At 48.4% G+C, this 41,103-nt stretch carries 34 protein-coding genes, 3 tRNA genes and 1 pseudogene; 23 read left to right on the top strand and 15 right to left on the bottom strand.

The features are described 5' to 3' along the window. From IQ260_RS02935 to IQ260_RS02925, 3 genes are all read right to left on the bottom strand, one after another. Window positions 1–931: M16 family metallopeptidase (locus IQ260_RS02935; RefSeq protein ID WP_193990693.1), on the bottom strand; the 931-nt coding region annotated here is incomplete at its 3' end. A gap of 52 nt (window positions 932–983) precedes the next feature. Beyond that, complete coding sequence (locus tag IQ260_RS02930; RefSeq protein WP_193990692.1) at window positions 984–2,591, bottom strand: M16 family metallopeptidase; 1,608 nt, start codon at window positions 2,589–2,591, stop codon at window positions 984–986. A gap of 180 nt (window positions 2,592–2,771) precedes the next feature. Then, window positions 2,772–2,996 (bottom strand): hypothetical protein, encoded by a 225-nt coding sequence (locus IQ260_RS02925; protein ID WP_193990690.1) that lies wholly within the window; start codon window positions 2,994–2,996, stop codon window positions 2,772–2,774. A 265-nt stretch (window positions 2,997–3,261) separates the two neighbouring features. Between IQ260_RS02925 and IQ260_RS02920 the strand changes: the two genes are divergently transcribed. Beyond that, a complete protein-coding gene (locus tag IQ260_RS02920) occupies window positions 3,262–4,047 on the top strand; it encodes an MlaE family lipid ABC transporter permease subunit (RefSeq protein ID WP_193990688.1) in 786 nt (261 codons plus the stop codon). Window positions 4,048–4,080: 33 nt separating this feature from the next. On the opposite strand, the gene IQ260_RS02915 is transcribed toward IQ260_RS02920, so the two are convergent. Then, window positions 4,081–4,524: a pre-16S rRNA-processing nuclease YqgF gene (locus IQ260_RS02915; RefSeq protein ID WP_193990686.1), complete on the bottom strand. Its 444-nt coding sequence runs from the start codon at window positions 4,522–4,524 to the stop codon at window positions 4,081–4,083. A 444-nt stretch (window positions 4,525–4,968) separates the two neighbouring features. On the opposite strand from IQ260_RS02915, the gene smc reads away from it, so the two are divergent. The 4 genes from smc (at window position 4,969) to ftsE (ending at window position 11,589) form a co-directional block, all read left to right on the top strand. Further along, window positions 4,969–8,736, top strand: coding sequence for a chromosome segregation protein SMC (gene smc, locus IQ260_RS02910; protein WP_193990684.1), 3,768 nt, complete (start codon window positions 4,969–4,971; stop codon window positions 8,734–8,736). Window positions 8,737–8,884: 148 nt separating this feature from the next. Further along, window positions 8,885–9,682 (top strand): PRC-barrel domain-containing protein, encoded by a 798-nt coding sequence (locus IQ260_RS02905; protein WP_193990682.1) that lies wholly within the window; start codon window positions 8,885–8,887, stop codon window positions 9,680–9,682. A gap of 92 nt (window positions 9,683–9,774) precedes the next feature. Then, window positions 9,775–10,551: a WecB/TagA/CpsF family glycosyltransferase gene (locus tag IQ260_RS02900; RefSeq protein WP_193990680.1), complete on the top strand. Its 777-nt coding sequence runs from the start codon at window positions 9,775–9,777 to the stop codon at window positions 10,549–10,551. Window positions 10,552–10,776: 225 nt separating this feature from the next. Next, the gene (gene ftsE / locus IQ260_RS02895) at window positions 10,777–11,589 is read left to right on the top strand and encodes a cell division ATP-binding protein FtsE (protein WP_193990679.1); all 813 of its coding nucleotides are present in this window, start codon (window positions 10,777–10,779) and stop codon (window positions 11,587–11,589) included. Here ftsE and IQ260_RS02890 read toward each other — a convergent pair. Next, on the bottom strand, window positions 11,586–11,981 hold the full coding sequence (locus IQ260_RS02890) for a hypothetical protein (RefSeq protein ID WP_193990678.1): 396 nt from the start codon (window positions 11,979–11,981) through the stop codon (window positions 11,586–11,588). The genes ftsE and IQ260_RS02890 overlap by 4 nt on opposite strands. A gap of 16 nt (window positions 11,982–11,997) precedes the next feature. After that, window positions 11,998–12,564 carry a CPBP family intramembrane glutamic endopeptidase gene (locus tag IQ260_RS02885; protein ID WP_193990677.1) on the bottom strand — a complete coding sequence of 189 codons (567 nt, stop codon included), beginning with the start codon at window positions 12,562–12,564 and terminating at the stop codon, window positions 11,998–12,000. A gap of 635 nt (window positions 12,565–13,199) precedes the next feature. On the opposite strand from IQ260_RS02885, the gene IQ260_RS02880 reads away from it, so the two are divergent. Beyond that, entirely contained in the window at window positions 13,200–13,481 is a 282-nt protein-coding gene (locus IQ260_RS02880) for an Npun_R1517 family heterocyst differentiation transcriptional regulator (protein WP_193990676.1), read from the top strand. A 401-nt stretch (window positions 13,482–13,882) separates the two neighbouring features. Further along, window positions 13,883–15,433 (top strand): ATP-binding protein, encoded by a 1,551-nt coding sequence (locus IQ260_RS02875; RefSeq protein ID WP_193990675.1) that lies wholly within the window; start codon window positions 13,883–13,885, stop codon window positions 15,431–15,433. A 162-nt stretch (window positions 15,434–15,595) separates the two neighbouring features. Here IQ260_RS02875 and IQ260_RS02870 read toward each other — a convergent pair. Further along, window positions 15,596–15,668 (bottom strand) — tRNA-Glu (locus IQ260_RS02870). Between the two features lie 255 nt (window positions 15,669–15,923). On the opposite strand from IQ260_RS02870, the gene IQ260_RS02865 reads away from it, so the two are divergent. Further along, window positions 15,924–16,355 (top strand): DUF2267 domain-containing protein, encoded by a 432-nt coding sequence (locus IQ260_RS02865; RefSeq protein ID WP_193990674.1) that lies wholly within the window; start codon window positions 15,924–15,926, stop codon window positions 16,353–16,355. A gap of 190 nt (window positions 16,356–16,545) precedes the next feature. Here IQ260_RS02865 and IQ260_RS02860 read toward each other — a convergent pair whose 3' ends face one another. Next, window positions 16,546–17,118 (bottom strand): SRPBCC family protein, encoded by a 573-nt coding sequence (locus IQ260_RS02860; protein ID WP_193990673.1) that lies wholly within the window; start codon window positions 17,116–17,118, stop codon window positions 16,546–16,548. A 574-nt stretch (window positions 17,119–17,692) separates the two neighbouring features. Between IQ260_RS02860 and gshA the strand changes: the two genes are divergently transcribed. From gshA to IQ260_RS02830, 6 genes are all read left to right on the top strand, one after another. After that, window positions 17,693–18,841, top strand: a complete 1,149-nt coding sequence (gene gshA / locus IQ260_RS02855) for a glutamate--cysteine ligase (RefSeq protein ID WP_193990672.1) — start codon at window positions 17,693–17,695, stop codon at window positions 18,839–18,841. Between the two features lie 235 nt (window positions 18,842–19,076). Further along, window positions 19,077–19,538: a tRNA (cytidine(34)-2'-O)-methyltransferase gene (locus IQ260_RS02850; RefSeq protein WP_193990670.1), complete on the top strand. Its 462-nt coding sequence runs from the start codon at window positions 19,077–19,079 to the stop codon at window positions 19,536–19,538. 792 nt (window positions 19,539–20,330) lie between these two features. Further along, window positions 20,331–22,322, top strand: a complete 1,992-nt coding sequence (locus IQ260_RS02845; RefSeq protein WP_193990668.1) for a peptidoglycan DD-metalloendopeptidase family protein — start codon at window positions 20,331–20,333, stop codon at window positions 22,320–22,322. A gap of 143 nt (window positions 22,323–22,465) precedes the next feature. Further along, window positions 22,466–22,537 (top strand) — tRNA-Met (locus IQ260_RS02840). A gap of 282 nt (window positions 22,538–22,819) precedes the next feature. Further along, complete coding sequence (locus tag IQ260_RS02835) at window positions 22,820–23,425, top strand: peroxiredoxin (protein WP_193990666.1); 606 nt, start codon at window positions 22,820–22,822, stop codon at window positions 23,423–23,425. A 72-nt stretch (window positions 23,426–23,497) separates the two neighbouring features. Then, window positions 23,498–24,067, top strand: coding sequence for a peroxiredoxin family protein (locus tag IQ260_RS02830; protein ID WP_193990663.1), 570 nt, complete (start codon window positions 23,498–23,500; stop codon window positions 24,065–24,067). Window positions 24,068–24,082: 15 nt separating this feature from the next. Here the strand turns inward: IQ260_RS02830 and IQ260_RS02825 are convergent. Together IQ260_RS02825 and alr are read right to left on the bottom strand one after the other, a co-directional pair. Further along, window positions 24,083–24,171: transfer RNA gene (locus tag IQ260_RS02825), tRNA-Ser, on the bottom strand. Between the two features lie 15 nt (window positions 24,172–24,186). Continuing rightward, complete coding sequence (gene alr / locus IQ260_RS02820) at window positions 24,187–25,389, bottom strand: alanine racemase (protein ID WP_193990661.1); 1,203 nt, start codon at window positions 25,387–25,389, stop codon at window positions 24,187–24,189. Window positions 25,390–25,484: 95 nt separating this feature from the next. On the opposite strand from alr, the gene IQ260_RS02815 reads away from it, so the two are divergent. The 7 genes from IQ260_RS02815 (at window position 25,485) to nuoK (ending at window position 31,611) form a co-directional block, all read left to right on the top strand. Next, on the top strand, window positions 25,485–25,988 hold the full coding sequence (locus tag IQ260_RS02815; RefSeq protein ID WP_193990659.1) for an HNH endonuclease: 504 nt from the start codon (window positions 25,485–25,487) through the stop codon (window positions 25,986–25,988). A gap of 54 nt (window positions 25,989–26,042) precedes the next feature. Then, window positions 26,043–27,212, top strand: a complete 1,170-nt coding sequence (locus IQ260_RS02810; RefSeq protein WP_193990657.1) for a DHH family phosphoesterase — start codon at window positions 26,043–26,045, stop codon at window positions 27,210–27,212. A gap of 157 nt (window positions 27,213–27,369) precedes the next feature. Then, complete coding sequence (locus IQ260_RS02805; RefSeq protein WP_193990655.1) at window positions 27,370–28,563, top strand: citrate synthase; 1,194 nt, start codon at window positions 27,370–27,372, stop codon at window positions 28,561–28,563. Window positions 28,564–28,831: 268 nt separating this feature from the next. Beyond that, window positions 28,832–29,950 (top strand): NADH-quinone oxidoreductase subunit NuoH, encoded by a 1,119-nt coding sequence (nuoH, locus tag IQ260_RS02800; protein ID WP_193990653.1) that lies wholly within the window; start codon window positions 28,832–28,834, stop codon window positions 29,948–29,950. Window positions 29,951–29,954: 4 nt separating this feature from the next. Then, a complete protein-coding gene (gene ndhI, locus IQ260_RS02795) occupies window positions 29,955–30,572 on the top strand; it encodes an NAD(P)H-quinone oxidoreductase subunit I (RefSeq protein ID WP_193990651.1) in 618 nt (205 codons plus the stop codon). Between the two features lie 76 nt (window positions 30,573–30,648). Next, entirely contained in the window at window positions 30,649–31,257 is a 609-nt protein-coding gene (locus IQ260_RS02790) for an NADH-quinone oxidoreductase subunit J (RefSeq protein ID WP_193990649.1), read from the top strand. Window positions 31,258–31,305: 48 nt separating this feature from the next. After that, window positions 31,306–31,611, top strand: a complete 306-nt coding sequence (gene nuoK, locus IQ260_RS02785) for an NADH-quinone oxidoreductase subunit NuoK (protein WP_006517218.1) — start codon at window positions 31,306–31,308, stop codon at window positions 31,609–31,611. 92 nt (window positions 31,612–31,703) lie between these two features. Here nuoK and IQ260_RS02780 read toward each other — a convergent pair whose 3' ends face one another. Then, window positions 31,704–32,051 carry a c-type cytochrome gene (locus tag IQ260_RS02780; RefSeq protein WP_193990646.1) on the bottom strand — a complete coding sequence of 116 codons (348 nt, stop codon included), beginning with the start codon at window positions 32,049–32,051 and terminating at the stop codon, window positions 31,704–31,706. Window positions 32,052–32,270: 219 nt separating this feature from the next. After that, complete coding sequence (polA, locus tag IQ260_RS02775; RefSeq protein ID WP_228015437.1) at window positions 32,271–35,162, bottom strand: DNA polymerase I; 2,892 nt, start codon at window positions 35,160–35,162, stop codon at window positions 32,271–32,273. Window positions 35,163–35,378: 216 nt separating this feature from the next. On the opposite strand from polA, the gene amt reads away from it, so the two are divergent. Both amt and IQ260_RS02765 read left to right on the top strand, forming a co-directional pair. Then, window positions 35,379–38,036: an ammonium transporter gene (gene amt, locus IQ260_RS02770; RefSeq protein WP_193990645.1), complete on the top strand. Its 2,658-nt coding sequence runs from the start codon at window positions 35,379–35,381 to the stop codon at window positions 38,034–38,036. Between the two features lie 94 nt (window positions 38,037–38,130). Next, on the top strand, window positions 38,131–38,550 hold the full coding sequence (locus IQ260_RS02765) for a pepsin/retropepsin-like aspartic protease family protein (RefSeq protein WP_193990643.1): 420 nt from the start codon (window positions 38,131–38,133) through the stop codon (window positions 38,548–38,550). Between the two features lie 67 nt (window positions 38,551–38,617). On the opposite strand, the gene IQ260_RS02760 is transcribed toward IQ260_RS02765, so the two are convergent. The 3 genes and pseudogenes from IQ260_RS02760 to IQ260_RS31390 form a co-directional block, all read right to left on the bottom strand. Next, entirely contained in the window at window positions 38,618–39,178 is a 561-nt protein-coding gene (locus tag IQ260_RS02760; protein WP_193990641.1) for a RipA family octameric membrane protein, read from the bottom strand. Between the two features lie 5 nt (window positions 39,179–39,183). After that, on the bottom strand, window positions 39,184–40,770 hold the full coding sequence (locus IQ260_RS02755) for a poly-gamma-glutamate hydrolase family protein (protein ID WP_265579498.1): 1,587 nt from the start codon (window positions 40,768–40,770) through the stop codon (window positions 39,184–39,186). Between the two features lie 9 nt (window positions 40,771–40,779). Further along, a pseudogene (locus IQ260_RS31390) lies at window positions 40,780–40,968 on the bottom strand (effector-associated domain EAD1-containing protein); the annotation flags it as partial. Window positions 40,969–41,103: the final 135 nt, after the last annotated feature.

The raw sequence follows: 41,103 nt of genomic DNA, 5'->3' as shown, positions 1-41,103 counted from the left end.
GGTCAGGGTTATCCAGTCGCCCCCCCAAATGGCCGATATGAATATAGCTCTGGGTGAGCTGGGGCTGGTCTACTACATAGAGACCGTTGGTTTGCTGCTGTGCCTGGGGGACCTCTACATTAGCTTTTGCCCTGACGGAGGGTGTCCAATCAGCAAAGAATTCCTCGATCAGCGCTTTCATCTGGGCGGCGTCGAAATCACCGCTGATGCCTAAAATCGTACTCCTGGGCTGAATAGCGGTTTGATAAAAGCCAACGACATCGTCCCGTGAAATATTGTCGACATCGCTGTATTCCACCATGCGAGCAAACGGACTTGCTGGGCCGTAGATCAGCTTGCGAAATTCACGTGACGTGACGTCATCCGGGTCGTCATTGCGGCGGGCGATGCTGCCACGATACTGGCTTTTGAGCAAGTCAATTTTTTCTGGAGCAAAGGCTGGCTGCTGAATGACCTCCGCAAAAATCGAAAACACATCGGCTAAATCCTCACTCAGAGCACTAAAGCTAGCGCTGCCGCTGGTAGCTCCAAGGCTCGTTTCCACAGAGGCTGCCCGCTGCTCTAGAAACTGGTTGAGTTCATCCGGTGTGTAGCTGGCGGTGCCCCCAGTACGCATTGCTTCGCCCATCATGCCTGCTAGACCGGTTTTGTCCTCAGGTTCCATAAATTCCCCTGCCTTAAAGGTGGCCGAACCACGAATTAAGGGCAGATCGTGTTTTTCCATCAGGTACACCACCATGCCGTTGGGCAGCTCGTAGCGCTCAAAGTCAGGAATTTGAATTTCCCCAAGGGGGGCAAATTCCAGCTCGTCATAGTCACGTGCCGTTACTGCATTGGCAGGCTTGCTCCATCCCAAGGTGAGGACCAAGCCTAGGGCGGCCAGGGCCAGAAAAAAACTTGTAGTGAGGCGTCGTTTGGAAAACCAGAACATAAGGAAAGGAGAGAATGGGCAATGGACGGTGGGGACTTTTATAGTCTGACGTCTATGGTTCTGCTGATAAGAGTTTCCCAACGGTACGGTTGCTGGGGATAAAGGTTTTCTGAGCAACACGTTGAACATCTTCAGCGGTTACTGCTTCGATCGCCTTGAGTTCTTTAAAAATGTTGCGCCAGTTGTTGGTCTTGGCTTCGTACTCGGTCAGTAGGCTGGCCATCCCTGAATTGGAATCTAGGCTGCGGAGCATGGATGCTCGGGCCTGAGTTTTGACCCGCTCTAGTTCTTGCGGGGTGACGGGGGCCTGCTTGAGCTGGGCTAGCAGCATATCTATCCGCTCGGCCACGTCATCGACGGTGTGGTTGGGGGCGGTGAGGCCATATAGCAGCAGAATGTTGTCGTAGCGATCGCCGGGAAATCCGTTGGCACTACCAATATTTAAGGCAACTTGGGATTGCTCGACTAGATCTTGATACATGCGTGATGTGCGGCCACCAACCAAAATACTCTCGATCATGGAGTAGACGACATGGTCAGGATGGTTGATGCCGGGGCGATGAAAGCCTTCGAGATACCAAGGCTGGCTCGGTAGGGTGAGTTCAAAGGATTTCTCTTGGGTCTGAGGGGGCTCTTGGATGGTGACTTCAGGGGGCAAGCTGCGGGACTGGGTGCGTCCAAAGTAGGCAGTGGCTAGGGCTTTAACATTGTCAGGGTTGACATCACCGACTACGGTGGCAATCAGATTGCTGGGGCCATAGTAGGCGTCAAAAAATTGAGCAACGTCTTCGCGAGTGGCCGTACGCAGATCGTCCTGATAGCCAATCACCGGTCGGCGGTAGGGATGCTCGTCAAAGGCGACTTCTAAGAATTTCTCGATGATTTTGCCGATGGGGGAGTTGTCCACGCGCATGCGGCGCTCTTCGAGGATGACTTCTTTTTCTTTATAAAATTCGCGGAAGACAGGATCGAGAAAACGGGCGGACTCCAGGGACATCCATAGCTCTAATTTATTGGACGGCAAGCTATAGAAGTAGCGGGTGGCGTCGGCAGAGGTGGTAGCGTTGAGGCCGCGACCGCCGGACTGTTCGATGATTTGACCAAACTTGTTTTGCTCGACGTAGCTGTCGGCTTGGGTTTGGAGGGTTTCGAACTGCGATTGCAACGCCGCTACCTGCTCATCATCCCCCGCTTCCTCCGCAGCCATCAGCTGGTCAAACACCGCATCCATCTCCTGCAATAGCGGTGCTTCTGCTGTGTAGTCCGTAGTGCCGATTTTAGTTGTGCCCTTAAAGGCTAAATGCTCTAAATAATGGGCCACACCGGTATGCCCATCTGCTTCATTAACAGCCCCCACCTTGGCATAGAGCATCATCGAGACCACCGGAGCCTGATGGCGCTCTAGAACGATGAACTTCATGCCGTTATCAAGGGTAAATTCACTAACGGCATCAGCAACTCGATCAAGATAGGGCTGAATCGAATTTTCCGTTGGATCGGCGTCAGCCGCCAGCTGCTCTGGGGGAGCTGCCCCTGACCCTTGGGCCGAAGCGGGTGCACCAAAACTCAGCAGTCCTAATACCGTCAATACCGTGAGAAATACGGCAAGAACAGTTGTCCACAATCCAACCTTTGACCTAGCTAGCGGAGTTACGCCCATAGCACCTCAGCGCAAAATACCGTTACCAGCATAGATACTTTTCTTTATGTTGTGTCAACAAGATATTGACAAGTTCGTAAAAGCACTGATGTTAGCTCTATCAATCTGGAGTAAGGTCCCATTTGCTCGGTTATCTATCCAACGCAGGGGGTGAATTCCTACGCGCTACTCCAGAGTGCTTTACTTCAAATAACCGTATTTGTAGAACGTAAACATTTCAAACAACCCGCCGACAATACTAATGGTCAGGCAAATAATGACGATACCGTTCAGGACATCACCGGCTCCAAACGTGATCAAAAAATCTACTAAATAATCTTTGCCTACCGTGCTGACAGTGGATAGTGGAGAGCATGTGCCTAGAGTTAGTGCCCCTAACACCATCCCCAGACTGATGGCAGGCATAATAAAGCAAATCCCTAATGTCAACAGTAAAGAGCTAAAGAACTGTAAGCCCATGTCTACCTCCTGCCGTACTGTAGCCGAATGGGCGTTATGAACTAACCCAATCCAACCATAGGAGCTGTAGGTGGGAAAAACCGCCAGCTTGAGGAATCTTAAATTTTCATAAAATTACAGAGCATTTAGGGTCTAACCTTAATCTATTTGTTAACCCATTAAAATAATTAGACCATTGCTGCCCAGCATCTAAGTTGAGGAGTCATCCCTTTTGTCCGCTGCATTTTCTACGTCGAGCCTTGCCAAGTGGGGGCAGCGTCTGTTGGCTGCCATATTACTCGGTGGTCAGGTCATAGTTCATTTGTTGACGCGACCGTTACATCGACGCAACACCATTGAGCAAATGGCTGCTGTTGGCCCTGAGTCATTGCTGATCACCCTGGTGACCGCTAGTTTTGTGGGTATGGTTTTTACCATCCAAGTCACCCGAGAGTTTATTAACTTTGGTGCCAGTACTGCGGTGGGTGGCGTGCTGGCTTTGACATTAGCGAGAGAACTAGCCCCGGTCCTCACCGCTGTGATTATTGCAGGCCGTGTGGGGTCAGCCTTTGCGGCGGAAATTGGCACCATGCAGGTGACTGAGCAAATTGATGCGCTGCAGCTGCTCAAAACAGACCCGGTGGATTATCTGGTATTGCCGAGGGTAGTGGCCTGTGCTCTGATGCTGCCCCTCCTGACCATTTTGTCGTTTATTACAGGCATGACGGGGGGACTACTGATCACCAACACAATGTTCAATATTTCCCAGACGGTTTTTCTGGACTCGGCCCGTGTCTTTATGGGCGTGTGGGATTTAGTCAGTGCCATGATCAAAGCGGTGGTCTTTGGCAGCCTGATTGCCATTATTGGCTCGAGCTGGGGATTGACGACAACCGGCGGTGCTAAAGGCGTGGGGCAGTCTACAACGACGGCTGTTGTCACCGCCCTACTGGCCATTTTTATCAGCAACTTTTTTCTGTCATGGCTGATGTTTCAAAGCTCGGCTTTAGACTTCTAAGATTTTAGAATCGGCTTTGGGGCATTGATTAACCTAAGCTTCCACTTCAGTTAGCTTGTTCAAATATCGTTCAATCAGCAAAATTGCCACAATGTCATCAATGGGGCGAGGGATACTGCGCATGCTCTGGGGCAATAGGCGATTTAGTCCGGTGGGTGGGAACATTTCCCAGTAGCGATCGCGAGCTTCTAAACTGCTATAGCGTTCATCCACCAAAATGACGTTAGGGCTTTCTTTAAGTCGCGAGAGTTCCTGTTTCCAGAGCTTTGCACCGGTCTGATCGCCCATCACAATCAACGAGATAGGATAGGTCTGGCGTAAGGATTCAATATGATCAATGACGTCGCCTGCTGAGATCACCTCGTGGTAGCACAGCGAACGATCTACCCCGACAATCGCTAAACCACATTTGTGGCGGCCTGGGTCAAACCCTAGAATAACGGGCTGCGAGAGCTTAGAAAAAACAGTGGAGGTCACAGAGCTGACGATATAGGAAATTACTATAGACAAAGAATATAGGATGTTAAGCCCACGCTAGGGCCTAAAAGTGTGTCCCACCAAAGAATCTGTAAGTTGGTTATGGACAGAAGGTAGCGTCTGGGGCTGCACACTCCTATTTTAGGACTATCCTTAGGATGCCTGCATTGCCGTCGTCAATTCTGCAAATTGGGTAACGGAACTTGCGCTTTCAGCAAAATCTGCCAAACTGAAGGCTGGCAAAACTAAATCATTTGCTAGTCATACTGGCCAGGGCGTGTAGTCTGGCGTCGTTGGTTTTCTGGCCATTGCGGTTTGACGTTCAACGCTCATTTTTAGCCCTTGTTAATTATCGGTTAATTACTGTTGACACTGGCTGTAAATGGAATGCAAATGCTATGGTCTAAGTACACTTGTACGCACTAGTTCGGATGCGTTTGCTTTGTGCATGTAAAGCGAGTTGAACTCTCCCACTTTAAATCTTTTGGAGGAACGACTCAGGTTCCTCTATTGCCAGGGTTTACCGTTATTTCTGGTCCCAACGGCTCGGGGAAGTCGAATATTCTTGATGCGCTTCTATTTTGTTTGGGGTTAGCCAGTTCCAAAGGCATGCGAGCAGAGCGTTTGCCGGACTTGGTTAATCAAAATCAGGCCAGTCGCCGCTCCACTTCGGAAGCCAGTGTTACGGCCACGTTTGACATTAGCGATGTGTCTGCGGAGCTTTTGAGCGGGGATGATGATACGCCTACCGCGACCGAGCTACCGTCCCAGGGTGACAACGATGCAGATTTAGAGTCAGATGCTGCCTCAGAAGGCGATGAACCGTCTGTTCACAATACTCAAAATGATGATCTGCCAATATCGTCTGATGCTGATGCCACCAGTAGTGCGGCTCCCTCAGCTGATCCGTCTAGCTCGCCAGCTGCGACAGCGTTGGATAATGTTGTGCCTCTGCCTCGGGAGTGGAGCGTCACTCGCCGGTTACGAGTCACGGCTCAAGGTACCTATACCTCTAATTACTTTATTGATGGTCAGCCCTGCACGCTGACTGAACTGCATGAGCAGCTGCAGCGGTTCCGTATTTATCCCGAAGGCTACAATGTCGTGCTGCAGGGGGATGTCACTAGCATCATCTCGATGAAGTCACGGGAACGTCGAGAGATTATTGATGAGCTGGCCGGTGTCGCATCGTTTGATCGCAAAATTGATCAAGCCAAACTCAAGCTGGATCTGGTGCGCGATCGCGAAGATCGCTTTCGCATTGTGGAGCGAGAATTGATTGATCAGCTCGAACGACTAGATCAGGACCGTAAAAAAGCTGAGAAATATAAGCAGCTCAAGGCCACATTACAAGAGAAGATCCAGTGGCAGGCCGTTCTGGAATGGCGGCAGCAACAGCAGCAAGCCCGTCAATTAGAAGACCATATTGCTCAAGGTAAGGAGCAGGCGGCAAAGCTGGCCCAGCAGCGTGATGCGTTGGTCGCCCTGATTGAGACGACGGCTAAAGAGCTAGACGAGCTGAATACCAAGGTCAAGGCATTGGGGGAAGATGAGCATTTGGCGCTCCAGTCCAAGCTGGCGACCCAAGAGGCTGAACTGCGACAGCTGGAGCGCCAAGAACAGACCCTCAGGCAGTCCACCCGAGAGCTAGCGGCCAAGTTACAGGCAACCCAGGTTGAGCTGCAGCAACAAAGTCAGGAGCTAACGGTCCTGGGGCAGCGATTGGCTACCCTGAGTGGCACTGAAATTATGCAGCTGCAGACGGCGCGAGATCGCGCGGCTCAAGCCGTGGAGGAGAGTCGAGAAGCGACCAGCGCGATCGCAACTGCCTCTCAAGCCTGGGTTGAAACCCAAACCACCCTGCGCCGCGAGGTTGAAGCCCTCCTCGGAGTGCTAGAGCCCCAGCGCTCCGAGCACGTACGTCTACAGGAGCGGCTGAATCAACTGCAAAGTCAAATTGCGACTCAAACTACCGTCATTCAGGGATTAGAAGCCGAGCTAGCAGAGGCCCCTGCCCAGGAAGAGAGCGAGCTATCAACGGCAAAAGTCACTATTCAAACCCTGGCCCAAGCCGTGGCAACCGCTGAACAGGAGCTAAAAATTCAGCGACAAACCCGCGAGCGTTTGCTCCAGGAGCTACGCGAAAAGCAGCGGGAACTCGATAAGCTAGAAGCCCAAGAGCAAGCACTACAAGAAACCCACGGCACCCAAGCCACTCAAGTTTTGGTCAGAAACGGTCTAACTGGCATCTGTGGTCTGGTGGCCCAGCTGGGCCGGGTGGATCCCAAATATCAGACGGCATTAGAAATTGCTGCCGGAGCCCGTCTCGGCTACCTAGTGGTTGAGAATGACGGCGTTGCCTCCCGAGGTATTGATATTCTCAAACGCCAGCGTGCTGGCAGGGCCACCTTTTTGCCGCTGAATGCTATCCGGGCTCCCCGCACTCAAAAAGTAGGCCGTTGGGAACGCCCTGACGGATTTATAGACTATGCGGTGGATTTAATTGAATGCGACGACATCTATCGCGAGGTCTTTGCCTTTGTATTTGGTAATACGGTGGTATTTGAGCGGTTGAATGACGCTCGCCGTCATCTGGGAAAATTTCGTATGGTTACCCTGGATGGTGAGGTGCTGGAGAGTAGTGGAGCCATGACCGGGGGGAGCCTGCGCCGCCAAGGACGTCTTCACTTTGGTACGGTCGAGGCAGGAGAATCTGCTGAAGCGAAGGCCCTACGGGAAAGACTACAAGAAATTGAGCGCATTTTAGGATGTTGCGATCGCGCCCTGGCCCAAGCTGACACCACGGTTAAAACCCAATCCAAAGCCCTGATCGAAGCCCGCCAAAGCTATCGAGAACAGCAGTTACAAAACACCCAAGCCCAGCAACAATGCCAGCAGCTGCAGCAGCGCCTAGCAAAAGCCCAACAGCAGCAACAGCAATATCAAACCGAATACACCACTGCTCAACAGCGGCTACAGACATTAGAAATATCCCTACCTGCCCAAGAAACCCAGCTTCAGCAGAAACGACAGGAACTCACGGCCCTAGAAGAATCCCAAACCCATAGCGAATGGCAGCAGGCCCAGGGCAAAGTCCGTGCCCTAGAACTAGAACTGACCACCTGCCAGCAGGCATTACAAACCGCCCAGCAGCGCCAAAACGAGATGGAGGCCCAACAACAGCGACTCCAGGAAAAAATCCAAGTGGGGCAGCAAACCATGGGTCAAGGCCGGCAGCAGCAGCAGCAGCAGATCGGCCAGCAAACTGAGCTGAATCAGCAGCAGGCCACCCTAAAACAAGAAATTATCGCCACCCAGGCGGCCCTGACTGAGTTAGATAAAACCTTGGCGGGGGAGAAGGCGGAGCGCGATCGCAAAGAGCATCAGCTGCGAGACCAGCGTAACCAGCTACAGCAGCTCGAGTGGCAGCAGCAAAAGCTCAGTGAAACCCAGCAAGGCCGACAGCAGCAGCTGGTGGAACTACAGCACTCTATCGAAGTCAAGCAGGCTGAACTCCCTGACCCCTTGCCGGAAGTGCCAGCCGATCTCACCCTAGAGACCTTACAAAAACAGCTCAAATCTCTGCAGCGTCGCTTAGAGGCGATGGAACCGGTGAACATGCTGGCTTTAGAGGAATATGAGCGCACCCAGGAACGTCTAGAAGAACTCACCAATAAGCTCACCACCCTGGAAGAAGAACGCACCGAACTGCTGCTGCGGATTGAAAACTTCACTACCCTACGCTGTCAGGCGTTTCGCGAAGCTTTTGACGCCGTCAACAAAAATTTCCAATCCATTTTTGCCGAGCTGTCTGACGGTGACGGCTATCTACAACTCGATGACCCTCAGGATCCCTTTAATGGCGGCTTGAACCTAGTGGCCCACCCCAAAGGTAAACCAGTCCGGCGCTTAGCTTCCATGTCCGGTGGTGAAAAATCCCTCACAGCCCTGAGCTTTATTTTTGCCCTCCAGCGCTATCGACCCTCGCCGTTCTACGCCTTTGACGAAGTGGATATGTTCCTGGATGGAGCCAACGTTGAGCGCCTCTCCAAAATGATCCGCCACCAGGCACAACAGGCCCAGTTCATCGTGGTGAGCCTGCGCCGCCCCATGATCGAATCTGCCGAACGCACCATCGGGGTTACCCAGGCTAGGGGAGCCTATACCCAGGTGTTGGGAATCAACCTACAGCGGGCATCGGCTGGCGGGTAGAGGGGGCATTTCGGTTTCACACACTGTCAAAAAAACGAAGTATAGGGTGTAATGTGGGGAGGAATGTTTCCTTCAGTTAAGAAACATCCCTTCTGATTAAGTAGATTATCTGACTGCTACACTCAACTTCACACAGTAGACCCCAGCGATGAGTTTTGAACAAAGTCGGCTGCGTTCCGACATGATTGGTACCCAAGTGATTACCCGTTCTACAGGCCGTCGCCTGGGCGTGGTCAGCCAGCTGTGGGTCGATATAGACCGATGTGAAGTCGTCGCCCTGGGGCTACGAGACAATATTTTATCTAAAGTCGTTTCTGGACCTGAGCAGATCATGTTGCTCAGCAGCATCCGCAAGATTGGAGACGTGATTTTAGTTGATGACGATACCGTCATTGAAGATGACATTAGTGTGGCCACCTATAGCAACCTCGTCAAAAGCGAAGTGATTACTGAGTCAGGCGAAGGATTAGGCCGGGTGCGTGGGTTTAAATTTGATGTGGTCAGCGGCAAACTGCAGTCCATTGTGATCGCATCCATGGGATTGCCTCAGATCCCAGACCAGGTAATTAGCTCCTACGAGCTGCCTGTCGAAGAAATTGTCAGCACCGGGCCAGACCGCATCATTGTCTTTGAAGGGTCAGAAGAAAAACTCAAACAGATTAGCGTGGGTCTGTTAGAGCGTCTCGGTTTGGGTACAGCTCCCTGGGAGCGAGAAGACGACGGCTACATCATGCCCACATCGGCGAGTAATCAGCTGCCGTCAGGGCTCAAACAGCAAGCGCCCGAAGTGCGTCGGGAAGTAGCACCGCCACAGCGTCTAGAGTTAGAACAACCATCCCGGCCTCCAGTGGAGCAGCCTATGCCTGAGGAAGAGCCCTACCAGGCTAAACCCTTGAATATTCCTCAAAAGAAAAAAGTTATCGAATACGAAGAAGAAGATTTCTAGTATTGTTCTAGGCTAGGTGTTGCCAGGATTAAACAAACCGATATACGGTATGCGTGGCATCGTGCCCTAAGTTTCTCAATCGTTTTGTGCCCATGGTAGCTACCTCTGTGCCCGTTACTCCTGCCCCCCTCAAAACGCTATTTGTTATGGGTTTGCCAGTACACCAAAGTACCGGAAGTGTCGGCTATGTAGACTGGCTTTTAGGGGCTGTGCGGACGGGTGTGGGTGGTCATGTGGTCACCCTGAATGCAGAAATGTGTGTCCAGGCCGAAACGAATCGCCAGCTCAGGCAAATTATCCAGAATGCCACCTTGGTGATTCCGGATGGGGCCGGTGTTCAGCTTTATTTTCAGTGGATACAGCGGCGACACCTCCGACGCTATCCCGGTATTGAGTTTGCTGTGGACGTGCTCAGTCAGCTGCAGCCGACAGAACCAGTGGTGTTTTATGGGGGGGCTCCTGGTTTAGCGACGGCAGCGGCTCAGCACTGGCAGGATAGATTGCCAGATTTGAATGTTGCGATCGCACAGCATGGCTACCTATCTGACGCTGAGCAGGTAGACTTTCAGCATCAGCTGCAAACGCTACAGCCCAGCCTTATTTTTGTTGGCTTAGGGGTGCCACGACAGGAATTATGGATTGCTAGGCATCGTCAGCTTTGTCCAAATGCCATGTGGATTGGCGTGGGTGGAAGCTTTGACATCTGGGCCGGGAAAAAACAGCGAGCCCCGCACTGGATGTGTAAAAACCATCTAGAGTGGCTTTATCGCCTGTATCAAGAACCCTGGCGCTGGCGACGCATGTTAGCGTTGCCTAAGTTTGTCTTTCGTTCCATTGGCTATGATCTAGGCTGGCGAATTTCAGATTAGAGCCAAGCGTATGTTTCCATGCTTTTGGTAATGTCGCTACGTTTCCATTCCTCACATTGTTAGATCCTATAGAGGGTCAGAAATCGAAACCAAGCAACCTAAAAAAATGTCAAAGGGCTAGACATTTTTCCCATTACCGATATTCTTGTACAGAGACAAAATAAGCATCAGTCTCCTTTCAATCCCTGCGTTCCCGTTTGCACCATCTTTTCACTTTTCACCTCTATGACATCTGCTGTGACTCCGCCTAAGACTCGCTACACTCGTCGCCAAGATGTCGAAGCCAGACGTAATGTGAGGTTTCAGGGCATGCCGGTAATGACATCCGCACAGACGACCCAACCCAAAACTCGGTCAGCGACCTCTAAAGCCCCCCTGGTAACACTTACGGGCGTTACTAAAACCTATGCCAATGGTAGTCAGGCCCTGCGCAATATTAATCTCCAAGTCAAGCGCGGTGACTTCTTATTTGTGACAGGCCCCTCCGGTGCGGGTAAGTCTACCTTGCTCAAGCTGCTTTACGGCCAAGAACGTGCAACATCTGGGGATATTCTGGTCGATGCTCAGAATTTGGCTAAGCTGCGTGGCAATCGACTGGCGCTCTTGCGTCGGCGCATTGGCATTGTGTTTCAAGATTACAAACTGATTCCTCGGCGAACCGTTGCGGAGAATGTGTCGTTTGTCCTGTGGGCTCAAGGCTATAGCCGTCGAGAAATTAATCGTCGTTTGCGACCTACCCTACGGATGGTAGGTCTACAGCACAAGGCGAGTAGTTTTCCCAACCAGCTATCCGGTGGTGAACAACAGCGGGTAAGCATTGCCCGCGCCGTTGTTGGTACTCCGCCGCTACTCCTGGCGGATGAACCCACTGGCAATTTGGATGGAGATAACTCTCGTCAGGTCATCAAAATCTTAGAAAAGCTCAACTCCATGGGTATTACGGTTATTGTGACCACCCACGATGAGCAGCTGGTGCGTGCATCGAATCATCCTGTCGTCCAAATCCAAGACGGACGTTTAACCTATGTCAGACATTAGACGACCTTAAAGTTGGGATTGGTCCTGACCACCGTTGCTTCAAAGTTCAGTATCCAGTCCACCCAATGGCGATCGATATGAGGACGTTCCTGTGGTAATAATCGCTTGATTAGTAATGCGATATATCCTTGCTCGGCACGAATCACTACAATATTGCCGACTTTGGTACGAATAACAACGTTGTCTAGCTTCGGTAGCTCCATCTCTGAGGTCAATAGCTGTTGCAGCCCCAGTGCCTGAAACACTAGCTGTATCCATTCGGTATCGTCGTGTTCAAGCGTGATGAAATAATCACGGGGTAAGCCTCTGGCGTCAAATATGGCTAAACCTAATATTTGCTCAGTATTTGGCAGGTTTACTGATGGCACTGACTGTGGATTGGAAATAGACACCAGACTAGGAGAGTTGCTAACGGGCTGCCAAATGGGTTGCTTTCACCTTCCAAACTAAGCTTGACACCATGTTGGTAAATACATGGGCGATCACTGGAACTAATAGGTTTTGGCTGACCATAGCGCTATAACCCAAAAGCGCACCGACACAGGTTGCCCACAACATATAAGGCCACTGACGCAAATCACTCATGTGTAGCAGGCCAAAACATAGACTCGATAGCCCCAGTGCCAACCAGTTTGCCCCTAAAGCGGGCAACATGACGCCACGAAAAAGTAATTCTTCACTAATTCCAGGCAGCAGCCCTAACCACAGGACATCCGGTAATACTAAGGGCTCTAAAATATAATTTAGATATACTTCGGCACTGCGACGATATTGGGGCCAGAGACGGTAGAGCAACCCACTCATGAGTGTAATGCTCATTCCTAAGATCAGCCCTAGGCCAATTGGATATAGTCCCAGCTGACTGGGTATCTGCTCGATTGACGTAAACAGTAGCCACAAACGAGCGATCAGAAACAGCACCAGAGCCGTTGCTGCGATCGCAACCAGCACTTGAATGCGTGTCAAAGGCTCCATACTGGGGTTAGGTGGGTCAGGTTGGTTCAATCCACAAAGCGGCAGCAGAATGCCGTACTAGACAGGCGATACCATCTTACGCTGTCCTAGGCCGTCAGCCCATCAGCGCAATGCAGATCTTTCTCAGCTCTCAACCTTTGCCTGGTCAGCATTGCTCCTAACCCGGCTAAAGGAAGACCTACGCTATTTCTAAATAAAGCTAAGCTCACCCTAAAAAAGCTGGCTTTATTGATGTATTTTATCAAAACTTTGAGCCATCAAATTAAGGCCAGCCATAGCGTATATATCTTGGTGTATTTCAAAAATAGTTATATAAAAATAACTCAAAAACAAATAGTCTTTAAGCCGTAAAAATGCCTTAAAGAGACGTATTCTGCTTATTTTGAATAAATTTAGAAAAGCTAATAGGCAGCTAAATGATGATCTATAGATCGCTTTTTGAAATGATCTCTTATTACCTAAAGCCTCGATAAATCAATGAAATTGAATGTTAAATATAATGAGATATGGGATTTATTTAAATAGATAAACCTTTGCTATAGACGTGATGCTTGAGCCATTCCTCGGCTGTGAGGTTAGCGCTCATATAGTCATTTATCCTCATTTTCTTGATCACATCCGTAATAAATCAACCTATGGGAACATCCTTCGAACTCTCTGCCCAAAATGACAGTGTGACTATCTATGAATGTGAGGTGCGCCTTAAATTTAGACTGATTGAGGATAAAGTCACTATTGATGAGCGTGATCAGAGCGCATTAATAGAAGCCTTAGTGGATGCCTATACCTATGGTGATGATGAGTATCTAGAATCCCTGGAATCCCAAATCAATGTCCATGAAATTCAAGCATTAGATGCCTCCCCAGCTATGCGGCGGCAGCTTATTCGTCTCCGAAATTCCCGGAAGTGGGCTTGAATGAGATTAAATCACGACTTGGAAGGGTTCAGTTACTGACCGAAAACCTTGCCTACAATAGGGGTGTCATTAACTGGATTCAACTGACGTTATGCCACATATATGACCAACGATAGGCCCATAAAGCAACTGCGCCATGAGCTATGCAGCTCATGGCGCAGTTTTTGATATATACCCCCAGGAGAATTCGAAAATCATAATCTATCAACGTTGTTAATCCTTTGGTTTATAGGTGTTTGAAGCATAGGGGATAGGACAATAGCCTGTGCATAAAATCCATCACTTTAGGGAACCGAGATGCCCATAGCGTAAGTGCATGACTATATATTGCAAGTAGTCAGCCTGGAGCTAACTGCAGGTCTCGTAAGATAGAGACACGATCACAATACGCTGCTTGTCTGATGCCCAAATGGTTTAACGTTGCGGGTCCTTGTAAACCAGATATTCACTACATGCTTTCCCCGCTGGCTCGGATACCGCAGCTGGATCGACTGATTGCTCAGCAAGGTTATTTTGTGGTCCATGCCCCGCGTCAGACAGGTAAAACGACGGCCATGCTAGCTCTGGCTCAGCAGCTTACAGCTAGCGGTCAATATGTAGCCCTGATGGTTTCTGCTGAGGTTGGGGCTGTTTTTTCTCAGGATTTGGGGGCGGCAGAGTTAGCCCTGTTGGGTAGCTGGCGCGATCGCGCTGAAAATCATCTACCCAATGAACTTTATCCACCCGATTGGCCAGAAGCCGCTTCTGGTCAACGCATACAGGCTGCGCTGAGAGCATGGTCGCGTGCGTCTACTCGACCGTTAGTCATCTTTATTGACGAGATTGATAGCCTGCAAAATGAAACCCTGATTTCTATACTGAGACAGCTGCGCTCGGGGTATCCTGACCGCCCTCAAAACTTTCCTCATTCCCTAGCTCTGATCGGGGTCCGGGATGTGCGGGACTATAAGGTGTCTTCAGGCGGCAGCGACCGTCTGAACACGGCAAGTCCGTTCAACATCAAAATCAAGTCGCTTACCTTGCGCAATTTTAATGTTGAAGAGGTGGGGCAGCTATATGCCCAGCATACGGCTGAAACGGGCCAAGTGTTTGCACTTGATGCGGTCAATCATGCGTTTGAGCTAACTCAGGGACAGCCCTGGTTGGTGAATGCTTTAGCCAAAGAAACAGTCGAGGAGTTGGTCACTGATACCACGCAGTCTATCAACGTTGAACATATTGAAGTGGCCAAAGAAGCGTTGATTCGGAGGCAGGATACCCACCTTGATAGCTTGGTCAGTATTTTGCGAGAAGATCGAGTCCGTTCGGTGATTGGCCCAATGCTGGCAGGCCAAGAGCTAGGCGTCATTTCCCAGGATGACCGGCAGTTTTTAGTAGATTTGGGCTTGGTAGTCAGGAACCCAGCTGGTGGACTAATGCCAGCCAATCCAATCTATAGAGAAGTGCTACCTAGGGTGTTGGCTAGTGGTCCTCAGGATAGTTTGCCAGTAATTCATCCCAGCTGGCTAACTGCAGATGGTACGCTCGATGCCGATCGGCTTTTACAATCCTTTTTAGGTTTTTGGCGGCAGCATGGTCAGCCGTTACTGAAAAGTGCTCCCTACCATGAGATCGCACCCCATCTGGTGCTGATGGCGTTTTTACATCGGGTAGTGAATGGAGGTGGAACGCTAGAGCGGGAATATGCGATTGGCACAGACAGGATGGATCTATGTCTGCGCTATGGGGATGTGGCGATCGCAATGGAACTCAAGGTTTGGCGCGAGGGTCGTCCTGATCCGCTAAAGGCTGGCTTAGCGCAGTTGGATCGTTATCTGGCAGGATTAGGTCTAACGACAGGCTGGCTAGTGATTTTTGACCAACGTCCGGGGATACCTGCCATTGCCGAACGGACAAAAACAGAGCAAGCGACAACACGTTGTAACCGCCCCATCACTGTAATTCGAGGATGATGTGGGTCTTTTGTCCTCAAAATCCATGCTCAATTTCTGACCTAAAATGTGGCCGCTATTAACCGGACGCAACCGGAGTTAACCCACATATATAAACCAAGGATAGGCCTGTAAAGCAACTGCGCCACAAGCTTTAAAGCTTGTGGCGCAGTTTTAAGTTAATACCCCCAGGGGAATTCGAATCCCCGTCGCCTCCGTGAAAGGGAGGTGTCCTAGGCCTCTAGACGATGGGGGCATGGTTGCCTTGGCATCTTTGCTTGGGCCTTTATAAATATACAAATGCGAGGGAATCAATGTCAAATCTCTGAGGACAATTTTTTTGTGTGCGATCGCAACTTCCCCATAGCGTAGATACAAATCCATCCTGTTTGTACCCATTGCATGTTGCATGGTGGTTGACTACTCCTATTGATATATGCCTTTAGAGGTATTTTTTTAGGGTAGGCAAACAGTACTATTTTTGTGAGTCCACTGACATAAGGAGGCAGCTATGCCATCCAAAAGTTTTAGCCCAGCTGAAAAAGCTTTTTTAGAAAAGGTCATGCAAAAGGCGAGTCTGCCTGATATTTATGACGCGAGAGATCTCACTATTGTTGTGTTTCGCTCTTTACGAGATCTGATGACAACAGAAGCTGCGGAACGGACTCAAGAGACCTTGGATGATGAGAAGATAGCGTTGCTTTGGAAGGATGACAACCCTATTGTCGCTGCTTTGGCGAAGCTGCGTCCGCCACTCAAAGTTGACACAGAAACATTTCTACGTCGCATTCAGCAAGAGGGTGGGGTGCCTAAGGGCTCTACACCAGAAGGTGTGGTTATTGCTGTCTTTTCAACAATCAGAGAGGAGTTGCCGCCTGAGCGTGTTCAGGAAATATCCAGCTTTTTACCTGATGGGCTTAAAATTATGTGGGATCAGGTCTAGTCAATATGCCGGACCTCATCTAATCCTGTCGATCAGGCTTGCATAGTTGGAGATCACGCTTTCCTCCTCGGCACTTTCTGCTATATGGGTTGTGCGTGGCAAGAGAAAGCAGCGCTGTCCAGATTAGGCAGCGCTGCTTTGATTTTGGCTAGTGATTATGTACTACCCGATTAATAACTGAGCTGTATCTTTAGGCAAATTGCTCCGTGGCGCGATCGCAAATTGCCAGTAAATTTTGAGTCAGATTATTGCAGATGTGATGTTCAATTAATTGCACTGGCATTGCCAATGGCGGTTGCACCACAAGCTCATAGGACAAGACCGTCGCATCTTTTTCACCTAACAGTGCAGGTTTTAATGTCCATCTACCAATAAACTTCTTAAAATCCCCCTCAACCATAGAGAAGCCAATCTCTTGAGGAAATACTTCAGTCATATCCAAAATAACGCGGGCACAAAACTTGAAGTTTAGAAAACACTGAGCCCCGATTTGCTCTAGTCGAATACCACCACCAGGACGACTCAATAATCGACTGCTGGTTAAGTTCGGAACAAAATCTGCCAGCTTTTCATAATCTGTCAAAATCTGCCATACCTGCTCCAAATGACAAGGAATAGCCACAGCCGCCACAATCTGACGCTGTCGGGGAGTTAGTTTTTCAGTTTTGACACTTACTTGTTGACCCATAGAGCTGCTGAGCCGAATGACAGAGTCTTTATCTGCCGTCACGTTAGAAGTAAGTGTTAGAACGTCATGATTCACAGTTGGTCAAACTCGTTAGACAGCTGATGGATCACTAAGTATCTTTCCCTAGTAGCTTAACCCATCTATTCTCAACAATTGCATTCACAAGAGAAAAAGATTGCTACTTTCCTCAGAAGTTTTTGCTTTGGTCATGGCAATTTACCCTGAACCGATCATTAACGATAGCTTTTAGCCGTATAAGCCCATCACTTTTCCGTAGAGTGCCCAGTCTGCTAGGCCTATGCTCTATGTCTCCAACCTCTACAGTGGGGGGCTTTTTCATCATGGCCATATTATCTACTCCATTAATCTCTATATCTATATATATAGACAGGAGTTCATATCCACTTTCATGATTGATCTAATCCATATCATCCGTATTCCATATCATCTATATATATGCGCTTCAAAAGTCTGCGTCAGAACTGCCGATCATTAACTTGCTGGGGGCGTGTCTTGATGTGTTTGTTTCAGTGCAGGTTTGCCTAAGCCAGTCCTGTCCGAAGCAACAGCGCCAGTCCACGCCTCAGCCTTTAATATGGACAGGTGATCACTTTCCACAAAAGAAAGCTGCCTACCTTGGAGTAACACCGTGCTGCTGTCAAAAGGGTTTGAAGTCGAAATATATACTGGCCTCACCAATGGGGAAATCATTGGTCTATCTGACAAGATTGTTAAATCCCTCAGCGGATTTGTACGGGAGCCAGACAGCCGCAACGTTGAATACACCACACCACCACTCAGTCAATACGAGCAGCTGCTCTGTGAACTGGTTTCTCCCCGTCGTCGTCTCAGGCATTTTCTCAAGGGGCTTGGGCCTCACTACACCCTGATTCCTGGCAGTACCTTATCTACTGGTAACAGCGATATCTTTTACCGATCCGATCCTCAAAATCCTTATCATGCCTACATTGAGAATACTTATGGCACCGATGTAGTTACCGCCAGTATTCATATCAACCTTGGTATTAATGATCCAGAATTGCTGATGCGTGCTTGTCGCTTGGTTCGAGCTGAAGCTCCCCTTATTCTTGCTTTAAGTGCCTCATCGCCATTTCTTGACAACCAGATTACGGGTTATCATTCCACCCGCTGGCATCTATTCCCCCAAACCCCCAAGCAGGTTCCTCTGTTTGAAAGTCACGAGCACTTTATCAAATGGACAGAGGCGCAACTCCAGTTAGGCACAATGCAAAATGTCCGCCATCTTTGGGTATCGGTGCGGCCCAATGGAGATTGCCGTCCCTATAATCTCAATCGCCTAGAGTTAAGAATTTCAGACTTGGTTACTGATCCACTCCATCTGCTGGCGATCACGGCGTTCCTAGAAGCTCGGCTTCTGCAACTGCAGCAAAATCCGAGCCTAGATCCCCTGGTTTCTAGCCAAATTCCTGCCGGACGCCGCCACGAGGAGCTGTTAAACATCATTGATGAAAATGAAAAACAAGTTGCTAAAGCGAGTCTCAACGCGCAATTACGTCACTGGTATGACGGTGAACCCATCAATGCCACGGATTGGATCACTCAGATCTATAACGACGTGCTGCCAATTGCCAAAGCTCACGGTATTGCTTGCTTTTTAACACCGATCAAACAAATTCTCAGAGAAGGGAATCAGGCCCAGAACTGGTTAAAACAGATTGAGACCGGTATGGATATTCCCCAAGTGATGGCTCAAACCATTCAAATTATGGAGCGTCAGGAACAGGCACTACAGAGCGATCTATGTCAGCCTGCTTGAGGACCTGTTGTATCTGATGCTTAATCGGGATGAGGGAGATACATAAGCTTGCCTCAAAATACGTCTCTGCTGTCGTGCAGGTATCTTTCTAAGATCAGGACAGTTCAAAATCGATCAAGGCCCATAACCTAGCTCGATTGATTAGGAACTCCTATATAAAGCCTGTTCAGAATGCTCCTGAAGCGACTAAAAATTCAGTCTGAGCTCACTGAGCTAACTATTTGTCAGTATGTCAATGCCCAAAATTGTCCTTGTCAATCCAGAAATTCCGCCTAATACAGGCAATATCGCCCGTACCTGTGCTGCCACTGCCACTGAACTACACCTGGTAGAGCCCCTAGGCTTCGAACTTAGCGATCGCTATCTCAAGAGAGCGGGTCTAGACTATTGGCCCCATGTCAATTTACAAGTCCACCCGTCCATAGACAGTTTTCACCAATATCAGCAAAACGCAGGTGGCAGGCTGATTGGATTTACTACTAAAAGCACATATAGCTATACAAAGATTAATTATAGAGACGATGACTGGCTGTTATTTGGCAGTGAGAGCCAAGGGTTATCAAAAGACGTGCTTGGCACCTGTGACTACACGGCCAAAATACCGATGCCCCATAGCAGCGTACGTAGCCTTAATCTTTCCGTAAGTGCTGCAATTGGACTGTTTGAAGCGCTTCGTCAGCTGGGTCACTTAGTTTGACCTCATCTCAGGTACCCGTGCATTTCAGTGAGTTGTTTGAGGATGCACGGGCCTATTTAATCAGACTATATATCTATGAACCTATAGATATATAGAGAAGCTTGCTTTAACCGCAGTGCATTACTGTAATGGCGTTCGGTAGCTAGAGCTACACAATCAGCTCTACTGCCTTTCTATCAATGGCTGTGACAGTTCTTTTCTACTAGGAAAAGATAGTTGCTTGGTCTCCGTATCACCCTCTAAAGACAGTTACCTAAGCTACAAACACAGTATTCTTGCGATAAAAATTTTCTATAGCGAGTGAAGTTTATCAAAACTATTCCTGCCCTTAAATCTTTGAAATAATTGGGCAGTATAGGATAGCGAGATTTTTGGCTATCCCAGCCTTGATCGAATGATATTGGGGGGGACACCCTATTTTTCGACCCACAATTCCCTTGGCATGACTATCGGTACGATGGCGTAAACTCTTGACTACAAATAGATTTGGAGGATTCCGGAAATCCAATCTAAACCCTTGTCAAAATAAAAATCCATCGCAAATTCAATTTCATGTTGATTTTGGAGAATCAAAGGGAACTTGTTTTGTGCAGGATTGATCTTTTGATTAAGTCGTGTAAACTTGCCTAAGTTGGGTATGAAGGGTGTTCACCAGTTGAAACGCATTTTTTGCCTACTTCTGCTGCCTCATCTACCTGATTCAACTTGTAGTCAACGACCCGCGATCGGGCAACTGCATAGGGACAAGTTGGTTTCGAACAGTTGAACGCTGGTCATTTAGGAGGTTATTCCTTGAAACGAGCAAATTCTCAGGAGCCCAAGTCTGAAATCAGTCATTCATGTTTTCCCGACATGATTGCTGTTAGTGAGCAAGCTTCGTCTGGAAACGCTGGCAGATCAAAGTCTGTCGCCATGCTAGGACTTGCACTTTCATTCGGTGCATCTGGAGTTTTATTCGCTGACAGTGAAGCAACCGCAGCAGTTGGATCTTTTGTTCCTACGCAGTCCGCTGCTTCAAGCGAATCTCCTCAGCTACCATCTGTGCTCAATAGTCAGCTGGTACAGCCTTCGGTTAATGGTCAAGGCTTAACCGTTTATCATACGGTTGAACAAGGTGACAGCCTTTGGCAAATCGCCAAAGAGCACCAGGTTGAAGTTCAAGATATTAAGGTTGCCAATCGCATATCCCCTGATTCACCACTTCAGGTGGGTCAAGTTATTAAGGTTCCTGGAGAGGAGCTGACGGCTAGTCAGCCAACGCTAGTATCGCTATTGCCAGGTTCTCAGCGAAATATTTCTGAGGGTCAAGTTCAAGCCCCCAGTCTTGATCGCCTAGTTGCGACTATTGCTGATGGGGACAGAGATGTTACGAAAAATCTACAGCAAAGTAGTGATATCTCAGATGCAGTTGATGAACCGGTTGTTGCTGCCGAAGAACTCACGGGAGATGTTTCTTTGCGTTCAGCCGGGCTAGTATCTCAGTCTGATGGCTTTCAGTCTGATTTAGAACAGCTAGCTGCCAATACCCAAGTTGCAAGCGTCCAACAAACGCATGTTCCTATGCAACTTGATGCTGTTCAATCTGAAACGTCTGAAATTTCCGAAGGCTTCCAGGCTGAGGATCCAGCACATGCCCCGATAGAAATTGTTGAAACTGTTCCTGCCTCGCCAGAAAATGTCATCAATACGCCCTCTGCAGCCTATGAGGTGCTTCCAGGTGACACGGTAGATAACATTGCGCTTGCTTTAGGTACGACGCCTGAAGAGCTAACTGAAGCTAATGGTTTAGAAAACCCTGATTTCATCGTAACTGGCGATACATTAGCTGTTCCCGAACAGGCTGCTAGCAAGTTGGTTATTGCTGAAGCTGCAGAGTCTCTTGCAAATTCTTCTTCAGAACTGACTGCATCGACTTCTTTGAGCGATTTTGACGGCACTCGCTTGAGTCGCTTGCAGTCAACCGTTGAAGTTGAGCGTCGTATAAATGCTCCTTCGACGCTGCAGCTATTGCGCGGCGAAGAAGAGGCTGCTGCTGCGCAGTCTTCTGAAGCTGAGCCTATAGCTGTTGAAGACCCCTATACGGCTGATTTATTAGCCGAGGTTAGTTCTGCTCAACAGTTAAATGCGGCTGTGAGATCTGACAGTGAGGCCATTGCTCTGAGGCAAACAACGCCAGCTGCCGCTAGCACTGTAGTTAACCCTGAATTCCAGGGTAGTCGGTTAGAAGCGCGGGGAGGCTCTGTACCAGATGTCGAGACTGAGCGTTCTGAGCTTTTAGCGGCTGCACCGCTTGATCCGAGTATTTACGTATCATCTCCTGCACCCGCTGCTGGGCAAGTTGTCTCGCCTGAGATGCCAATTTTGCCCTCTGCTGATGAGTACCTTCCAGAGGCTCCTGATTATTTCAATGGCTATATCTGGCCGACTCGCGGTACTCTAACGTCTGGTTATGGCTGGCGTTGGGGACGTATGCACCGTGGTATCGATGTGGCAGGACCTGTTGGGACGCCGATTGTATCAGCTGCTCCTGGTGTTATTGAGAAAGCAGGTTGGAACTCTGGTGGTTATGGCAACCTAGTAGAGGTGCGTCATGCTGATGGCAGTATGACCCGCTATGCTCACAACAGTCGAATTGTGGTTAGAGCTGGGCAACGTGTAGCTCAGGGTGAGCACATTGCTGATATGGGTAGTACTGGCTATAGTACGGGTCCCCATCTGCATTTCGAAGTTCACATGCCCGATCGCGGTACGGTGAATCCAATGGCAATGCTCCCCAGTCGCTAGAGACTTCGAAATAGTGTTGTGAAAACCATCAGCTTGTTCAACAAGCTGATGGTTTTCTTTAAAGGGGAACTCTAATTTTCTATGTGGTTCCTTGACATTTCGTGATAAATTTAATGAGCTGCTGGATAAAGGTAGCAAAAACTGGCTCAGTAGCTCAGTGGTAGAGCAGGGGACTCATAAGCCCTTGGTCACGTGTTCAAATCACGTCTGAGCCATCTTTTTAAATTTAGATATATCGTTGTGCTGCGTAGACTATGTTAGTTTGATTAGCAGTTTAGGTGGCCTCAGGTTTTCTGTAGGATTGTTTAGTTTGATTAGCAGTTTAGGTGGCCTCAGGTTTTCTGTAGGATTGTTATGAACGATACGGTACGATTCTACAGTTGCTAAACTATGCTTTGGGTTGGTGGTGAAAAACTTAACCAGTAAGCTTAGTTAAGCCGTCTTAATGGGCGTAAGTTGTTTGCATAGTAGTTCTCAAATTTGTGGGAGACAATTGGATGAGTACCCCGGCGGAAGGATGTCTGCGTGTTGGTCAGTCTGCTCCTGACTTCACAGCCACGGCTGTTGTAGATCAAGAGTTTAAAACTATTAAGCTATCTGACTATCGCGGTCAGTACGTAGTTCTGTTTTTCTATCCGCTAGATTTTACTTTTGTTTGTCCAACTGAGATTACGGCTTTTAGCGATCGATACGATGAGTTCACCACTCTCAATACCGAGGTTTTAGGTGTTTCTGTGGACAGTGAGTTTTCGCATTTAGCTTGGATTCAGACAGAGCGTAAAGCTGGTGGATTGGGGGATCTAGCTTATCCTCTGGTGTCTGATATCAAGAAGGAGATTAGTACCGCTTATAATGTGCTTGAACCTGAGGCAGGAGTAGCGCTGCGTGGTCTGTTCCTGATTGACAAGGACGGTACTATTCAACATGCGACTATCAATAATCTGTCGTTTGGGCGGAGTGTGGATGAAACTCTACGGGTTTTGCAGGCTGTGCAGCATGTGCAGTCTCACCCGGATGAAGTTTGTCCAGCAGGATGGACGCCTGGAGATAAAACGATGACTCCTGATCCGATCAAATCTAAGGAATTTTTTGCGTCAGTTTAATTTGCGTCAGTTTAAGTGGAATGGTTCAATTCCCAAATCAAGCATAGTTAGGTTGACTCCCTTAGGTTATTGATGTCTGAAGCTTTCAAGCTGACTTCTCTAGACTTTCGCGGGGTCATTAGTCAGCGCTTTGTTAAAAACTTTTTGCCCCTACCGGCGTTATCTAGGTTTCAAGTAGGGCAGGTTTTACCTGATTTAGAGCTTCCCGTTGTTGGCCAGCGGGCACCTATTCAGTTATCTAGCTACCGTCATAAGTCAGTTGTGGTACTTGACTTTACGCGTATTTTTACTGAAAAGCAGTACTGTCCTTTTTGTTATCCACACATTTTGGCGATGCTGGCAGCCTATAAAAAGTTTGAGCAGCTTGGGGCTGAGGTGCTGATGGTTACGAGCACGGATCTACGTCAAAGCCAGATCGTACAGCGAGATTTGGGATTGATGATGCCACTGCTGGTGGATCCTAGCTGTGCTAGTTTTCGGCGCTATGGTACGGGTCAGGCTTTGGGGGCTCCGCTCCCTGCACAGTTTGTAGTGGATCGCTCGGGCAAGCTGACGTTTCAGCATTTGTTTTCCTTTGCCTATACAAATGCAAGTCCGGAACGCTTGCTCTGGGCTGTGCACAATGCCAATCGTATGGCTTGAACTGTTGAAATAGAACGGAGAGGGAGGGATTCGAACCCTCGATAGAGTTTACACCCTATAACTCCTTAGCAGGGAGCCGCTTTCAACCACTCAGCCACCTCTCCAAGGTCTGAGCTGCATTATAACAAGCTATCTTCTGCTGGGTAAAGCTTTCTTGAGCTATTTCTTGTCATAATACGTGGCAGGCGATGTTTGAAGCCACACAAAATCTCCCAAGAAATTGTATTTATACGATTAGCCCAGTCGTCAGCCGTAATTTGATGGGGTAGTGAACCGCCCAGCAGGGTAACGGTATCGCCTTCTTTGAGGCCATCAAGCGGGGATACATCTAGCATGAGTTGATCCATGGTGATGGCCCCAATTTGCTGAATAGGTTGATCGTCAATGAGCACATGCAGCTGATTAGAAAGCTGTCGGGGAATGCCGTCGGCATAGCCAATACCCACAACGGCAATGGTCATTGCACGCTCTGCTATAAAACGGTGACCGTAGCTAACACCGGCACCGGCGGCAATTTGTTTGAGATGGGTAATACGAGCTTTTACTTCTAAAGCAGGCTGTAAGTTGAGTATCGACCGCAGATGGGGAGCAGGTGTCAGGCCATAGATGCCCAATCCTACCCTCACCATGTCGTACTGAAATGTGGTGGCATCGCTCAGGGTGGCGGCGGTGTTAGCTAAGTGTAGGCGCTGTGGTAGTCGGTTGTGCTTTTTGAGGGTTGCGATCGCACTCTCAAACCGCTCATGCTGTCGTCTCATTTCCGTCTCATCCGCTTCATCTGCAGTAGCAAAATGGGAATACAGACTCGTGACCTCCAAAGCCGGTAGGTCACTGACAAATTCCACAAACTCCAAAGCCCGTTGCCAATCAAACCCCAACCGCGACATCCCCGTATCTAATTTGAGATGAACGGGGAGTGGTAAACAGGCGTCACTCAACGCATCCGCAAATACAAGGGCCTGTTTGGGGGTAACAATTGTTGGCTGCAGCTGCCAGCGAGCTAACGCCCGCACATCTTCCTGATGGTGCAAGGCTCCCATCACCAGAATAGGTGCAGATAAACCAGCCTGTCGCAGCTCAATTCCCTCGGGTACAGTGGCAACGCCTAGCCAGGTTGCCCCGGCATCTAAGGCTGTTCTCGCCACAGCGACTGCACCATGTCCGTACGCATCGGCTTTGACCACCGCCATCAGGTCAGTTTGGGGCTTGAGCAACTGACGAAATTGCTGAACGTTATGCCGAATAGCCTCTAAATTGATCTCTACCCAAGCTCGTGAGCATCGCATTGCTGACACACTTGGCGTATCATCCCAACTGAGCATTTTGCATCTCCTTATTCACAGCACAGTATCTCAATTACCAAGGCATTCAGGTGACCTGTGCTAGTATCAAATCACCCCTCTTAGATTGAACCTCAATGAGTAAGGTTCTTGTCTTGAATGCCTCCTATGAGCCCTTAAATATCACGAGCTGGCGACGTGCCATTGTGTTGATTATCAAGGGTAAAGCCGAGACTGTAGAGCACAATGGGATCGCTATATACACAAATTTTCCTCTGCCCACAGTTATTCGTTTGCGTCACTACGTACGTATACCGTATAAGGAAATTCCGCTGACCCGTCGCAACCTGCTGTATCGCGATAATCACACGTGTCAGTACTGTGGTTATGCCGGTGATGGCCTGACCCTAGACCATGTTGTGCCTCGTTCTCGAGGAGGTAAAGAAGTCTGGGAAAACATGGTTTCTGCCTGCGTACGCTGCAACGTCAAAAAAGGCAATCGGACCCCTAAAGAAGCCAGGATGCCGCTGCGGATAACACCTCGCAAACCCCACAGCAGTCTTTACTTTGAAATTGCCCGCCACACGCGCGGAGACGCCCATCAGGAATGGCGTAAATATGTCATTGGTCTGACTGGTTAAGTCATCTACGCTTATGATTACCTTGCTTTATTTCATCTAAATCTTTATTGGCGCATGGCATCCCAAGACGCATTGCTTAAATCTTCCAATCAGACAAGTTACCGGTCAAATATGGATTTGAGCGATGGCCCCGCTGCTTCCCTACGGCATTTACTCAGTGCCCATGCCGGTAGTCGACAGTTGGTTTTACTGCAGGATTTTCCCGATCCCGATGCCCTATCCTCTGCCTGGACCTATCAGTTGATTGCAGCGGGTTACGATGTGGACTGCGATATTTTCTATTCAGGTACGCTGAGTCATCAAGAAAATATAGCGTTAGTTAAGCTTACAAACTTGCCTGCCAAACGTTGGTTAAGTCAAAAACCTCCAGATTTGGCTGAATATGCGGGCTACGTATTAGTGGATACCCAGGGGACTACTAGCCAGCTGTTGGAACGGGTGAATGCGGCTGATATTCCTTTGCTGGTAGTCATTGATCACCATAAGCTGCAAGAGAAATCCAAAGCAGAGTTTACGGATATTCGTCCCGATGCGCGGGCGACGGCCACAATCTTGACCCAGTATCTCCAGGCGGGGCTGTTGGATCTAGATCGGAGCAACAGCAAGCATGTTAAATGTGCCACGGCTTTGATGCATGGTTTACGCTCAGACACGGGGCAGCTGATGCAGGCGACCGAAGCGGACTTTTTGGCGGCAGCCTACCTGAGCCAATATTGTGATGCGCAATTGCTAAGTGCTATTCTGCAAGCCTCACGTTCAAAGCGGGCCATGGATGTGATTGAGCGTTCGCTACGAAACCGCAAAATTCAAAACAGTGTGTCGATTGCCGGGGTGGGCTATCTGCGCTATGAAGACCGCGATGCAATTCCCCAAGCTACAGATTTTTTGCTGACTGAAGAAGATGTTCACACCTCTGTGGTGTACGGCATTGTGCATGACGAAGATGATGAACGTGAAGTGGTGATTGGTTCATTGCGTACCAGTAAAATCACCCTCGATCCTGATGATTTTCTAAAAGAGGCGTTTGGCCAAGACGAGCAGGGACGCTTTTTTGGCGGGGGGCGTTCTATGGCCGGAGGATTTGAAGTACCTGTGGGCTTTTTGTCAGGATTCTACGAGAACGGTGATTACAATCGCCTGAAGTGGGAGGTTTTTGATGTGCAGATCAAGAAAAAGCTATTAAAGCTGATCAACCCAGGTGATGGAGTCATTAATACGGATTAGAACGTTGGATAGGTGTGTTCAGTTCTGACAATGCTCCCGGCTTGACTCAGCACATTTTTTCTCATAAAGGCATGTCTGAGGTTATGGGAAAACTTCGCAAGAGGCCACTTGTCGATATCCTTAGAGAACAAAGAGAACAGCGATAGGACGATCAACGATGACTCTATGCGAATATCGCCCTGGTTTAGAGGGAATTCCTGCCACAGAATCGAGCATTAGCTATGTAAATGGTCAGAAAGGAATTTTAGAGTACCGAGGCATTCGTATTGAAGAATTAGCTCAGAAGAGCACTTTTTTAGAGACAGCCTATTTATTGATTTGGGGCGGGCTGCCGACCAAGCAGGAGCTGGATGCATTTAAAGACGAAATTCAGCATCATCGGCGGTTGAAGTATCGCATTCGCGACATGATGAAGTGCTTTCCTGAAAGCGGTCATCCCATGGATGCGCTGCAGGCTTGTGCAGCGGCTTTAGGTCTGTTTTATTCTCGTCGAGCCTTGGAAGATCCTGTCTATATTCAGGCGGCGGTTGTGCGATTACTGGCGAAGATTCCCACAATGGTGGCAGCATTTAAGCTGATTCGTAAGGGAAATGACCCGGTTCAGCCTCGGGACGATCTTGACTATGCTGCCAACTTTTTATACATGCTGAATGAAGAGGTGCCAGATCCATTATCAGCCCGTATTTTTGATGTGTGTCTTACCCTCCATGCTGAACACACGATCAATGCATCGACATTTTCAGCCATGGTGACTGCTTCCACATTGACAGATCCCTATGCGGTGGTAGCGTCAGCAGTAGGTACCCTGGCAGGGCCACTCCACGGTGGAGCCAATGAAGAAGTGATCGCGATGCTTGAGGAAATTGGCTCGGTGGAAAATGTCCGTCCCTTTGTGGAAGAACGCATGGCGCGTAAAGCCAAAATTATGGGTTTTGGTCACCGGGTCTATAAGGTTAAGGATCCCCGAGCTGTGATTTTGCAACGGCTGGCAGAGCAGCTGTTTGATAAGTTTGGCCAAGATGAGTACTATGCGATCGCACTAGAACTCGAAGCCGCTGTCACCGAACGCCTAGGTCCCAAGGGGGTGTACCCGAACGTAGACTTTTACTCTGGATTGCTCTATCGGAAATTAGGGATTCCGACAGATTTATTTACACCGATATTTGCGATCGCACGAGTGGCCGGATGGCTAGCCCACTGGAAAGAGCAGCTCGCCGAAAATCGAATTTTCCGACCGACACAAATTTATACTGGCCCCCATGAGCAGACCTATACCAGTGTTTCGGAGCGTATACATCTTTGGGATAAAAAGGCTCAGCCTCCAGCATCCCTGCAAAATGGATCCGTATAAATCCGGATTGACCCCACCTGATGGGCATCACCCCTCTTGTCAATACTGAAAAATCCAACGACACTAACAACAGTGACGATTTTCAGGAACTCCAGCCCCCCTTGATGCATATCAGGGGGGGTTTTTATCTGTCTTACTGTTTCTCTATGGCCATAAGCAGCAATTCCTATTGTTACTCCTAGGTATTTCGCCGTTGAAGACATATTAAGCGTTAGAATCATTAGGGAAATTGGCCCATGGGCTCCCGATCCTTCTATATACGCTAGGTATGAGTTCTGGAATCGACCTGCAAGAGAGCTTTATTCAAATCTTGGTTTCATTGGGGTTACCCCCCTCCTTAGCAAAATTGGTTTGGATGCCGCTACCAATGCTGCTAATACTGATAGCCGCTACAGTCAGTATTTTTATTGCCGTTTGGTTAGAGCGAAAAATATCAGCCGCCGCTCAGCAGCGCATTGGTCCTGAATACATTGGTCCACTGGGAGCCCTGCAGGCAACCGCTGACGGCATCAAGCTGATTTTCAAAGAAGACATTAACCCAGCCCAAGCAGACCCTATCCTGTTTACGTTAGGGCCTGCATTGGTCGTGATTCCAGTATTTGTGTCTTACCTAGTGGTGCCCTTTGGGCAAAACATGGTGATTACCGACTTAGGCATCGGTATTTTCCTGTGGATTGCGCTTTCGAGCGTTACACCCATCGGCTTACTGATGGCCGGCTACTCATCCAATAATAAGTACTCGTTGCTGGGGGGGCTGCGCGCCACAGCCCAGTCCATCAGCTATGAAATTCCACTGGCATTGGCTGTGCTGGCCATTGTGATGATGTCCAACAGTCTCAGTACCGTCGATATTGTCAATCAGCAAGCCGGTTATGGCATCCTCAGCTGGAATATCTGGCGGCAGCCCGTTGGATTTGTCCTTTTCTGGATTGCAGCCTTGGCAGAGTGCGAACGCTTACCGTTTGACTTGCCAGAAGCTGAGGAAGAGATCGTTGCTGGATACCAAACTGAATATACCGGCATGAAGTTCGGTCTATTCTATGTGGGCTCCTACGTTAACTTGGTGTTGTCAGCCATGTTGGTGTCGGTGCTATATCTGGGAGGCTGGAGTTTTCCCATACCGATTGGGGTGATTACTGATGGCCTAGGCATTAGTGAAACGACTCCTTGGCTGCAGGTCATTACGGCAGGCTTGGGGATTGTGATGACCCTAATCAAAGCTTATCTTCTAGTCTTTCTGGCTGTACTGATACGCTGGACTGTACCCCGTGTGCGGATTGACCAGCTGCTTGATTTGGGCTGGAAGTTTTTATTGCCAGTCGCCTTGGTTAATCTACTGCTCACAGCGGCACTCAAGCTCGCATTTCCATTTGCGTTTGGAGGGTAAAACAATGCTCAACTTTTTAAAGCAGGTTGGTGACTACGCCAAAGAAACCGTCCAAGCCGCCAAATATATTGGACAGGGCCTGTCGGTTACCTTTGATCACATGCAACGCCGTCCTGTCACCGTTCAATATCCCTACGAAAAGCTGATTCCATCAGAGCGTTATCGGGGTCGGATTCACTTTGAGTTCGATAAGTGTATTGCCTGCGAAGTCTGTGTCCGGGTCTGCCCCATTAATCTTCCAGTCGTGGACTGGACGTTTGATAAAGCCAGTAAGAAAAAGACATTAGACCACTACAGCATTGACTTTGGCGTCTGTATTTTTTGTGGCAACTGTGTAGAGTACTGCCCGACCAACTGTCTCTCCATGACCGAAGAGTATGAGTTGGCTGCCTACGATCGCCATGAACTCAATTACGATAATGTCGCCCTGGGTCGTTTACCCTACAAGGTCACTGATGATCCGATGGTGACTCCCCTGCGTGAGCTGGCTTACCTGCCTAAAGGGGTGATGGATCCCCATGATCTGCCCGAAGGATCCCGTCGCGCTGGTAAACTACCCCAAGAAATCTTGGCAGAACTGGAAGCTTCTAAACCCAAGTCCACAGAGTCAACCAGCGATTGACCTGGGTAAAGCGGCTAGTTTGAAAACGTGTCAAAGGCCATCCAATTCCACAACAGTCTACAAAATCGGAGTAGCGGTGAACTTAGCAGAAGGCGTACAACTTGTTTCGACAGGCATCCTAGGTGTTTTTATGTTATCGGCGGCGCTAGGAGTCGTGCTGCTCTCTAATATTGTCTACTCGGCTTTTTTGCTGGGGATGGTATTTATCAGCATCTCAGGTCTTTATATTTTGCTTAATGCAGGCTTTGTTGCGGCTGCTCAGGTCCTGGTCTATGTGGGAGCCGTTAATATTTTGATCCTGTTCGGTATCATGCTGGTGAATAAACGGGAAGATTTTAAGCCCGTATCCAATGCATGGATTGGTAAGGCTGCCACCGGGGCTGTCTGTCTGGGCCTATTTGCTTTGCTGAGTTCGATGGTCCTAGTCACGCCATGGCAGTTGTCATCTGCGGCGGCCGCTGGTGAAGCTGCTATCGAGATTATTGGTCAGCACTTCTTTAGCGACTTTTTACTGCCCTTTGAGCTAGCCTCGGTGCTACTGCTGATGGCTTTAGTGGGGGCCATTATCCTAGCTCGTCGTGAATATGTGCCGGATGAAGAGCCAGCTGACGAACAAAAGGTTCTGACATTAAGAGAGCGGCCTCGTGAGCTAGTTCCTGCTGGTAGCGATCCTCAAGACAGTTAGCAACAATAATTCCTGCGTCAAGTTATCTAAGAAACCGTTGAGTCAACTATGCAACTAGAATACTTTTTGATTCTTGCCGCTGCGCTTTTTTGCGTAGGTATTTACGGTCTTGTGACTAGCCGTAATGTGATTCGGGTGCTGATGTCCATTGAGCTGATGCTAAATGCCGTCAATCTAAATTTGATGGCATTTTCTAATTATTTAGATCCCGCAGAAATTAAGGGCCAAGTGTTTGCCGTTTTTGTGATTACGATTGCAGCGGCTGAAGCGGCTGTTGGTTTGGCAATTGTACTGTCGATCTACCGCAACCGTGACACCGTGGATATGGAGCAGTTTAACTTGCTGAAGTGGTAAAATCCCCCTGCCTTGAGATCAAAAAGCGCCTCGATCATGCATGATCGAGGCGCTTTGATTATTTATCGCTGATTTAGTCAGTCTTCATTTCCTTACTCTGGCCAACCACTTTCAGATTGATCTTTTACATAGGCTGCAACGTTGACAATGTCCTTGTTACTGAGTTGCCCTTGAAACGCGGGCATTGCTCCTCTACCATTGGCTACCTGGTAAACAATGGCCTCAACATTATGCTCTGTGCCGTAGTTAAATAAATACTGTTCCAGTGCTTCCTGTTTTAAGGTCTGAGACGATACTACCGCGTTGTCACCGCCCAGATGGCAGGTGGCGCAGTTATTGTCAAAGACTCGTTTCCCTGCTGCTATATCGCCTGCATAGGCTGGCATCGCAAGCATCACACTGGCAAACAGTACCAGAACTGTGGTCAAAATAGTTTTCATTTTGGTTACTTCTCTCAACGAACTAGAGCGCTTTGGTCAGGGATAGGCTCACTAATACCAATGCTTACTAACATTCATAATAAATAGGCGTGTGGCCACCACCAAAGACAGCGGGCAGATCTTACGTTTTTGTAATGTCGGTTGTTTAGATGAACGCTGTGCTAACCATCCTGTAAGGGGCAGGGTGGTATTGCTTTTAGTCTGGCGGTTGAGCGGCGATTATTTTGCATCCATCCAGTTTTTCCCGGCGTTGATTTCAACTTTTAGAGGGACCGACAGCTTCACCACGGATTCCATAGTATCGGTAATCTTTTGCTCTAGTTCGGGCCATTCCTCGGGGGGAATCTCAAAAATAAGTTCGTCATGGACCTGAAGCAGCAGCCTGGCTTGATAGTCCTTGAGCAATTTATGGAGCTGGATCATCGCGATTTTGATGATGTCAGCACTGGAGCCCTGGATGGGGGCATTCGCGGCTGCCCTGAGTAGGCCAGCGTCATAGCCACCGGGTTTGAGTTTATCCAGCTGAATCTCATCCGGTGCCTTACCTTTGAGTGGTCTCAAACTGTTGCTGGAAAAGTTGAAATAACGTCGCCGTCCCAGGATAGTTTCCACATAGCCATGGGCGATGGCTTCTCGCTGCATCTGCTGCAAATACTCAAATACTCGGGAGTAACGTTCGTTAAATTTATCGATAAAGGACTTGGCTTCCGTACGGCTAACTCCCATTTCCCGAGCAAAGCGCACCGCTCCCATGCCATAGATAACGCCAAAGTTGATGATTTTACCCATGCGGCGTTCGTCTGAGGAAATCTCGTCTTTATCTAGCAGCAGCTGGGCAGTTAGGCTGTGGACATCCTGACCGGTGCGATAGGCATCTACGAGTACGGATTCGCCACTGAGGTGGGTGAGAATGCGCAGCTCGATTTGGGAGTAGTCGGCGGCGGCCAACAGCCAGCCCTCTTGGGGCAGAAAGGCCTGACGAATTTGGCGGCTAAAGGCGGTGCGCACCGGAATATTTTGCAGGTTAGGGTTGGAAGAGGAGAGACGCCCTGTGGCAGTTACCGCCTGGTTAAAGTCGGTATGGACTCGGCCCGTGTCAGCCCGTACTAGCTTAGGCAGGGCATCTACATAGGTGGATTTCAGCTTAGATAGGATGCGATGGCTGACAATGCAGTCTATGACAGGATGGTCGCCTTGCAGTTTTTCCAGGGTGGTGGCATCGGTGGAGTAGCCGGTTTTGGTTTTGCGAGTTTTCTTTTTGTTTAACCCTAAGGTTTCAAACAGTAAAACACTCAGCTGTTTAGGGGAGCTGAGGTTAAACTCTTCTCCGGCAAAGTCGTAGGCTTGAATTTGCAGCTCGTAGAGATCGGTTTCTAGCCGTTCTGAGAACTGTTTGAGATAGGCTTCGTCAATGCGAATGCCGGTGGACTCCATGTCGGCTAGGACGGCTTCAAGGGGGACTTCAATATCGCGGAAGAGCGTTGCGATCGCATCCACCTGACTCAGCTCTGTTTGCAAAATCGGCACCAGTCGATAGGTGGTATGCACATCCCCACCGCAGTAAACGGCTACTTGATCAATGGCAATATCCGCAATGGTTTTACCCTTGGGCACCAAATCGCTGTAGCTCTGGGCCGCCAGATTTAAATAGCGCAGCGACAGATCCGTTAGATTATGGCTGCTTTCAGGATTGAGTACATAGCTCGCCAGCATGGTGTCAAAGACCACGCCGATTAGCTCAATGCCCTGGCATTTCAGAACGGCTCGGTCATACTTGGCATTTTGCAGCGATTTCGGATAGTCCGCACTTTCTAAAATGGGCTTGAGCGCACTTAAGACATCCGCTAAAGGCAGCTGTCCTCCCTCTTTATGTCCAACCGGAATATACGCCAGGTCTTCTGGCCCATCGCCCCAGCAGCAGCCGATGCCCACCAGGTCCGCATCCATCGGCTCGACGGATGTGGTTTCCGTATCCCAGGCCACCGGTTGGCTCGTCTGGGTTTTGAGCTTGGCTACTAGTGTTTTGAGCTGCCCAGCGGTGGTGATAATCAGCGGCTGAATTGCGACGTCTTCAACTGCGATCGCAGCATCCGTTTCCTCAGCCGTAAAAAAGGCTGTTTCCTCATCTTCAAACAATTTAGCCGACGCAGAAGAACTCTTTGGCGCTGCTGTTGCCTCACCGCCAAAGGCGACCTGCAGTTTACTGAGTCGGTTAATAAAATGCTGAAACTCTAGGTTTTTCAGCAGCGGAATCACCGCTCCCTCATCAAACCCCTCAAGTTTGCAATCAGCCAGCTCAACATCCATGTCAATATCAGTGACGATGGTGGCTAAATACTTAGACTTGTCCGCATCATCCTTGCCGGTCTCCAGCTTTTTTTTGACCGCCCCTTTCATCTCCGGCAGGGCTGCATACACACCGTCGAGATTCTTGTATTCCAGCAGCAGCTTCACAGCCGTTTTTTTACCGATGCCTCTGACCCCAGGAATGTTGTCCGATGTATCACCACACAGCGCTTTGTAGTCGATCACCTGATCGGGGGTGATGCCCAGCTTTTCGGCCACCTCTTGAATGCCATATTCCTTAGCCAGACCGTTGGTGCGACCAAAAGTACTGCCCAGATGCAGTACCTTGATGTGCTCGTTATCATCAATCAGCTGAAATAGATCTTGGTCGCCGCTGAGGATGCGGACCGCGTAGCCTTCCTTTTCGGCTTTGACGGCTAGGGTACCGATGACGTCGTCGGCTTCAAACCCCGGTTCTGTCAGAATGGGTAGCTTAAACCCTGCTAAAAGCTTTTTGAGGTTTTCTACATCCTCAATGAAGTCTTCCGGTGTTTCGGGTCGCCCTTCTTTGTAACTTTCTGCGGCTTCGTGGCGAAAGGTGGGCTGGGCCAGATCAAAGGCGACGGCTGCATAGTCGGGCTTTTCGACGACCATCATGTCGCTCATGGACTTGAGAAAGCCAAAGCACACACTGGTGGGAATTCCCTTAGATGTGCGCAGTCCGCCGTCCCGGCTTTTGGCGTGGGCGTAGTAGGAACGAAACGCCAGGGAATGGCCGTCAATGATTAGCAGGGTGGGTCTGTCAGAACTCAAATCAGAACTCAAAGTAAGATTGCGATCGCAGCTTCTCAATTATGCGGTAGTTTGGCCGTATGGATAGGCCGTCCGTAAGATGGCCTTGAGATAGCCTTTGCAGCTTAGATATGGCAGATATGGCACATATGGCAGATATGGTATGACTAAATTCATGAAACTTGGTCATAATTCCCGATATGCCTGTTTCTACGGGGAATGCTGTGGTACGCGTATCCCTTCGTGGCCATGACATCAGTATCAGATGCACTATGGGTGGTGGTGAGTGCCAGTCTAGTGTTGTTAATGCAGGCCGGTTTTTTGTGTGTAGAGGCTGGCTTCACCCGGCGCAAAAACAATATTAACGTTGCAGTTAAAAATATTACAGACTTGGGCCTGTCACTCATCATGTTTTGGGCCTTTGGTTATGGCCTCATGTTTGGCATGTCCGCTGGTGGTTTTGGGGGGAGCAGTCAATTTTTTCCTGAGTTTAGTCAACCTGAGAGTTGGCCAGTCATCTTTTTTTTCTTCCAGGCAATATTTTGTAGCACTTCCGTCACCATTGTGTCTGGCGCGGTGGCGGAGCGCATGACGTTCAGAGGATATCTATGGGTTGCCCTGTTAGTCTCTGGGTTTATCTATCCGGTGTTTGGTCATTGGGCCTGGAATGGGCTTGATCAAGGCTTAAAGACAGGGTGGCTTGGGCAACAAGGGTTTATTGATTTTGCGGGTTCCACCGTGGTTCACAGTGTTGGGGGGTGGGTATCCCTGGCGGCTGTACTCGTCATTGGGCCTCGTCTAGGACGTTTTTCTCGACAAGACTTTACGCAGCAATCATCCAGTTCAGATATTCCTTTGGCCTTTTTAGGGACGCTGCTGCTGTGGTCTGGCTGGTTAGGCTTCAACGGCGGCAATACCTTTGCCTTTAATGATCAAGTCCCCAAAATCTTAGTGAATACCCTCTTCTCGGGAGCGGCAGGCTTAACAGCTCCCCTCCTCTTGATGTTAGGGAGTCGACACCACAAGGTGCCCTTCAAATTGGTGATGAATGGTGTGCTAGCCGGTCTTGTCGCAAGTACGGCTAATTGTCATGCCGTATCGTTATCCAGTGCATTGGTGATTGGTGGTGTGGGTGGCCTTGTGATGATGGGGGGTAACGCTTTATTAGAAAAATTGCACATTGACGATGTCGTTGGAGCCATCTCGGTACATTTAGGCCCAGGTATCTGGGGCACCATGGCTGTGGCCTTATTTGGTGATTTAGAGCGTTTAGGCACAGGCCTGAGCCGTTGGGCACAGTTGACAGTACAGCTGTCGGGAGTCTTGGCGTGTGGTGTGTGGGTCTTTACCACCGCTTTACTGGGGCTGTTAGCGCTCAACCGCTGGGTTCCCCTACGGGTATCCCGGAAGCAGGAATATCTCGGGCTAAATGTATCAGAGCACGGTGTGAGCAATGAGCTTCATCACTTATTTAGCACTATGCAAGCCCATGCTAAAACGGGTAACTTGGCGCATCGAGCGGATGTTGGCGCACTGACAGAAGTAGGTCAAATCAGCCGTTGGTATAACCAGGTTGTTGCTGCTTTAGAACGGTCTATTGCTAAAACTAATGCGATTATTATTACGGCTGTGGACGGCATTATGACAGTTGATCCTCAGACGTTAATCATCCAGAGTACCAATCCAGCTGTAGAAATGATTTTTGGGTACCCATGGTTGAATGTCATTGGTCAACCTCTGACCACCTTAGTCAGTACAGATTTTGCCCAGACTCAGGATGCTGCTTTTCAATCCTTGCAGAGGTTTTTGGAGCAAGGATGTCGTACGGGGGAAGTCTATAGTGCTTTGGGCGTACACCAGGGGGGGCGACAGTTTCCCATTGAGATCTCGGCGACGGCTTCCCAGCTGAGGTCTGAACGATTTTTGACCATTATGCTGAGGGACATTACCGACCGTAAAACTGCTGAGGCAGCGCTGATTTCGTCTGAGCTGGAGGCCCGCAAAACGGCAGGACAGCTCAGACAGGCTATGGATGAGCTAAAACGGGCTCAAACCCAGCTACTGCAAAGCGAAAAAATGGCTAGCTTAGGTCAGTTGGTGGCTGGCATTGCCCATGAAGTCAATAATCCCTTGGGATTTATCTATGGCAATCTTGAACATGCGAAACAATATACTGAAGAGTTACTCCAGCTGATGACCTACTACCAGGCGCAATCTATACAGTTGTTGCCTGATGCGCAAACAGACTTTGATCAGACCGATATCGAGTTTGTTAAAAAAGACTTTCCGCAGTTAATCAGTTCAATGCAAACGGGGGCTGATCGTATTCGAGATATTGTTGAGTCTTTGAGAAACTTTGCCCGTTACGATGAATCAGATGTGAAAGTTGTGAATCTGCACGAGGGGCTAGACAATACCTTGATGGTGCTTTCCCATCGATTCAAGGCGACAGCTCAACGCCCGGAAATTAGGTTGCACAAGATATACGGTAGTTTGCCAAGGATTGAGTGCTACGCAGGAGCATTAAATCAGGTATTTTTAAACATTTTGACCAATGCGATTGATGCCTTAGATACTCACCCGTCAGGAGAAATTGTGATTGTTACTGAGGTGCAACCAGAGCATGTTTCGGTGACTGTTTCTGATAACGGTGGGGGCGTTCCCAAAGCGCTGCTGCAACAAATTTTTGATCCATTTTTTACAACTAAGCCAGTCGGTGCGGCAAAGGGGATGGGCTTAGCTATCAGTCATCAGATTGTTGTTGATAAGCATGGTGGAGAACTGCAGTGTCATTCTGTACTGGGGCAGGGAACAGAATTTAAGATTGTTTTACCCAAAGAGTTGAAGTTGCGATCGCGTTCGTCAGCTGTTGCAAAGAGATCCACATCTCAACCATTGGTCGAGTGAGTCTAGTGTGAATTGAGTGCCCTTGATGGGTATTCTCTAGAGACAGATTTATCAAAATTGATAGATACAATAGGCAATAGACCGAGGATCTTCTATGGGCAAGGTTACAGTCGATCTAACCGTTACCAACCATATCGATCAGATTCTGGCGGAACGAGGATTCATTGACGCCGACCAGGTGCGTTCAATGACGTTAACCGATGTGCTCGTGGATACGGGAGCCAGTCGGCTTTGCCTACCTGCGGACGTGGTTCGACAGTTGGGGCTGCCTCTTGAGGGGCAGGTAGATGCCCGAATTGCTGTCGGGGTTCAATCTTTGCGAGTGTTTAAGGAAGTTAACTTAGCAACCTGTGGGCGCAAAGGCACTTTTAACTGCGTCGAATTACCTGAGGGCGAAATGCCATTGCTCGGCTTGATTCCGTTAGAAGATTTAGGATTACAGCCGGATTTACAAAATCAGCAGATTAAGGTGTTGCCGCAAACAGGCAAGGATACTTACCTGATGGTTTTGTAGGCCTCGTATTCAAATCTCAAATGATCTTCTAATAGATATTTAGCGGAGCAATTTTCTGAAGATAGGCTTAGAAAATTAGATTGTAAATAGCCCACAGAATCACTGCTATATACAGGTATATAAATACCCAGGTGACTCTAGATTCGACTTTAGACATGGGCTGATATTTTCGTGGATCTTTACCTTCGCCCAACGCAATCCATTCCCCTAGAAATAAGGCGGCAGGAAGCTTTCTTTCTAGGGCGTGGATGACTTCAAATTTAGCTGCATTCATTAGTCCATATGACCGGCTTAATTTGAGCCAGATTGTGGATAATAAAATACCTGAAATAGAGATACCTAATAAAGAAAATGAGCGACTATTTGTGCCTTCAAGACCCAGTTGCTCATTTGCGAATCCAGATAATGTAATTAAAAATGTATTGGCTGCTAGGAAAAAGCTATTGACAGTCTGACGGCGGGCTACAACTTTTTCCATTGTTTCTACATAGAGCTTGTACTGCTCTAGCAAAATATTCAACGGAATATTTCTATCTGTAGTACTGTCTTCAAAGTTAAATAGCGTATATTCCAACTTATCCATTTGCTGATTTCTGCCCTTATTGTTGCGAACTGATTCTTCTCTCATTAACTTCAATCAGCAGAAAAATTGTGCTTAAGAAAATGAATCAGAAAAGTTGCAGAGGCGCTACAAGCGTATTCCCGGAAATGTCCATCTCTTCGCTTTGAACCTGCAAAGTCCGATACAGACTTAACAAAAATCATTTTAGTGATATTCCCAGTCCAGGCTGCCTCTGCAACAGCATAACCTTCCATATCGTAGGCAGCAACATAATGTTGACGTTGCTCCTCTCTCATCTTTCTGAAAAAGTTTTCTTCTTCAACTAAATCAACCCCAGTTCCAACAGGTCTAATAAAAACCCTGGGATATGAACGTTCCTGCCTTAGAATGTCTGCAATACTATTCCTTTCTAGAGCTAGCTCTCTCTTAATTACATTTCTACCCTCTTGTTTTAATCTTAGTTGACTTTCCTCCCAAGCAACCCACTTGTCACTTTTTAGATAATTCACCACTGCTCTGTAGTTAGGGCATCGCTTATCTCTGTCTGGATGATTAGCTGGATGAGGGTTTTCTTGAGCATTTTTTTCATGCATTAGGAGCGTATGTAAAAGCCAATAGCTCTGATATTTATACCCAATCGGACGCGTCATACACAAATTAGACTGCCATTCAAGATAATCGTTTTCCGTATCATAAACTTTTATCTTTCTTAGCCAAGAACTGGTGAGATTATATGTTTTGTTATCGCCAAATCGCCTCACATGAAAAAGCTTTTCGGCAACGATTATATCCCCTAAATATACTTGTTCTTGATCGCCTGCACAAATACCAACTATAGCTACACACTTGGGCTTAAGCTGCTTAATGAATATTGATGCATAGATGGCAGCCTGGTTCATCCCCTGATCTAGGGTGTCTAATGAAGCGACCTTAATGCGTTCTCCACTTTCACAAGTAAAATACCGGCAATAATATGTGTCATCATCAAGCTGTTTACACTCCCACTGTCTTGAAGCTTCATATTGAGATTCTTTATAGGAATCTATACATTTAAAGAGGGCGTCTTGCTCACCTGGTGCAGATGTAATGACTAGAACATCAACTGTAGATGAAGGTTTATCAACTCGTCGTAGAGGTTCATCAAATTCATGTTCTAGAGGCCTATTTAAAGCTCTAACTAACTGTTCAAAGATGTCATCTTCTGTTGGTAGACGATCGCGCAGACCACGACTCAGCTCTATCTGAACTCCTTGGCCAGACTTTCCACGATTACAAATATTATTTGGATCTAAGCCCCTGTGACCTTCCGGCGCTGTTTCAGATACCTGAAATCCTGCAGATAATAACTGCTGCCTCATATTTTTCTGTAGAACTTTATCTAACCCACCTAGCCGAATAAAAGAGTCTTCACCTTTGCAACCATTAATCGATATTACCGTATCGACTTTACCAGCAAGTTCTAAAGCATGCGGCTCATCGAACAAGTGACTAGGCACATAGAGAGGATAATTATAACCAGGCTTCAGTCCTTCAAAGGTATAAAAACTATGCTTCTCCCCGGCTAAAACCTCAGCAACCTCCGTCGTCTCTGGCTGAATTTTGCCTCCGTGGATTGCAAAAATAGCATATTGAAAAGAAGAGGCTTTTTTCCTCCTCAAAGCATCAACAAATTCGCTTAACTGACGGTTATATGGATACTCCTGATATAAGGCTTGAATCAAATCATCTGTCAAGCCTTGCGCTTCTACAAATCTAATAAGTGAGAAAGTAATTTGATTAAATGCTTGTCTTCTAGACACAATACTTTGAAGATCGAAAGTCAATCGTTCAGATATAAAAATCTCTAAATCGGTAACATCTGAAAAATAGTCCGGACAGAAAAGCGAGAGAAATAGCCAGAAAAGCTATTCAGGCACTAAGGTTTTGTTAACAGACAAACCCACCTGAATAGCCATGACATGCATCATACCGGGTCTACTACGAAAAGTGGG

The organism is Leptolyngbya cf. ectocarpi LEGE 11479 (assembly GCF_015207065.1).
GTDB classification, from domain to species: Bacteria; Cyanobacteriota; Cyanobacteriia; order Phormidesmidales; family Phormidesmidaceae; genus Leptothoe; species Leptothoe ectocarpi.
This window is presented reverse-complemented; position numbering and strand designations above follow the sequence as displayed.

Bases quoted from the DNA above. Each gene is read 5' to 3' on its own strand.
- IQ260_RS02930 (WP_193990692.1), bottom strand. From the start codon at position 2,591: ATGGGCGTAACTCCGCTAGCTAGGTCAAAGGTTGGATTGTGGACAACT.
- IQ260_RS02925 (WP_193990690.1), bottom strand. From the start codon at position 2,996: ATGCCTGCCATCAGTCTGGGGATGGTGTTAGGGGCACTAACTCTAGGC.
- IQ260_RS02905 (WP_193990682.1), top strand. From the start codon at position 8,885: ATGAGTTTTGAACAAAGTCGGCTGCGTTCCGACATGATTGGTACCCAA.
- IQ260_RS02900 (WP_193990680.1), top strand. From the start codon at position 9,775: ATGGTAGCTACCTCTGTGCCCGTTACTCCTGCCCCCCTCAAAACGCTA.
- ftsE (WP_193990679.1), top strand. From the start codon at position 10,777: ATGACATCTGCTGTGACTCCGCCTAAGACTCGCTACACTCGTCGCCAA.
- IQ260_RS02885 (WP_193990677.1), bottom strand. From the start codon at position 12,564: ATGGAGCCTTTGACACGCATTCAAGTGCTGGTTGCGATCGCAGCAACG.
- IQ260_RS02880 (WP_193990676.1), top strand. From the start codon at position 13,200: ATGGGAACATCCTTCGAACTCTCTGCCCAAAATGACAGTGTGACTATC.
- IQ260_RS02875 (WP_193990675.1), top strand. From the start codon at position 13,883: ATGCCCAAATGGTTTAACGTTGCGGGTCCTTGTAAACCAGATATTCAC.
- IQ260_RS02865 (WP_193990674.1), top strand. From the start codon at position 15,924: ATGCCATCCAAAAGTTTTAGCCCAGCTGAAAAAGCTTTTTTAGAAAAG.
- IQ260_RS02850 (WP_193990670.1), top strand. From the start codon at position 19,077: ATGCCCAAAATTGTCCTTGTCAATCCAGAAATTCCGCCTAATACAGGC.
- IQ260_RS02835 (WP_193990666.1), top strand. From the start codon at position 22,820: ATGAGTACCCCGGCGGAAGGATGTCTGCGTGTTGGTCAGTCTGCTCCT.
- IQ260_RS02830 (WP_193990663.1), top strand. From the start codon at position 23,498: ATGTCTGAAGCTTTCAAGCTGACTTCTCTAGACTTTCGCGGGGTCATT.
- alr (WP_193990661.1), bottom strand. From the start codon at position 25,389: ATGCTCAGTTGGGATGATACGCCAAGTGTGTCAGCAATGCGATGCTCA.
- IQ260_RS02815 (WP_193990659.1), top strand. From the start codon at position 25,485: ATGAGTAAGGTTCTTGTCTTGAATGCCTCCTATGAGCCCTTAAATATC.
- IQ260_RS02810 (WP_193990657.1), top strand. From the start codon at position 26,043: ATGGCATCCCAAGACGCATTGCTTAAATCTTCCAATCAGACAAGTTAC.
- IQ260_RS02805 (WP_193990655.1), top strand. From the start codon at position 27,370: ATGACTCTATGCGAATATCGCCCTGGTTTAGAGGGAATTCCTGCCACA.
- nuoH (WP_193990653.1), top strand. From the start codon at position 28,832: ATGAGTTCTGGAATCGACCTGCAAGAGAGCTTTATTCAAATCTTGGTT.
- ndhI (WP_193990651.1), top strand. From the start codon at position 29,955: ATGCTCAACTTTTTAAAGCAGGTTGGTGACTACGCCAAAGAAACCGTC.
- nuoK (WP_006517218.1), top strand. From the start codon at position 31,306: ATGCAACTAGAATACTTTTTGATTCTTGCCGCTGCGCTTTTTTGCGTA.
- IQ260_RS02780 (WP_193990646.1), bottom strand. From the start codon at position 32,051: ATGAAAACTATTTTGACCACAGTTCTGGTACTGTTTGCCAGTGTGATG.
- amt (WP_193990645.1), top strand. From the start codon at position 35,379: ATGACATCAGTATCAGATGCACTATGGGTGGTGGTGAGTGCCAGTCTA.
- IQ260_RS02765 (WP_193990643.1), top strand. From the start codon at position 38,131: ATGGGCAAGGTTACAGTCGATCTAACCGTTACCAACCATATCGATCAG.
- IQ260_RS02760 (WP_193990641.1), bottom strand. From the start codon at position 39,178: ATGAGAGAAGAATCAGTTCGCAACAATAAGGGCAGAAATCAGCAAATG.